Genomic DNA, 54,773 nt, shown 5'->3' with positions numbered 1-54,773 from the left:
TGATTGAACGCTTAAACCGAGTCGTCGATCCACGCCTTCAGCGCCGCCTTGGGGGCCGCGCCCATCTTGTTGGCGACGACCTCGCCACCCTTGAACAGGAACAGCGCCGGAATGCCGCGCACGCCAAGCGCCGCCGGGCTTTCGGGGTTCTCGTCCACGTTGACCTTCACGATCTTCAGCTTGCCCGCATATTCGTCGGACAGTTCCTCCAGCGAGGGGCCGATCTGCCGGCACGGGCCACACCATTCGGCCCAGAAATCGACCAGGACGGGCGTTTCGGACTGGCGGACCTCGGCATCGAAATCGGCGTCGGTTACGGGTTGGGTCGGCATGTAAATCTCCTGTCGCGTGCCGGAACGGCTTATGAAAACAGCTAAGGACGCCCGCCCGCCGGGTCAAGGGCAGCCATGACCCCGTCCAGCAGCCCATCGGGCAGCCACATCAGCGACCGCGTCCGCGTCCACAGCACCGCCGCCTGCACCCGGCGCGCCGGATAGATCAGCCGCAGCGCATCGCGATAGGCCCCCAACTGGCGCAGGATGCCGGTGGGCGTGTCGCCCGGCGTGGCGGGAATTTCAGAGTTCGACTTGTAGTCGATCGCCAGCACCCGGTCGGGCATCACGACCAGCCGGTCCACATTGCCCGCCAGCATCCCGATGCCGGGCAGGGGGGCGGCCAGCGCGACCTCGGTCAGCACCTGCGCATCCTCGGGCAGTTGAAAGACCTGTGCCAGGTCCGGCGCATCGACCACCGCCGCCGCCTCGGCCAGCAACCCGTCCAGGGCGGGATCCTCGGGCAAGCCGCCCTCGGCATCGGCCAGCACCTCGCGGGCCAGCGCGGGCCAGTCGCCGCGCGGGCGGTCGGGCAGGTGTTCCAGCAGCAGGTGCAGCCGCGTGCCCAGCAGCATGGCGGCCTGCGGGTCCGCGTCGGGCAGGTTTTCGGGCACGGGCGCGCCGATGACCTTGGCCCCGCCAAGCGCGGTCGGCGCCACCGGCATGGGCAGGCGCGGCGCGGGCGGGGCGGGTTCATGCAGCCAGCCGGGCGCGGCGGGATCGGGGCGCGCCGACCGCGCGGGGGCGGGCGCCTGCCCCGGCCAGTCGCCATGTTCCAACCGCTGGATCTGGCCGCCCCAAGGGGCTTCGATCTGATGCCGCCGCACCCCCTGCACCCGCGCGAAGCCGTCCGCAACCAGCGCGTGCCAGCTATCCTCGCCCTCGCCCGTGTCGCCCGCCGCCGCCACGATCAGCCAGCTTTCCGCGCGCGTCAGCCCGACATAGAGCAACCGCTTGCGTTCCAGCATCTGCCGATCCGACTGCGCATCGGCCAGTTCGGCGACATGATCGGGGCGTTCACCCTTGCGCCCGCGCCAGAGCGGCGGGCCGTCCTGCACATGCAGGACCTGGCCTTCCTGCGGCGGGCGGCGCTTGGCGGCGTCGGGAATGATGACGACCGGGCTTTCCAGCCCCTTGGATCCGTGGACGGTCATCACCCGGATCAGCCCCTCGCCCTCAGCCGCGTTGCCGGTCTGGCGGCGGACCTCGACATCATCGCCCTCCAGCCACACCAGAAAGCCGGTCAGCGAAGGCACCTCGGACCCCTCATAGACCAGCGCCTGGGACAGCAATTCGTCGATGCCGTCCTCGGCCTCGGGGCCAAGGCGGGCGATCAGGCGTTCGCGTCCCTGGTGGCGGGTCAGCAGGCGGGCGATCAGGTCGTAGGGGCGCAAAAAGCCCTCATGGTCCATCAGGTCGTCCAGCACCGCCATCGCGGGCGCATGTTCGGGACGGTTGCGCAGGCGCTGGATCAGGTAATCCCCGCCGCGACCCGCCGCCAGCCGGTAAAGCCCCTCCTCGCAATAGCCGAACAGCGGCGAGCGCAGCGCCTCGGCCAGCGCAAGATCGTCCTCGGGCGTCGCCACGACGGTCAGGGTCGATACGATGTCGCGCACCGCCAGTTCGGCCACCAGCTTCAGCCGGTCGGCCCCTGCGACGGGCAGCCGCGCGGCCTTCAGCGCGCCAATGATCTCGGCGAACAGATCGCTGCGGCGCTGGACCAGCACCAGCACGTCGCCCGCCCGGATCCCCCGCGCCTGCCCGGTTTTTGCGTCAAGGATCGGCGTGCCCAGCATGTCGCGAACCGATCGGGCGATGGCGCGGGCAAGCTGGCTGGTTTCCGAGTTCTCGGCCTCCATGTCGATGGGGTCGGTCCAGTGATGCGGCTCGGGCACCTCGGGGCGGGGGATCGGCGGCCACAGGTCCACGCGCCCCGGCAGCGCGTCGCGAAAGGCGATGTGATCGGGCGGCGTGCCAAGGCCGCGCGCGGCCTTGCCCGCAAAGACCGCATCCACCAGCGACAGGATCGCGGTCGAGGATCGGAAGGAATGCCGCAACTCCAGCACCTGCATGGGCCGCCCGATGGCCCTGAAGGCATTGTCGAAGCCAAGGCGGCGTTCTTCGAAAACCGCGATATCGGCGCCTTGAAAGGAATAGATCGACTGCTTGGGATCGCCCACCACGAACAGCGTGCGGTCGTCGTCGGGCCGCGCGCCCTGTCCGGCGGTGAATTCGTCGGTCAGGCGCTGGATCACCTGCCATTGGGCGGGGCTGGTGTCCTGCGCCTCATCGACAAGGATATGGTCGATGCCGCCGTCCAGCCGGAACAGCACCCATTGCGCCATCGAGCCTTCGGACAGCAGCGCCGCCGTCTTGCCGATCAGGTCGTCGAAATCCAGCCAGCCGTGGGCACGCTTTTCGGATTCGTATCGCTGCCCGAAGGCATGGCCGAAGCGCCGCAAGGCCAGCGTCCGCCCGGCATGTTCCAGCGCAAGCCGCAGGGGACGGGCGTCCTGCACCCGCCCCATCAACTCGTCCAGGTCGGGCATGAAAGGCGCGCATTTGCCCGATTGCATCGCCTTGGTCGGAAAACTGCCGATCTTGGCGGTGAAGGGGGCTTTCGCACCCGCGCCGGTCAGCAGGACGCTTTCCAGCAGCGCCAGTTCATCCGCGCCGGGGGCGTCCCATTCGCCCGCGGCCAGCCTGTCGGCGGCCTTGGCTTCGGTCGCGCTGCCGGTCGCCAGCAGGGGGATGATATTTGTGATCACATCCGCCTTGCCGCCGGGAAACACATCCGTGACCAGCGCCGCCCAGTCGTATCCGGCGCTCAGCCCGGCCTCGCGCCAGACCTCGGCCGGGTCGGGGGGGGTGGCGAAGCCGCGCAGCCCGGCAAGGAAACGGTCCAGCCGCTCACCCGAATGCAGCGCCAGCAGGTCGCGCAATTCGGGCGCATCCTCGCGCGCCATTTCCTCGATGATTTCCGAGCGGATCAGGGCGGCGCTGCGGTCGTCCAACTCGGCAAAGCCATGCGGCACGCCCGCCTCAAGCGGAAAGCGGCGCAGCACGCCCGCGCAAAAGCTGTGGATGGTCTGGACCTTCAGCCCGCCGGGCGTCTCGATCGCGCGGGCAAACAGCCGCCGCGCGGCGGGCAGGTCGGGGGCGCCCGCCTCGCCCAGATCGGCAAGCTGGGTGCGCAAGTCGCCCTCGGGCAGCATGGCCCATTCGCCAAGGCGTTTGAGCAGGCGGTTTTGCATCTCGGTCGCGGCGGCCTTGGTATAGGTCAGGCACAGGATGCGTTCGGGCGCGCAACCGGCCAGCAGCAGCCGCGCCACGCGGTCGGTCAACACCCGCGTCTTGCCCGACCCCGCATTCGCCGTCAGCCAGGTCGAGCGCGCCGGATCGGCGGCCCGGACCTGTGCGCGCGTCGCCTCATCCATCGTCGTCGCCTTTCAACCGCCGGGGCTGGGCCGCCTCGGTCACGGACCATTCGCCAAGGCGCGACAGGTGGTCGTAGTCGCTGCCGTGGCCCGTCTGCTCCATCGCCAGCCGGGCGGTAAAGCCACGCTCGCCGCGCAGGTATTTGCCGATCAGGGTCACGAAACCGTCCCAGGTTTCATGCGCAAGGGCGTCGTCGAAGGCGCGCGGCTCGGTCCGCCCCTCGCCCCCAAGCTGGATATAGCCGATGCCCGCGACATCGGCACGGCCCAACTGCTCGAAACCGCCGCGCTGGACCATCGCGGCCTCCAGCGGCAATTGCTTGTCGAAAAGCGCGATCTGCTTGTCGGTGGGGGGCTTGCCGGATTTGTAGTCATAGACTTGCGCCCGCCCGTCGGGCAACAGGTCGATACGGTCGGGCCGGGCGGTCAGGGTGAAATCCATGCCCGCCACCGCGACACGGCCTTGCGTCTCGACCACCACGGGACGGGCGCCGCTGGCCAGCCGATCGGCCTCGTCCTGCGCAAGCTGCCCCGCGATGCCCGCGATCCGCGCGCGCCAGAACATCCGGGCCGAGGGCCAGGGCACGTCGCGCTCCAGCACAACGTCGGTGCAGGCCAGCAGCTTGTCCTGCAACCCCTGAACCCCGTCGCTGGCCGAGGGGCGCGATTCCAGGAACGCCCGCACGATTTCATGCAGCACCGTGCCGCGCGTGGCGGGATCGGGTTCGGCCCGCATCGGCGGCAGGGGGATCAGCCCCAGCACCCGGCGGGCATAGACCGAATAGGGGTCGCGGATCAGCCGGGCGACATCGGTGACCGACAATTCGCGCAGCGCAGGCGGCGGCGGGATGGGCGAGGGGCGCCGGGCCGGTTCGGCCCCCATGCGCGGCCGCGCCAGCAGCCCGGCCAGGTCCAGCCATTTCCGGCCGCGTTCGCGCATCCCGGCCAGCGCCTGCCGCCCGTTCTGACCGGGCAGCCCGCCCAGCAGGTTCGTCAGCCGGTTGAGCCAGCGCGCGGGGATCGTCTCGGCCTCGGCATCGCGGCGGGCACGGGTCAGGATGACCTGCGGACGGGCGATCGCCTGCTGGAAGTCATGCGCCGACAGGCCGATGCGGCGCTCGGGCAGCAGCAGCCCGGCGGCCAGCCGCATCGGGCGCGACAGCCAGGGGTCGGGTTCCACCGCCTGCGGCCAGCCGCCTTCGTTCAGCCCGGCAAGGATGACCAGCCCGGCATCCTCGACCCGCGCCTCTCGCGGGCCGCGGAAACGGACAAGGGGATGGGGTTGCGCGTCCAGCCGCACCGCCTGCCGGTTCATCTCGGACAGCAGCAGGTCCGAGAGGTCGCCTGGCGAAAGGTCGTAGCCGTGATGGGCATGGTCGCGCAGCAGCGCCAGCACCGCGCGGGCAAGCTGGCCGTCGCGCGACGCCCACAGGCGCGAGGCATCCGCATCCCCGCCCGGCCCCGCCGCCAGCGCCTGCGCCAGCGACAAGAGGTCGTCCAGCCGGTCGGGCAGCGGGCGCGGCGCGCGATCCGTGGCCAGCGGGGCGATGCGGTCCAGCATTCCGGCCAGCCATCCGGCCCAGTCCCGCCGCGCCGCATCCCGGCGGCTGCCCCATGATCGCAGCGCATCGGCATCGGGAAAGGCCGGACCGTTGCGGCGCAGGTGCAGTTCCAGGTCGCGGGTCTGGCGCTGGTGGTCGCGCCGGTCGCCCGCGCCCGAGTTCGTGACCGGATGTTTCAGCAGCACCAGCAGCGCGTCGATGGTCAGCGGCTGGCCGAACAGCCCCGCGACATGGCGCAGGAACAGGCCCGGAGGCGTCAGCGGCAGCGGCTGGCCCGCGCTGTCGTCGGGAATGATGCGCCAGCGGTCCAGCGCCGCCTCGACCCGGCGCACCAGCAGCCGGTCCGCCGCGATCAGCGTGACCGCCCGGCCATGCTGGACGGCATCGCGGATGACCAGCGCGATGGCCTCGGCCTCGTGTCCGGGCTGGTCGGCCTCGATCAGGGTCAGGCCTTCGGTCGCGGGGACCAGATCGCCCAGCCCCGGCCCGTCGGCGATCCACTGATCGGTGACCGGCGCGGGACGCAGGGCCAGCGACACCAGCCGGTTTCGCGCGGGCGACGGGGCCTGGACCCCACCCTGCCAAGGCGCGGGCTGGCCGAATTCCGCGACCAGCGGCGCATAGCGGGCCTGCGGGTGATCCTCGGCCCGCTGGTCCAGCGATTGCCAGACCCGCGCGGGCTGGTCGAAGTCGTAGCCCGGCAGCACCACCGCCCCCTGCGGCAGCGCCGCCACCGCGCGCATGAAGTCCCGCGTCGCCCCCCGCGACCCGGTCGAGCCTGCGACGATCACCGGACCCTGCGGCAGATCGCGCCCCTCGGCCCATGCGGCGGCCAGCCGGTCCACGGCGCCGCGCAGCCGTGCCGGGCGGTCCAGCGCGGGGTCCGACAGGTGATAATCCGCCGCGATCTTCAGAAATTGCAGCGCGCGGCCCCAATGCTGGGCATGTTCGGACACGTCGATGCGGTCCAGCGCGCGGGCGTCCAGCCCTTCCTCTTGCATCTCGGCCATCAGCGCGGCCAAAGACGAGGCAAGGCGCGGCACCGACTGCCCCCGCGCCAGGTCGGGCAGGCGGCGCAGCGCGGCATCGACCAGCCGGCCCAATTCCAGCCAGCGCGCCACCGGCGCGGCAGAGGCGCCCGCGCCAAGGTCGTCGATCAGCCGCAGGCGCGGCAGCAGCAGCGGCGCGCGCGCGATCAGCGCAGCACGCAGCGCCGCCATTGTCCGGCCCGAGTTGACGTAAACCGTGACCCGCGCCATCGCCTCGGGCGGCTGGCCCTGCATCCGCGCGGCCAGCCCATCCGCGAAACCGGCGGCGAAATCCGCGCCGCAGGGCAGAGCGAAGATGCCGTTGCGCCACGCCTCAGCCACGCAGCATATCCTCGGCCAGCGCAATGCAGTCGGGGCGGCCCACATCGCACCACCCACCGGGGTGGGTGATGCCGAAAACGCGGCCATCCGCGATCAGCAGGTCCCACAGGCGGTTGAGGGAAAACGCAGATTCGTCGATTTCCGCCAGCCGGTCGGGGCGGATGATCTGCGCGCCGCCATAGACCAGCCCGCCGCCGCGCGTGATGCGGCCCTGCCCGTCCCGCGCGAAATCGCCGCCCCCCACGCGGCCGCGCGCAGCGGCCAGCGGCACCAGCATCAGCAGCGCGTCCATTCGCGCGCCATCCCATGCCGCACGCAGGGCGGTGATGGGGTTCGGCCCGGTCCAGATAACGTCGGGGTTCAGCGTGATCACAGGCCCCGGCCCCAGCAGAGGCAACGCCTTGCGCAACCCGCCCCCGGTTTCCAGCAGCGCGTCGGATTCGTCGGAAATCGCCACACCGCTGCCCGCCAGGTGGTCCGCGACCTGCTGGCCCAGGTAATGCGTATTGACCACGATCCGACCCGACCCGCCATCACGCGCAAGCCGCAGCGCGCGGTCCAGCAGGGTCGCGCCGCCCACGCTGATCAGCGGCTTGGGCAGGCTGTCGGTCAAGGGCGCCATCCGCGTTCCCCGCCCGGCAGTGAACAGCATCAGCGCGCTGGGGGCGTCATCCTGCATCGGGCCTTGATCCTTTCGATGATCCCGGTCGAGGGGGCGGGGATGCCCTTCAACTCATCCGCCAGGCGGGCAAGCGCGGGGTGTTCCAGGTTGCGCTGCACCATCTGCCACACCCGAGGCATGAAGGCCAGGTAGCGGTCCTTGCCGTCGCGCAGGCAAAGCCGGGTGAAGATGCCCATGATCCGCAGGCTGCGCTGCGCACCCAAAAGCGCATAGGCGGCACGGAAGCGGTCGCCGTCGCAGCCGGTCAGGCGGATGTAGCGGTCGATCTCGGCCTGCTCGACAGCGGGGTCCACGTCGCGGCGCGCGTCTTGCAGGCCGGACACCAGATCATAGGCCGGATGGACCAGCACCGCATCCTGGAAATCCAGGAGCCCAAGGGGGGCATCGCCCTTCCAGACAAGGTTTTCGGCGTGGAAATCGCGCAGTCCCAGCGCCGGCGGCAGGTCTTGGCAATATTGCCGGTGCAGGTCCGCGATCAGTTCGGCAACCCGCGCCCCCGCACCCGGCGCACCGGCGGCAGGGGGATAGAAATCGGCGAAAAGCCCGCTTTGCGCCGCAAGCTCGGCCCCGTCCAGGTGCGGGACGAAATCGGGCGGCGGCTGGCGGTGCAGATCGGCCAGCAATTCGGTCATCCGCGCATAGATCCGGGGTGCAAGGTCCGGTTCGCGCCCCAGCACGCGGGCGACCAGGTCGTCGCCAAGGTCTTCCAGCAGCAGCAACCCCTCGGGTTCGTCGGTGGCCAGTATCTCGGGGGCGTGAAAGCCGCGATTGCGCAGCCATTGCGTCATCGCGACATAAGGCCCGCAGGAACCGGGCGAGGCATCCATCAGCACCGCCGTATCGCCCCCCTCGCGTTCAAGCCGGAAATAGCGACGGCTGGAGGCGTCGCCGGTCAGGGGCAAAAGCCGCGCATCGGACCATCCGGCACGATGCAGCAGCCGCGCGATGGCGGCGATCCGCGCCACCTGCCCCCAGCGCACCGGATCGCCGGTCAGGGTGATGCGGCGCAGGTCGGGGTCGGTTTCCTCGACCGCGATGCCGACGGTCAGGGCGCCGGGCAGGTCTCCGCCGCGCTCGGGCCATTCGATCAGGGTGACGGCATCGGGCATGGCGTCCTCCAGCCCCAGCTCGACCAGTTCGTCGTAATGGCCAAGGCGATAGAGGTCGGCGTGCCAGATCTCGGTCCCCATCGGGTCGTCGTAGGTCTGGATCAGCGTGAAGGTGGGGCTTGGCACGTCCTCGGCCCCGCGGCCCTGTCGGGCGCGGATGAAGGCGCGGGCGAAATGGGTCTTGCCCGCCCCCACCGGGCCGCGCAGCGCCAGCGTGTCGCCGGGCCGCAGGAAACCCGCGAAGGCGCGCGCCAGACCGGCGGTCCGCCCTTCGTCGGCGGCGGGGATCGTCACAAGCAAGGTCATGTCCTGATCATAAGACCATATTTCATTCACAAAACCAGATTGATACTGTCTCTAGGCAAAGCAATGTGTGGATTTGTTGTCACATCTAACCGAGAGTGGCAGGATCGTTCCACAACAAACGCAACAGCGGAAGCAGGGATGGAAAACTATTTCAAGCTGAAAGAGCATGGCACGACCGCCAGGACCGAGGTGATCGCAGGCGTCACCACCTTCCTGACGATGGCCTATATCATCTTCGTGAACCCCGACATCCTGTCCAGCACGGGCATGGATCGAAATGCGGTTTTCGTCGCCACCTGCCTGGCGGCCGCCATCGGCTCGGCCATCATGGGGCTGTGGGCGAACTGGCCCATCGGCATGGCGCCGGGAATGGGGCTGAACGCCTTTTTCGCCTTCACCGTCGTGGGCGCAATGGGCTTTACCTGGCAGCAGGCCCTGGGGGCGGTGTTCATCTCGGGGATGATCTTCCTGTTCCTGACGCTGACCGGGCTGCGGCGCTGGCTGATCGCGGGCATTCCGCTGTCGATGCGCAGCGGCATCGCCGCGGGCATCGGCATGTTCCTGGCGATCATCGCGCTGCAATCGTCGGGGCTGGTGGTGGATCACCCGGCGACCCTGGTGACCCTGGGCGACCTGACCAATACGGGCACCATGCTGGCGGTCGCGGGCTTTTTCATCATCGTGGCGCTGGATGCGCTGCGGGTGACGGGGGCGATCCTGATCGGGATTCTGGTCATCACGGTGGCCTCGATCCTGCTGGGGGTCAGCGAATTCGGCGGGATCATGTCCATGCCGCCCTCGATCGCGCCGACCTTCATGCAGCTTGACATCGCGGGCGCCCTGACCGCAGGCATCTTCCAGGTCATCCTGGTGCTGGTGCTGGTCGAGGTCTTCGACGCCACCGGCACACTGATCGGCGTGGCCAAGCGCGCCGGGCTGCTGACCGAAGGACCAGCCCATACCAACAAGGGCCTGTCGCGCGCGCTGCTGGCCGATTCGACCGCGATCACGGCAGGCTCGTTGCTGGGGACGTCATCGACGACCGCCTATGTCGAAAGCGCCTCGGGCGTGCAGGCGGGCGGGCGCAGCGGGCTGACCGCGCTGGTCGTGGCGGCGATGTTCCTGCTGGCGATGTTCTTTGCGCCGCTGGCGGGTTCGGTTCCGGCCTATGCCACCGCGCCGGCGCTGCTTTACGTCGCGACGCTGATGATGCGCGAACTGGTCGAAATCAGCTGGGACGACGTCACCGAATCCGCGCCCGCCGTGCTGACCGCATTGGCCATGCCGCTGACCTATTCGATCGCCAACGGGCTGGCCTTCGGCTTCATCAGCTATGCGCTGATCAAGCTGCTGACCGGCAAGGCATCGCAGGTCCATGCCGCGACCTGGATCGTGGCGGGGCTGTTCGTGATCAAGTTCGCCTTCTTCGGCGAGTGATCCGGCAAGGCACAGGCACAGGGGGGCGGTCATTCCGCCCCCTTTTTTTCGTTTCCCCGCCGGATTTTCAATCTAATCTTAAGACAGCTGGGGCACGGTCGAATATAGTCCGCGACGCGGCGCTGTTCTAGTTTCGCCCGACCAACCGGGGAGTAGTGAATATGAGCGATATCGCCATCATCTGGGACTGGCTGGCCTTTGCGGTGCGCTGGACGCATGTCATCACCGCGATCGCCTGGATCGGGTCCTCCTTCTATTTCATCGCACTCGACCTTGGCCTGCAAAAGGCGCCCAACATGCCCAAGGGCGCGCATGGCGAGGAATGGCAGGTTCACGGCGGCGGCTTCTATCACATCCAGAAATACCTGGTCGCCCCCGAGCGCATGCCCGAGCATCTGACCTGGTTCAAATGGGAAAGCTATATGACCTGGATCTCGGGGGCGGTGCTGCTGGCGCTGGTCTACTGGGCAGGGTCCGAGCTTTACCTGATCGACACCGCCAAGATGGAGCTTGCGCCCTGGCAGGCCATCCTGATCTCGGCCGGGTCGCTGACCATCGGCTGGCTGGTCTATGACACGCTGTGCAAATCGCCGCTGGGGGAACGCCCCACGGTGCTGATGGTGCTGCTGTTCGTGCTGCTGGTGGCGATGGGCTGGGCCTATGACCAGATCTTTACCGGGCGCGCGACGATGCTGCACCTTGGCGCCTTCACCGCGACGATCATGACGGCCAACGTCTTCCTGATCATCATGCCCAACCAGCGCATCGTGGTCGCCGACCTCAAGGCAGGGCGGGCGCCGGACCCGAAATATGGCAAGATCGCCAAGCTGCGCTCGACCCACAACAACTACCTGACGCTGCCCGTCGTCTTCCTGATGCTGTCGAATCACTACCCGCTGGCCTTTGCCACGCAATACAACTGGCTGATCGCGGCGCTGATCTTCCTGATGGGGGTGACGATCCGGCATTTCTTCAACACCATGCATTCGCGCAAGGGCATGCCGTGGTGGACCTGGGGCGTGACGGTGATCCTGTTCATCGCGGTGATGTGGCTGTCCACCGCGCCCATGATGCGCGACACGGTCGAACAGTCCGAGGCCCGGACCCTGACCCCCACCCAGGTCGCGATGATCGAGACGCCCGGCTGGGACGACGCCTATAACGCCGTCCTTGGCCGCTGCGCGATGTGCCACGCGCGCGAGACGGCCTATCCCGGCATCCACTACCCTCCCAAGGGCGTCGTGCTGGAAACCCCCGACGACGTGACCCGCGCCGCGCGCGAGATCTATATCCAGGCGGGCCTGACCGACGCCATGCCCCCCGCCAATGTCAGCTTCATGGAACCCGAGGAACGCCAGGCCATCATCGACTGGTATCGCGCCACGCCCAAGCTGTTCGCCCGGAATTGACGAAAAGCCCCGCGAAGGGGCTTTTCCGCGCATTCGTCCCGGCAGGCTCGACCCGAATCGCCCGACGGGTTACGCTTGCCCGATGGCCGAACTGATCCTGACCACATTCGATTGGGTGCCCCAAGCGCCGCGTGGCTATGTGCGCGACCTTCGCGTGCGATGGGCGCTTGAAGAGGCCGGGCTGCCCTATGACGTGGAAAGCGTCCCGTTCAGGGACCGCAATGCCGATCATTTCGCGCATCAGCCATTCGGTCAGGTGCCCTGGCTGACGGAGGGGAATGTCTCGATCTTCGAAAGCGGCGCGATCCTGCTGCATCTGGCGGAAAAGAGCGAGGCGCTGATGCCCGCCGATCCGCAGGGGCGCCGCGACACCGTGACATGGCTGTTCGCCGCGCTCAATTCGGTCGAGATGGCCGCCCTGCCCTATTCGATCTTCAAATTCTCGGACGACGATCAGGAAACCGCCGGGCGAAAGGCGCTGGACGGGTTTCTGGCCGCCCGGCTGGATGGGATGGAGCGGGTTCTGACGGGGCGCGAATGGCTTTCCGGCGGGTTCTCGGTCGCCGATATCCTGATGGCCGACGTGCTGCGGCTGATCGACCGCTTCGGGGGTCTGTCGCAATATCCGCGCTGCCGCGCCTATGTCGAGCGCGCGACGGCACGGCCCGCCTTTGCGAAGGCCCATGCCGACCAGATGGCGCATTTCGCGCGGGCGGACTGACGAAACGGACCCGCCGCCCTACAGCCCCAGCACATCCATCATGTCGTATTCGCCCGGCCCCTTGTCCTGGCCCCAAAGCGCGGCCCGCAATGCGCCGCGGGCAAAGATGGCGCGGTCGGTGGCGATATGGCGCAGGATGACGCGCTCGCCCTCGGCGGCAAAGATCAGGTCGTGTTCACCCACGACATCGCCGCCGCGAATCGCGGAAAAGCCGATGGAGCCACGGGTGCGCGCGCCGGTCATGCCTTCGCGCGCGGGGGTACGCAATTCGTCCAGCGTGGCGCCGCGCCCCTCGGCCGCGGCCTGACCCAGCATCAGCGCGGTGCCCGAAGGCGCATCGACCTTGTGGCGGTGATGGGCCTCGACCACCTCGATGTCCCAGTCCTCGTCCAGCGCGGCGGCCACCTTGCGGGCCAGCGAGGTCAGCAGGTTCACCCCCAGGCTCATGTTTCCGGCCCGGATGATCGGGGCGTGGCGGGCGGCGGCGGCCAGCTTCCTCAGGTCATCGCCGGAAAAGCCGGTGGTGCCGATGACATGGACCGCGCGCGCCTGCGCGGCCAGTTCGGCGAAACCGACCGAGGCGGCGGGGCTGGTGAAGTCGATCACCGCCTGCGCGGGCGCGATGGCGGCCACCGCATCGTCGGTCACGGTCACGCCAAGGGGGGCGCGGCCCATCGCCTCGCCCAGGTCGCGGCCCAGCCAGTCGCTGCCCGGACGCTCGATGGCGCCGACCAGCCGCATCCTGTCGGATGCGCAGACCAGTTCGACCAGCATCCGGCCCATGCGGCCCGACACACCCGTTACGACGATTCCCGGCTTTTCCATGCGGTCCCCCTGCGTTTGGCCCTGTCTATCCCGTTGCGGCGCGGCCCGCGACCCCCTAGATGTGGGTGCATGGCACAGAACCGCTTTCATACCGGCACCGGACCCTCGCAGCGCCAGCTTCGCGTGGGCGAGCTGATTCGCCGCACCCTGTCGGAGGTGCTGACGCGCGCCGAGGTGCATGACCCCGAACTCAACCGCCACTCGATCACGGTGGGCGAGGTCCGCGCCTCGCCCGACCTCAAGGTCGCGACGGCCTATGTCATGCCGCTTGGCGGGCAGGATGCCGAAGGGGCGCTGGCCGCGCTGCGCCGCAATGCGCCCGAATTGCGCCACCTGATCGCGCGTGGCATGTCGCTGAAATACGCGCCGCAACTGCGTTTCGTGCTGGACGAGACCTTCGACCGCATGGACGACACCCGCCGGATGCTGGCCGACGAACGGGTCCAGCGTGACATCGGGGCCGAGGACGGCGACGAAGACGATGATCGCTGAACTGAAACGCCGGTTCGGGCTGGCATTGGGCGCGCTTTTCGCCCTGACCCTGCCCGTCGTCGCGCAAGACATTTGCCAGCGCGTCGACTTCGAGGGCACGGCCTATGCGCTTTGCACCGTCCAGGCCGCGCAGGAACCCGACCTGCACCTGTGGATGAACGGGCCGGACGGGCGCGTCCTGGGCGATTTCAGCCGCATCCGCGCCACCCTGCCCGAGGGCGAGGGTCTGGTCTTTGCCATGAATGCGGGGATGTTCCATTCGGATTACTCGCCCGTGGGCCTGCTGGTCCGCGACGGGGCCGAGGAAAGCGGCATCGTCACCGCCGCCGGTCCCGGCAATTTCGGGATGCTGCCGAACGGGGTGTTCTGCACGGGCGGGCAGCGGCCCTTCCAGGTGATCGAAAGCCGTGCCTTCTCCGAGGCGCGCCCGGCCTGCCGCCTTGCCACGCAATCAGGGCCGATGCTGGTCATCGACGGGCAGTTGCACCCGCGTTTCCTGGTCGATTCCGACAGCCGCCATATCCGCAACGGGGTCGGCACCTCGCCCGACGGGCAGGTGGCGTGGTTCGCGATCTCGAACCGGGCGGTGACGTTTCACGAATTCGGGCGCTTTTTCCGCGACCATCTTGGCGCGCGGGATGCGCTGTATTTCGATGGCTCGATCAGCCGGCTCTACGCCCCCGGCGTGGGCCGCGCCGATTTCGGGCGCCGGATGGGGCCGATCGTCGGCCTGACCGCAAAGGACTGACACAGAATGGCGCGCAAGAAGGGCCGCGATATTTCCGGCTGGCTGATCGTGGACAAGCCCGCAGGCGTGGGTTCCACCGATGTCGTGGGCAAGGTCCGCTGGGCGCTGGACGCGAAGAAGGCAGGCCACGCGGGCACGCTGGACCCCGACGCGACGGGCGTGCTGGCCGTGGCGCTGGGCGAGGCGACCAAGACCGTCCCCTACCTGACCGAGGCGCTGAAATGCTATGATTTTACCGTGCGTTGGGGGGCCGAGACCAGCACGGACGACGCTTCGGGCGCGGTCGTCAAGACCAGCGACGCCCGCCCGGACGAGGCTGCGATCCACGCCGCGCTGCCGGGTTTCATGGGCGATATCATGCAGGTGCCGCCCGCGGTTTCGGCGGTCAAGGTCGATGGCGCGCGCGCCTATGACCTTGCGCGCGAGGGCGAGGCGGTCGAACTGGCCGCCCGCCCGCTGTGGGTCGAATCGCTGGAACTGCTTGCCGCGCGCGGGGATGAGGCCGATCTGCGCATGGTCTGCGGCAAGGGCGGCTATGTCCGCGCCATCGCCCGCGACCTTGGCCGCGCGCTTGGCTGCCTGGGCCATGTCGTGACGCTGCGCCGCATCTGGTCCGGCCCGTTCGAGGCGGCGCAAGGCATCGCATGGGACCGCATCGACCGCGCCAACCAGGCGGAAATCGAGGCCGCCCTGCTGCCCCTGCAAGCCGCCCTGGACGAATTGCCCGAGATGCAGGCGACCGAGATGGGCGAAACCCGCATCCTGAACGGCAACCCCGGCCAGGTCACCGGCCACGCCGATTTCGGAACCGAGGTCTGGGTCAGCCGCCACGGACGCCCGCTTTGCATCGGCAATTACATGGGCGGAGAGGTGCAGCCGAGCCGCGTCTTCAACCTCTAGAACGGAACCGCTTCAGAACGGAACGGGCGCGGTGAAGGTCTGCGACACGCCGCTGTCGGGATGACGGATGCGCAAAGATTGGGCATGCAGCATCAGGCGGGGATGCGCCGCCGCCTTTCCCTGCGCATAAAGCGGGTCGCCCAGGATCGGGTGTCCAAGCGCCAGCATATGCACCCGCAACTGATGGCTGCGGCCCGTGACCGGCATCAGCCGCACGCGGGTTTCCGCGTCATCGGCCCGGATCACGCGCCAGTCGGTTTGCGCGGGCTTGCCGTTTTCGTGATCGACCATCTGGCGCGGGCGGTTCGGCCAATCGACGATCAGCGGCAGATCGACGGTGCCGCTCTTCGGTTCCAGCCGCCCGTGCAGCCGCGCGACATAGATCTTGCGCACCTGCCGTTTCTCGAACTGCTGGCCCAGGTGGCGCTGCGCGTGGGGGGTCAGCGCAAAGACCATGATGCCAGACGTGTCCTGATCCAGCCGATGCACCAGCAGCACCTGCGGAAAGGCGCCGCGCAGGCGGGCAATCAGGCAATCGGCGCGGTCCTCGGTCCGTCCGGGGACCGACAGCAGCCCGGCCTGCTTGTCCACGACCAGGATTTCATGGTCGTGATGCAGGATGCGCGGCGCGTCGGGCGGAGGGGTATAGGCAAAGTCCATCCCCCCGTCTCTAGCCCGCAAGCCGCGCGCTGACCAGAGCGCGTCAGCCGGTTGCAACGTCGCGCAGGATGGCGGGCAGGTCGCGGCGCAGCAGTTCCATCCCGCCCGGACGCCAGCCCATCGCCGCCAGCCGCGCGCATTCCAGCACCCGCATCCCGCCCCGGTCCGCGCATTGGGGCAGCACCGTGCCGCAGCCGGTCAGCCGGGCGATTTCGGCCAGCAACTCGCGCCGGTCCAGCACCAGGTCGCTGGCGTTATAGCTGCCTTGCAGGCCGGGGTCGTCCAGCATCAGCAGGGCGGCGCGGCCCAAGTCGGCGCCATGCAGTTCCGTCGCGACGCGCGGGGCCGGGGTCCGGCCGTTCAGGAAATCGCCGATGATCCCCGCCCATTTCTGCGGCTTGCCCGGCCCATAGATGCCGGTCGCGCGCAGGCTGCCCGTCCTGAAGTCACCGTCCGCCATCTGCGCCAGCGCCTGTTCCGCGTGGGCCTTGACCTGACCGTAAAGCGCCACGGGCGCGGGGGGCAGGTCGTCGGGCAGCACCCCCGGCGGGTGGCCGTCATGCACGGCGCGCGAGGACAGGAACAACACCCGCCGGACGCCCTGTTCCTTCGCGCCGCGAAACAGCCGGATCGAGCCATCCAGGTTGGCCGCGACGAAACCGTCGGGGTCGTCGCCCTCGCCCCCTCGGTAAAGACCGGGAAGGTGGTGCAGCGCGGCATGGACCAGCGCGTCGCAGCCGCGCATGTCGGGCACCTGCCCCAGCCGCCAGCCGGGACGCGAAAGGCAAACCAGATCATGCCCCGCGCCCTGCAAGGCCCGCGCGATCCAGCGGCCCGCCATGCCGCTGGCGCCGGTGATCGCGACCCTCATGCCATGCCCGGTGGCGGCGGCAAGTCGCGCGGATCGGGCACCGGGCCGTCACCCGCATGGGCGCGCCACAGATCGACCAGCACGCGCAGGCTGTCGGCCTTGGCATGGTCCTGCCAGGGCTTTTCATATTGGTAATGCAGCACGCGAATGTCCTGCCAGCGCCACAGTTCGGGCAGGTTCAGCCAGACATATTGCAGCATGTTGTCGAAAACCGGCAGCCCGTGCCAGTTCGGGAAATATTCCTGCAAGAAGGTCTGGTCGGTCCGCCGCCAGAACGCGCCGGGCCGGTCCAGCCGCGCCAGCATATCCCGAAACGTCGCGCCCGAGGGCCGCGCGGTGAACACGCCCGAGTTCAGCCGGTGGAAATCGGCAAGGCTTTCATAGACGTTCGGCGCAGCCGAGAACTGGGGGTAGTCAAACAGCCGGTCGATGTCTTGCAGCACGATCGCGTCAGCGTCGATGAAGACCACCCGTTCGTAATCAAGCTGCCACAGCCTCAGCTTGGCGAAATTGTCCAGGGGCGTGTGAAAGGGCGGCTTTTCGCCCTTGGTGAAGGGCGCCGCGCCATGCAGCGTACCGCGGGCATGGGCCGCGTTGAACCCGTCCGAGGTCGGCAGCAGATCGACCTGCACCAGCCGCCCGCCCAGATCGCGCAGCATGTCGCGCGAAGCCGGGTCCAGTTCGGTGAACATCACCACCAGATCGGCCCCGGTCCCCGTCCGGCGCAGCGAACGCAGCAGGGCCGCCGCACCGATGGCGTATTCGGCATTGGTGGCCAGCGTGACATAGGCCCGCCGGTCACGGGCGGGCCTTTCGGCAGCGATTGCGTTCATGAAACCGAGCGCAGGCGCTTGCCTTCGGGGTCATGCTCGATCCGTTTCGCAAGGTCGCGGGTCCAGGCGCTGACGGCGGGCACGCGGGCGCGGTCGATGCGATGGGCGTATTTGCGGGCGACATCGACGACCTCGGACAAAAGCCCTTCGGCCAGGGTGGTCGGTTGCAGGCCAAGCGCCAGGAACTGGTCGTTCTTGACGATCAGGTCGTTTTCCTCGGCCTCTTTGCGCGGGTTGGGCAGCCAGGCGATGCGCGCGCCGGTCAGGCGCGCGACCATCTCGGCCAGATCGCGGATGCGGTGCGTCTCGGTCATCTGGTTGAAGATGCGCACCCGCTCGCCCGCCTTCGGCGCGTCGGCCAGCGCCAGCTCGATGCAGCGGACCGAATCCTGGATGTGGATGAAGGCCCGCGTCTGGCCGCCGGTGCCATGAACGGTCAGCGGGTGGCCGATGGCGGCCTGGATCAGGAAACGGTTCAACACGGTGCCATAATCGCCGTCGTAGTCGAAACGGTTGATCAGTTGTTCGTGCCGCCGGGTCTGGTCGGTATGGGTGCCCCAGACGATGCCCTGGTGCAGGTCGGTGATGCGCAGCCCGTCGTTTTGCGCATAGAACTGGAACATGATCTGATCCAGGCTTTTCGTCATGTGATAGACCGAGCCGGGCCGCGTCGGATATAGGATCTGCTGCGGACGCGGGCCGCCCGGCGTGTCGATCTGCACGTCCAGATAGCCCTCGGGGATCGGCGCGCCGACGCTGGAATAGCCATAGACCCCCATTGTTCCCAGGTGGACCAGATGCGCGTCGATGCCGGTTTCCACCAGCGCCGCCAGCAGGTTGTGCGTGGCGCTGGTGTTATTGTCCACGGTATAGACCTTGTGGCGGTCGGTCTTCATCGAATAGGGCGCGGCGCGCTGTTCGGCGAAATGGATCACCGCGTCGGGGCGCTGTTCGGCCAGCCATTGCTTGAGCCGTTCGTATTCCGCCGCAAGGTCAAGCAGATGAAAGTGGATCCGGCGGCCCGTTTCGTCATGCCAGATCCGGCAGCGTTCCTGGATCGAATCCATCGGGGTCAGCGACTGGACACCCAGTTCCGTATCGATCCTGCGGCGCGACAGGTTGTCGATGATATGGATATCGTGGCCCAGTTCCGAAAGGTGGAGGGCGGTCGGCCAGCCGACGAAACCGTCGCCGCCCAGAATCGCGATGCGCATTGCGAACTCCTGAAATATGCAACGCATGAATGCCCCCCGAATGTGACAGATTGCCGACAGCCGCGCGATATGGCCCTTTTCCCCAAGGCTGAATTTCGCCCATGCCCAACCGCCGCAGGATGGTGTAATGCGGGTTTTGGCATCTGAATGAATTGCATGGCAGGCAGGCGACGGGTAAGCACGGGGGATGATCTCTCAAAAGACGAAATACGCCATCAAGGCGCTGATGGAGCTTGCCGACGAAGCCGAGGCTGGCGGCAGCGCCCTGACCATCGAAGAGATCGCGACACGTTCCGGCGCGCCCAAGCGTTTCCTGGAACATATCATGCTCGAGCTGCGCAACGCGGGCTATGTCGGCTCGCGCCGCGGACGGGCGGGCGGCTATGTGCTGATCAAGCGGCCCTCGGATATCTCGATCGGCGAATTGCTGCGCCAGGTGGACGGTCCCATCGCCCCCCTGCCCTGCCTGTCGCGCCGCTCTTATCAACGCTGCGAGGATTGCGAGGACGAGGCCACCTGCCGCCTGCGCCACATGTTCGGCCAGCTCTTCTGGTCCTATCTTCTGCTGGTCGAATCGCTGACGCTGGCCGACCTTGTCGCGGACGGCGGCCTGCCCGATGTCGTCAATGCCTGATCCCCGCCCCCAGCCGATGCAAGGCCATGCCATGTCGAAGAATTCGGACACCCCTACCCCTGCCGCCCCCGGTATCCCGCTGGCGGGCGTGATCGGCTGGCCGGTCGCGCATTCGCGCTCGCCCCGGCTGCACGGGCATTGGCTGCGCCGCTACGGGATCGCGGGCCATTACATCCCCATGCCCGTCCGCCCCGAACATCTGGCCGAGGCGCTGCGCACCCTGCCCCGGCTGGGTTTCGTCGGCATCAACGTCACCATCCCCCATAAGGAAGCCGTGCTGGCCCTTGCCGATCACGTCACCGACCGCGCGGCGCTGATCGGGGCGGCGAATACGCTGATCCTGCGGCCCGATGGCAAGATCCATGCCGACAATACCGACGGTTACGGCTTTATCGCCAACCTGCGCCAGCATGCGCCCGACTGGCGGCCCGAAATCGGGCCGGCCGCGCTGATCGGTGCGGGCGGGGCGGCGCGGGCGGTCGTGGCCTCGCTGCTGGATGCGGGGGTGCGCGAGTTGCGCATCGCCAACCGCACCCGCCTGCGGGCCGAGCAGATCCGCACGGAATTCGGCGCCCGCATCACCGTCTACGACTGGGCACAGGCGGGCAACATGCTGGAAGGGGCGGCGACTGTGGTCAACGCCACCTCGATGGGGATGGACGGCAAGCCGGCGCTGCGCCTGCCGCTGGATGCGCTGTCGCCCGATGCGCTGGTCACGGACCTTGTCTATACGCCGCTGGACACGCCCTTTCTGGTCGCGGCCCGCGCGCAAGGCTGCCGCACCGTCGACGGGCTGGGAATGCTGCTGCATCAGGCCGCGCCGGGGTTCGAACGCTGGTTCGGCACCCGCCCGCAGGTGGACGACGACCTGCGCCGCGCGGTCCTGGCATGAGCTTCCTGCTGGGCCTGACCGGCGGCATCGGCATGGGCAAGACCACCGCCGCAGGGATGTTCCGCGCGCTTGGCCACCCGGTCTGGGACGCAGATGAGGCCGTCCATCGCCTTTATGCCCACGGCGGCGCGGCAGTCGCGCCGGTCGCCGCCGCCTTCCCCCAGGCGCTGGCGGGTGGCGCCATCGACCGCGAGGCGCTGAAACGCGCCTTGCAGGCCGATCCGCAGGCGCTGGCGCGGCTGGAATCCATCGTCCACCCGCTGGTCGCCGCCGACCGCCAGACCTTCATCCACGACCACCGGGATGCGCCGATCGTGGTGCTGGACATCCCCCTGCTGTTCGAAACCGGGGCCGAGGCGGCGATGGACGGGGTCGCGGTCGTTTCGGCCCCCCCCGAGGTTCAGCGCGCAAGAGTGATGGCCCGCCCCGGCATGACCGCGCAGGTGCTGGACATGATCCTTGCCCGCCAGATGCCTGACGCCGACAAGCGGGCGCGGGCGGATTGGATCATCCCCTCGGATACGATGGAAGGCGCGCGCGCCGCCATCATGGACATCTGCGCGCGGATCATGGAAAAACACCCCCATGCGTGAGATCGTCCTGGATACCGAAACCACCGGATTCGACCCCGACAAGGGCGACCGCCTTGTCGAGATCGGCGCCATCGAACTGGTCAACCTGCTGCCCACGGGCCGCACCTTCCACGTCTACATCAACCCCGAGCGTCCCATGCCGCAAGAGGCGTTCGAGGTTCACGGGCTTGGCGACGACTTCCTGGGCGACAAGCCCAAATTCGCGCAAGTGGCGGCGGATTTCCTGGAATTCGTCGGCGGCGACGGCCAACTGGTCATCCACAACGCCGCTTTCGACATGAAATTCCTCAATGCCGAGCTGCGGCTGGCGGGCCACCCCACCCTGCCCTTCAGCCGCGCCACCGACACGCTGGAAATCGCGCGGCGCAAGTTTCCGGGCGCGCAGAACACGCTGGATGCGCTGTGCCGGCGCTTCGGGGTGGACAACTCGAACCGGACGCTGCACGGCGCGCTTCTGGACAGCGAATTGCTGGCCGAGGTCTACCTGGCGCTGATGGGCGGACGCCAGCCGGACCTGGTGCTGGAACCCGTGGCGGGCGGCGACGAACGGGACGGCGCTGCCGGGCAGGCCACGGCGGCCCGGCGCGCGGCGCGGCCCCGCCCCTTGCCCCCGCGCCTGACGCCGCAGGAAACCGCTGCGCACGAGGCCTTTGTCGAGCAGATGGGCGCGGACGCGCTGTGGCTGCGTTATCGCAACGCTGCGTCCTGATCGGCACTGCCGGGTTGGCAGCAAGGCACGGATCGGGCAAAGCTGAAACCATGCAAGCCACGACGGACAACCCCACGATAGGAGGCGCGTTTTGATAGCCGACTGGTGGCGTTTCCTCATGGCCGTGATCGAGCGGCTGGACAAGATCCATCTCAGCCTGATCGCCGCGGGCGTGGCCTTCTACGGCATGTTCGCCGTCTTTCCCGGACTGGCCGCGCTATTCGCGCTGTGGGGGCTGTGGTATGATCCGCAGGTGATCCAGCAATTCGTCCATGTCGCGGACGAATTCATCCCGCAGGGCGCGGTCGACATCATCCACGGGCAGGTCGATCAGTTGATGCAGGCGGGGCGGACGCAACTGGGCTGGACCACCGCCATTTCCTTCCTGGTCGCCACCGTGGCCGCGCGCGCCGGTGTCGATGCGCTGATCCGGGGGCTGAACGCGGCGCATGGCGTCAGGTCGCATTCGACGATCTTCGGCTTCCTGCTGGCCTATGTGCTGACGCTGGCGCTGGTGGGCGTCGTCCTGATGGGGCTGGTCACGGTGGTCATCGGCCCGCTGGCGATCAACTTCCTGACCGAGGGGCCGCTGCAAAGCTGGCTGAACAGCCTTGTCCCCTGGGCGGTGATGTTCCTGATCGTGCTGATCGCCATCGGCATCCTCTATCGCTATGGCCCGAACGTGAAGGCCCCGCGCACGGCGATCTTCACCTGGGGTTCGCTGATCGCGGCGGTCCTGTGGGCGGCGGCCTCTTACGGGTTTTCGGCCTATCTGAGCAGCTTCAACAGCTATAACCGCATCTATGGCTCGATCGGGGCGGTGATCGCGCTTCTGATGTGGTTCTACCTTGGCGGGTTCTCGGTCCTGCTGGGGGCGCTGATCAATGTCGAGATGGCCCGGCGCAGGCGCGTGGTGGCCGCCCGCGCGGCGCGTCAATCGGCGCGCAAGGCGCAAGAAGGCACCACCGGCAACGGCTAATGCCGCGCGCCCTGCCGCGCCGCCGAGGTCAGCACCACCTGTTGAAGGTCCAGGTTGCCGGCAGGATGGACCTTTTCGGCGGTGAAGCACAGTCGCAGGACATAAAGGCCGTCCGATTCCTCGATCACCGCTTCGCCGTCAAGCTGCATGGCGAAAGCCTCGATCAACTGGCTGCCCAGGCCGGTGCCTTCGGATCCTTCGTCCACCATCTGGCCGGTCGAATTCGTGATCTCCAGCATATGCTGGCCGTCGCTGGTCGGCACGAGGACCACGCGGACCCAGGGTGCTGCGCCTTCCACCGGCGGGGCGGCGTATTTCAGCGCGTTGGTAAAGGCCTCGGTCGCCAGCAGGGACAGCGGCACCGCCTGGTCGGGCACGAGGTTGAGCGGCTCGATCCGGGTTTCGATGCGCAGGCCGGACCCCGCCTCGACCGAGGTATTGCCCATCTGGCTGATGACCTCGGAAATCAGCCGCCCCGCCTCGACCGAATCCAGATGCTCGGCCTGGTAGAGATTGCGATAGATCGAGGCCAGCGCCGCCACCCGATCCTGAACCGAGCGCAGCACCCGCCGCGCCTGATCATGGTCGATCAGCCGGATCTGCATGTTGATGATCGAGGCGATAAGCTGAAGGTTGTTCTTGACGCGGTGGTGGACCTCTTTCAGCAGGACCGTCTTTTCGTTGACCGCGCTTTCCAGCGCCACCTCGTCGCGGATCAGGATGCGGGCCATGTTGTGGAAGGTCTGGCTCATGTCCGCGATCTCGGCGGGGGCGGTGCGCAGCACGGGCGGCGGCTTGTCCCGGTCGGCGATGGCAAAGCGGCGCATCTGCTGGCGCAGGACCTTGATATGGCGCAGAACCAGCCGGTAGACGGCGAAATAGGCCACCACCAACGACACGACCCACAGCAGCATCGGCAGCAGGAAGGCGGTGAAGCGCGTCAGGTTCACGCCCGCCACGCCCGATTGCGCGGTGTTCCAGCTTCCCATCGTATAGACCAGCCCCGGCACCACGGGAACGATGCTGAAAACCCGTGTCTCGCCATTGGCAGCGCGCGCGCGAAAGGTGGTTTCGCTGCGCGCGACCAGCGAGGTCAGCGGCTGGCCTTCGGGCAGCAATTCGGCGATATCCTCGCCAGGGTGCTGCTCGACCGACAGGATCTGGCCCTGGTTGTTGAAGGTCAGGATGCGCGCCTGTTCAGTCCCGTAGCCGGGCTGGTGCGAGGACCGCAGCAGGTCATGCGACATCGCGACCGAGGTATAGCCCAGCAACTGGCTGCCGCGATAAAGCGGCTGCATGACGGCCACGATCGGCATGCCCAGGACCGGGTCCTGCATGGACGAGGTGACGAAAGTGCCGGGATCGGCCAGAAAGCCGCGAAACTCGCGGCTGTCAGACAGGTCGAATTCACCCGGCACCGAGGAACACGAGGTCCGCCCGCCGAGGTCGGTAAAGCCCGCATAGGCGAAGATCGCCGTGCTTTCGACGAAACCGGACATGACCTCGGAACACAGGCCGGGGTCGTCCAGCGTTTCCAGGATCGCCAGCCCCAGCGCGTCGGCGCTGCCAAGGGCGCCCTGCAACAGCGCCCTTTCGCCTGCCGCCGCCGCCGCGGTGCGCCCCAAGAGCGCGATCTCGGCCGAGCGTTCGTATTCCCGCGACAGGTGCAGCGTCTGGATGACCAGGATCAGGCCGATGGGCAGGATCGCGACCGAAAGCAGGCTGCCCAGCCGAAAACCCAGCCCCTTGGTGAACTCCAACCGCTCGGACAGACGGCGCAACACCGCGGCGGCCTAGCGAAGGACCGAGCCGTTTTGCGACATCACGGCCAGCGTCGCGCTGTCGGTCATGTCCATATCCTCGCCCTCGTCCAGTTGCAGCAATTCGGCCAGCCTGCGGCGGCCCCGATTGGCGCGGGACTTGACGGTTCCCACGGCAACGCCGGTCATCGAGGCGGCTTCCTCGTAGGAAAAACCCGATGCGCCGACAAGGATCAGCGCCTCGCGCTGTTCGTCCGGCAGCTTGTCGAAGGCCGTGCGGAAATCGTTGAGCGCCAGCCGCCCGTCATGTTCGGGCCGCGTGGTCTGCTGCGCCGCATAGATGCCGTCGGTATCGCTGACCTCGCGCCGGACCTTGCGGCGGGCCGAATAGAAGGTGTTGCGCAGGATCGTGAAAAGCCAGGCGCGCAGGTTGGTGCCGGCCTGGAACTTGTCGATATGGGTCCACGCCTTGACGATAGTGTCCTGCACCAGGTCGTCGGCGGATGAGCCGTCCCGCGTCAGCGACAGCGCGAATGCGCGCAGCGCGGGCAGGTGGTCCACCAATTCGTCGCGCGGATTGGGGCCCGAGGCGGTGGCGCTGCTTTTGTTCGACTTGTCCATCTACGGCCTACCCCTGCTCTCGCAACTGTTCCAGCAAGTGGCGGAAACGGTCGGGCAAGGCCTGCTTGGCGTCTTCCTCGTAGACGCGCTTGAGGTTTTCGTCGATCTGCCTTTCGATGGCTGCTCGCTTGCGTTCTTCACGCTTGGTATTCATTTTGTTGACCTTGGAAATCTTGTGCGCACGTGACCTAACCGATAACAACGGGAAGAGTTCCTGTTTCACCTTATTGAATCGAGGATGCAATGTCTGCTGGTGATCTTGCCCAAGCCATAGCGCGAGAACTACCCTATCTGCGCCGTTACGCGCGCGCCCTGACCGGCAATCAGGTCGCCGGGGACAATTACGCCGCCGCCACGCTGGAGGCGATCCTGGAAGATCGCGACCTGCTGCGCGACGACGAACCCCGCGTCGGCCTTTTCCGCGCCTTCCACGTCATCTGGCAAAGTTCCGGCCAGCCCGTGGACGACAGCGAAACGGGCCGCGCCGCCAAGGCGCAGGACCGCCTGCGCACGCTGACCCCCAACTCGCGCGAGGCGCTGCTGCTGCGCACCATCGAAGAGCTGCGCTATGACCAGATCGCCCGCATCATGCAGCTTGGCCAGCCCGAGGCCGAGGAACTGGTCCAGATCGCGCTGAACGAAATGGCCCGCTCGATCAGCGGCAATATCATGGTGATCGAGGATGAGACGATCATCGCGATGGACCTCAAGGGCATCGTGCAATCGATGGGTCATTCGGTCACCGGCATCGCGCGCACCCATTCGGCGGCGATCGAACTGGCGAGAAAGCAGCGTCCCGACCTGATCCTTGCCGATATCCAGCTTGCCGACGGCTCGTCCGGGATCGAGGCCGTGAACGAATTGCTGGCCAGCCTGGGCGAGGTGCCCGTGATCTTCATCACCGCCTTCCCCGAACGCTTGCTGACCGGCGAACGGCCCGAGCCTGCCTTCCTGATCTCGAAACCCTATTCCGAGGAACAGGTGCGTTCGGCGGTCAGCCAGGCGATGTTCTTCGCCTCGTCCGCCGAGGTCGATCTGGCGCGCTGATGCGCAACCTTGGGGCGACGCCCTGCCCCGGCATTTCGGGCATCGTGCCGGGGTCTGAATGCTGATCTCGGCCGACCGGGTGCTGGTCTTGGGCGCGTGGCAGTCCGGCATGGTGCTGCGCATCCAAGGTGGGCGCGTGGCCGAGTTGCGCCCCCTTGCGCCGGGCGACCGGCCCGACCGCCACGTCACCCTGCTGGCCCCCGGCCTGAGCGACCTGCAAGTGAACGGCGGCGGCGGGGTGCTGGTGAACGCCGACCCCTCGCCCCAAGGGCTGCGGGCGATCCGCCGGGCGCATCTGCGGCTTGGCACCGCGCAGATCATGCCGACCGTCATCACCGACGCGCCGCAGGTGATCGAGGCCGCCGCTGACGCCGCCATCGTCTGCAAGGACGATCCCGGCCTGTTGGGCCTGCATATCGAGGGGCCGCATATCGCCCCTGCCCGCCGCGGCACCCATGATGCGCGCCATATCCGCCCGCTGGACCGGCACACGCTGGAGATCCTGCGCCGGTTGCGCGACGCTGGCCTGCCGGTGATCCTGACGCTGGCCCCCGAACTGGCCGACCCCGCGCCGATGGCCGAGGCCGCGGCGATGGGCGTCACCCTTTCCGCCGGGCACAGCGCGGCAAGCGCGGCCCAGACACGGCAGGCGCTGGCGCAGGGCGTGACCATGTTCACCCATCTTTTCAACGCGATGCCGCCGATGCTGTCGCGCGATCCGGGCATTGCCGGGGCGGCGGTCCTGTCGGATGCCCATGTCGGGCTGATCTCAGACGGCATCCATGTCGATTGGGACATGCTGCGCATCGCGCTGGCCGCGCGGCCCCGCGAAGGACGCAGCTTTCTGGTGTCCGACGCCATGCCGACGGTCGGCGGGCCGGACCACTTCACGCTTTACGGCCAGCAGATTCATGTCAAGGACGGCAGGCTGGTCAATGCCGAGGGCGCGCTGGCCGGTGCGCATGTCAGCCTGCTGGATTGCGTCCTGCGCCTGCACCGCCACGCGGGCACCCCGCTGGAAACCGCGCTGGCGATGGCCAGCGACATCCCCCGCGCCGCCATCGGCCTGCCGCCGCTGCAACTGGCGCCCGGCCTGCCGCTGGATCACCTGCTGGTGCTGGACGGCGAAACGCCTGTCCTGCTGGGTTAGGCCAGCCGCGCCCGTGCCTCGGCATATTCGCGGGCAAGCTGGTCCACGATGGCGCCGGCGGGCCTGATTTCGCGCACCGCGCCGATGCCCTGACCCGCGCCCCAGATCTGGCTCCACGCCTTGGGGCGGCTGCTTGCGGCGTCATCGGCGCCGAAATCCATATGGGTGGGATCGCCGTCAAGCGCCGTCGGATCCAGCCCCGCGTTGCGGATCGAAGGCGCAAGGTAATTCCCCGCAATCCCGGTGAAAGAGGCAGAGTTCACGATATCCTCGGCCCCGCAATCGACGATCATCTGCTTGTAATCGGGCACCGCGCGCGATTCCGTGCTGGCGATGAAGGGACTGCCGATATAGGCCAGATCGGCCCCCATCACCTGCGCGGCCAGCACCGCGCGGCCCGTCGCGATCGCGCCCGACAGCAGCAGCGGCCCATCGAACCACTGCCGGATTTCCTGCACCAGCGCAAAGGGCGATTGCGGCCCGGCATGGCCCCCCGCCCCCGCCGCGACGGCGATCAGCCCATCAGCGCCCTTTTCGATAGCCTTGCGGGCAAAACGGTTGTTGATGACGTCATGCAGCGCGATGGCGCCGCAATCATGGGCGGCCTCGTTCACCTCGGGCCGGGCGCCGAGGCTGGTGATCCAGATGGGAACCTTGTGGCGATTGCAAATCTCGATATCCCGCTCCAGCCGCGCGTTGCTGCGATGGACGATCTGGTTCACGGCGAAAGGCGCGGCGGGGTGGTCGGGATTGGCCTGGTTGTGGCGGTCCAGTTCCTGCGCGATCTGCGTCAGCCAGGTGTCCAGCAGCGGCGGCTCGCCCGCCGCCTCGCGCGCATTCAGCGCCGGAAAGCTGCCGACGATGCCCGCCTTGCACTGGGCGATGACCAGCTCGGGTCCCGACAGGATGAACATGGGCGAGCCGACGACGGGAATGCGCAGGTCTTGCAGGATCGGGGGCAGCATGGTCTTCCTTTCACGAACTTGCCGCAGGTTGCCGCCCCGCAAGGCGGCAACCAAGCGTAACGCGGCGTCAGAAAGGCATGGGATGGTCGCGGCGGGTCTGCTCGATCCGGTCGATGACGTCATCCGTCAGCCGCAGGTCCAGCCCGGCGATCAGGTGATCCAACTGCGCCGGATCGGTCGCGCCGATGATCGGGATGATCGGAAAGGGCCGCGTCCGCTGCCAGGCGATGGACAGGTGGATCAGGTCCAGCCCCACCTCATCCGCAAGGGCCTTGTAGGCGGCGACGGCGGCGATGGCCTGCGGCGTCCGGCGGCCGCCAAGCTTGCCGGTGCCGCCATTGGCCGCATCGACCGCCGCGCGGCTGCCATCGGGCAGGGCACCGTCCAGGTATTTCCCGGTCAGCAATCCCGCCGCCAGCGGCGAATAGGACAAGAGCGTCACCCCTTCGTTCACCGCCATTTCCGCCATGTCAGTGTCGTAAAGGCGGTAAAGCAGCGAATATTCGTTCTGGACCGACGCCACGCGCGGCCCGCCGATGCGCGCCGCGCTGTCGATCCAGCGCGTCGTGCCCCAGGCGGATTCGTTGGACAGGCCGAAGGCACGGATCTTGCCCGCGGTCACGGCGCGGGCCAAGGCGTCCGCCACGTCCTCCATATGCGCAAGGGTGGCTGCCGGATCCTGCGCCGAAGGATCGTATCGCCAGCTTTGGCGAAAGGCATAGCTGCCGCGCATCGGCCAGTGCAACTGATAAAGGTCGATGACATCGGTTTGCAGGCGGCGCAGCGAATCCTCGATGGTGCGAAGGATGATCCGGCCATCATAGCCTTCGGCCCGGACGCTTTCGCTGGGCCCGGAAACCTTGGTCGCGATCTGGACATCATCGCGCCGACCGCGAGCGGCCAGCCATTCGCCGATGATTTCCTCGCTTCGGCCCACGGTTTCGCGGCGCACGGGGTTGACGGGATACATCTCGGCCACGTCAAGGAACGTCATCCCCACGCCAACTGCGCGATCAAGCTGGGCATGGGCGTCCCTGGCCGGTGTCTGGTTGCCGAAAGTCATCGTGCCAAGGCAGATTTCGCTGACTTTCAGGCCGCTTGTGCCAAGCTGTGTCTTCTTCACGGGCATCCTTTCCGTTCTGGCCGTCTGATCGGGGGAATGTGGGCCGCAAAAGGGCGCGGATGCAAGCCCCGGACAAGGGGACATCCCTGTGGATAAGCGGGTGGGGGAATCGGCTCGGTTTTTGTGGAGCGGCAAGCCCCGCCACCGGGCCTGTTGATAACCGGCGGGAACCAAGCCGGAACCAGGCGCAACCATCCACAAGGGGAAAACCCATGCCGATCTTTCCACAGGCTTGGGAAAAGAAATTTTATCCACAGGTTTGTCAGCAGATGGATATAGACATAATTTACTGATTTTTATTTGTTTTATTTCACCTATCCCCGGCCCGGAACAAAATTCTTCACAGGCTGGTAACCTGGGGATGATTTCCGGCAAGCCGGCTTGTCCAGTTTTCCACATGCCTTAAAACAACAACAACATTCATTTTCTTTTCTTATTTCAATAAGAGAGAGCCGGAAGGCAGGAGAGACGAATGACCGAACTGCTCAGCATGGCCTATCCCTGGATCAAGGCGCTGCATATCATGGCTGTGATCGCCTGGATGGCAGGGATCTTCTATCTGCCCAGGCTGTTCGTCTATCATGCGGAACGCGGCGGACAGGGGGTCGAACCGGTCGCATCCTTCGTCATCATGGAAGACAAGCTGATCCGGCTGATCATGCGCCCCTCGATGGCGGTGACATGGCTGGCGGGGCTGGCGCTGGTCGCGATACCGGGGCTTGTCGACTGGTCGATGGTCTGGCCCTGGACCAAGGCGGCGGGCGTGCTGGGGATGAGCTGGTTTCACGGCTGGCTGGAGGGGCAGCGCCGCGCGCTTTTGCGCGGGCAGGGCGCCACGGGGCGCAGCTATCGCATCATGAACGAGGTCCCGACCCTGCTGATGGTGTTGATCGTGCTGTCGGTGGTGGTCAAGTTCTGAGAATTGACTTTTTCTGGCGGGGCGATTATCTGGGGTGAAACCGCCGTCCGGCGGGGGATTCCTCCTGACACAAGAACGCAAGCCCGGCCGTCCGGGCCGTTTCCCATATGAGCGCGATGATGAGCGAAGAACGTCTTAACCTGGCCGACCTGAAGGCCAAGACGCCGGCCGACCTGCTGGCTATGGCCGAAGAGTGGGAGATCGAGAACGCCTCGGCCATGCGCAAGGGCGAGATGATGTTCTCGCTGCTGAAGGAACATGCCGAGGATGGCTATGAAATCGGCGGCGACGGCGTGCTGGAGGTGGTGCAGGATGGTTTCGGCTTTCTCCGCTCGCCCGAGGCGAACTATCTGCCGGGTCCCGATGATATCTATGTCAGCCCCGACATGATCCGCCAGCACAGCCTGCGCACCGGCGACACGGTCGAAGGGGTGATTCGCGCGCCGGGCGAGAATGAGCGTTATTTCGCGCTGACCAAGGTCGAGCAGATCAATTTCCAGGACCCCGCCAAGGCACGGCACAAGGTGGCCTTCGACAACCTGACGCCGCTTTACCCCGATGAACGGCTGAAGATGGAGATCGAGGATCCCACGATCAAGGACCGTTCGGCCCGGATCATCGACCTGGTCGCACCCATCGGGAAGGGGCAGCGTTCGCTGATCGTGGCACCGCCGCGCACGGGTAAAACGGTTCTGCTGCAAAACATCGCCCATTCGATCGAACGCAATCATCCCGAATGCTACCTGATCGTGCTGCTGATCGACGAACGGCCCGAGGAAGTGACCGATATGCAACGCTCGGTCCGGGGCGAGGTCGTGTCCTCGACCTTCGACGAACCGGCCAGCCGTCACGTTGCGGTGTCGGAAATGGTGATCGAAAAGGCCAAGCGCTTGGTTGAGCATAAACGAGATGTTGTTATCTTGCTTGATTCGATCACAAGACTTGGTAGGGCCTTCAACACGGTCGTGCCAAGTTCGGGCAAGGTTCTGACGGGCGGTGTGGATGCGAATGCCCTGCAACGGCCCAAGCGATTCTTTGGCGCGGCGCGTAATATCGAGGGTGGCGGGTCGCTGACCATCATCGCGACGGCGCTGATCGACACCGGGTCGCGCATGGATGAGGTGATCTTTGAAGAATTCAAGGGCACTGGCAACAGCGAGATCGTCCTGGATCGCAAGGTTGCCGACAAGCGCGTCTTCCCGGCGATGGATATCCTGAAATCCGGCACCCGGAAGGAAGAGTTGCTGGTCGATGCCAAGGACCTGCAAAAGACCTATCTTCTGCGCCGCATCCTGAACCCGATGGGCACGACCGATGCGATCGAGTTCCTGATCTCGAAGCTGAAACAGACCAAGACCAACAGCGAGTTCTTCGATTCGATGAACGCCTGACGGATGTTCGACGGAGGATGATGTGGACACCATCTTCGCGGAAGCAACCCCCCCTGGCCGTGGGGGGGTTTCTGTCGTTCGGATAAGCGGACCCGATGCGCGCCGCGTGGCCGAGGATCTGGCCGGGCCGTTGGGACCTGCCCGTTATGCCGGGTTGCGCGCCCTGAAAGACCAGGGTGAGGTGATAGATCGCGCCTTGGTGCTTTGGTTTGAACAAAATCAAAGCTTTACCGGGGAAGAGGTTGTCGAATTTCATCTGCACGGCGCGCCCGTGATCGGTTCCCGGATCTCGGATGCGTTATTGGCACGAGGTTTGCGCCGGGCAGAGGCGGGGGAATTTACCCGCCGCGCTTTCATCAACGGCAAGATGGACCTTGCTGCCGCCGAGGGGCTTGCCGATCTGCTGGCAGCCGAAACCGAAGCACAGCGCAAGCTGGCAATGAAGGCGGCTGATGGCGAACTTGGAAAACTGGCCGAAGATCTGCGAAAAAACCTGATCCGTGCCGGGGCGTTGATCGAAGTAAGCATTGATTTCGCGGATGAAGAGGTTCCCGACGAGGTTCCTGACGAAGTATTTTCGCTGATGGGGGATGTTCGTGAGATCCTGGAAGGCTTGTTGAAAACCTACCCGGCAGCCGAGCGGTTGCGTGAAGGTTATGAGGTTGCGATTATCGGACCGCCCAATGCTGGAAAATCAAGTCTGCTGAATCGGATCGCACAACGGGAAGTTGCCCTGGTCACGGATGTGGCGGGCACGACGCGGGATATTCTGGAGCTTCGCGTCGATCTGCGTGGACTGCCGGTCACCTTTCTGGACACCGCTGGCTTGCGCGAGGGCGCTGAATATGTCGAAGCCCTGGGGATCGAACGCGCCCGGAAAAGGGCCGGGAAGGCTGATCTGCGGATTCACCTGTCCGAGGATGGGCAAAGGCAAGCGCCCTTTGCTGAAGGTGATCTGGTTGTTCGTTCCAAGGATGACTTGACGGGGGATGGGGGTGAGTTTGCGGTATCCTCGTTCACGGGAAAGGGTATCGCGGAACTTCTTGATCGGATATATGATCTGCTGAAGGCTAGGGCCGTGGATTCGGCGCTGGTCAGCCGAAAGCGTCAGGCGGAAGCGGTGAGGCGGGCGGTGACCGCGTTGGATATTTCCGACGTTCCGTCGGAAATACTTGCCGAAGCGGTTCGTAGGGCAGGGCAGGAACTGGCAAGCATGACTGGCCGTTTTGGGGCCGAGGATTATCTGGATGAGATATTCTCATCCTTCTGCATTGGAAAGTAGTGTTCCACGTGAAACAATTCGATGTTGTTGTCGTTGGCGGGGGTCATGCCGGTGTCGAGGCGGCAATGGCGGCTGCGCGGATGGGATGTCAGACAGCGCTGATCACGCTTCGCAAGCGTGATATTGGAACGATGTCTTGCAATCCCGCGATTGGCGGCCTTGGGAAGGGTCACCTTGTTCGTGAGATTGACGCTCTTGATGGTGTCATGGGCGTTCTGGCCGATCGGGCTGGCATTCAGTTCCGTTTGCTTAACCGACGTAAAGGTCCTGCGGTTCAAGGTCCCCGGGCACAACAAGATCGCGATCTTTACCGGCACGCCGCAATATCTTGTGTGGATAAGCAAGAAAATCTTACGCTGATCGAAGGCGAGGTAAGCGGAATTGCATGGGAGGGCGAACATGTCGCAGGCGTGTCCCTGCAAGACGGTAGAGATTTTTCCGCGTCTCAGGTTGTCCTGACCACGGGAACCTTCCTTAACGGCGTTATTCATATAGGAGACGTCAGCAGGCCGGCGGGGCGTTGGGGGGACGAGGCCTCGGTTTCGCTTGCCAACTCACTTCGTGCATTGGACTTGCCGGTTGGCCGTCTTAAAACCGGGACGCCACCGCGCCTTGATCGGCATACGATCGATTGGGACAGGCTTGAACAACAGCCGGGGGACGAAATTCCCACGATGTTCTCATATCTTAGCACGGCACCCGCCGTTGCTCAGATTAGTTGTGGCATCACGCACACGAATGAGCAAACTCATCGCCTAATTCGGGACAACCTGCATCGCTCTGCCATGTATGGCGGGCATATCGCTGGGGCTGGACCTCGTTATTGCCCGTCGATTGAAGACAAGGTGGTGCGTTTTTCGGATAAGAACTCGCATCAGATTTTCCTGGAACCCGAGGGATTACAAAGTGATATGGTATATCCGAACGGAATATCCACGTCGCTTCCCGAGGAAATTCAGATACAATACGTCCGGTCCATCGCGGGGTTGGAGGATGTGACCATCCTGCAACCTGGCTATGCGATCGAGTACGATTACATAGATCCCCGGGCGCTGAAGCGGACGCTTGAGCTGAAATCCCGTGTCGGTTTGTTTCTTGCTGGGCAGATCAACGGGACCACGGGGTATGAGGAAGCCGCCGCACAAGGGCTGGTGGCGGGTATCAACGCCGCTTTGCAAGCGCAAAAGCGGGAGGTTTTTCATTTCAGCCGTGCGGAAAGCTACATCGGCGTGATGATCGATGATCTGATCACGCGGGGCGTTAGTGAACCTTACCGAATGTTTACCTCCCGGGCCGAATTTCGCCTGTCGCTGCGCGCGGATAACGCGGATCAGCGGCTGACGGGGATTGGTATTGATCTCGGCTGCGTATCCCGGCAGAGGAAAGGGCATTTCGCGAAGAAAATGACGTCTTACCAAGTGCTTCGCAACCGCGCTGAAGCACTTTCCTTCTCGCCCCAACAACTGGAAAAGCTCGGAATTTCAGTAAGGAATGACGGGTCAAAGCGCAGTCTTTTCCGGCTTCTTGGACAACAATCCCTTGATCGAAAGGTGGTTCTGGCTCTGGATGAACAGCTTTCCCAGTCTGATCCCAGGATTATCGACCAACTGAGTATCGATGCCCTGTATGATCAATATGTAGCAAGGCAGAAACAGGATTCCGAAATGCTCAAGCGGGAGGAAGCCATCTGCATCCCGCCCGACTTCGATTTCAACCTGCTGTCGGGCTTGTCCAGTGAGTTGCAGACCAAGCTGCAAGCTCAAAAACCGCTTTCAATAGCAGAGGCCGCCAAAATCGAGGGAATGACCCCCGCCGCGCTTACCTTGCTTGTCGCTACCATCAGATCCAGACGCCGGAAAACGGCATGAGTGTTTCACGTGAAACAGAGGAGAAGCTTGCGGCCTATGCCGATCTTCTTCGCAAGTGGAATCCCCACATCAACCTCATTGCGCCTTCAACGGTCGATGACTTGGAGCATCGTCACATAGAAGATTGCAGCCAGCTTGCTGTTCTTGCACCGCAAACCGGATCATGGTTGGACATGGGCAGCGGCGGTGGACTGCCGGGCGCCATTATTGCCATATATCGCCCACAACTTCAGGTGAGCCTGCTAGAAAGTGATAGAAGAAAAGCCGAGTTTCTACGCGCGGTTGCCAGGAAGTTGGAACTGAAGAATGTGACCGTCCTGGCACAGCGCATTGAGGCAACGGAGGCGCTGAAAAGCGACAATATCAGCGCAAGGGCGCTTGCTTCACTGGATCGGCTCATGGCATATGTTGACGGACATCTTGCGGCGGATGGGACTGCTTGGTTCATGAAGGGTAAAACATGGCAATCCGAGGTCGAGGAAGCCCGCAAACATTGGCGTTTTGATCTGGAAACCTTCAGAAGTGTCACCGATCCCGAAGCTGCCATATTGAAAGTCAGAAAGATACGCCATGTCTAAACCTCGCATTGTCGCGATTGCGAATCAAAAGGGTGGTGTCGGAAAGACGACGACAGCGATCAATCTCGGGGCAGCCTTGGCTGAACTGGGGCATTCCGTCGTCATTATCGATCTCGATTCCCAAGGGAACGCTTCCACCGGGCTTGGTATCCCCGCCGAAGAGCGGGTTTTGACGTCCTTCGATCTTCTGGCGACAGATGAAACGCTGGAAGCCTGCCTGGTTTCGACCGAGGTTGAGAATCTCAGGCTGGTTCCTTCGACCTCGGACCTTGCTTCGGCGGATGTTCAACTGTCCACGACGCCGGGTCGAACCCAGTTGTTGCGGAACAAGATCGCGGACATACAAGGTATTGATTTCATCTTGATTGATTGTCCGCCCGCCTTGGGCTTGCTTACCCTGAACGGCATGGTCGCCGCCCACAGCATCCTGGTTCCGCTTCAGGCGGAATTCTATGCGTTGGAAGGACTTTCCCAACTGCTGACCACGGTGCGCGAGGTTCGCCAGTCCGCCAATCCCGATCTTCGGATCGAGGGGATCTTGATGACCATGTCGGACAATCGCAACAATCTGTCGCAGCAGGTCGAGGCCGACGCCAGAAACACGCTTTCTGACCTTGTTTACAAGACGGTCATTCCGCGCAACGTGCGGTTGTCCGAGGCGCCGTCACATGCCATGCCGGTCCTGCGCTACGACACCACTTCAAAGGGCAGCAACGCCTATCGAAGTCTGGCACAGGAATTTCTTCAGCGGCAGCTTGTAACTGCGTAATTTTGACAGGATGGCAGAGATGAAGAACGAGAAACGAGGCTTGGGTCGCGGTTTGTCCGTCCTGATGGCGGATGTCGATCTTGTTCCCAACGATCGCCCCAGCCCTCGCCAGGTGCTTCCGGTCGAGCAGTTGACCCCGAACCCCGACCAGCCGCGCCGCAGTTTCGCGCCCGAAGCCTTGCAGGAGTTGGCGGAATCCCTGCGCAATCGCGGCATGTTGCAGCCTCTGATCGTGCGGCCCCATCCTTCCGATGATGGTCTTTATCAGATTGTCGCAGGGGAACGGCGCTGGCGTGCCGCGCAGATCGCGCAACTTCATGAAGTTCCCGTGATCGTCCGGGAGTTGACCGATACCGAGGTTCTGGAAGTCGCGATCGTCGAAAACATCCAGCGCGCCGACCTGAATGCGATCGAAGAGGCCGCCTCGTATCGCCAGTTGATGGATCGCTTTGGCCATACGCAGGAAAAGCTTGCGGAAGCCCTGAACAAGAGCCGCAGCCATATCGCCAACCTTCTTCGTCTGCTGAACCTGCCCGAACAGGTGCAGATCTGGTTGAAGGAAGGCAAACTGACGGCAGGCCATGCGCGGGCATTGATCACCGCCCCCAATGCCGTTGAACTTGCGCGAAAGATCATCGAAAAGGGCCTCTCCGTCCGCGAGGTCGAGGACCTTGTACGCAAACAGTCCGAACCTGCGCAACCCCGCTCGTCACGATCCAAGGCGCCTGAAAAAGACGCGGATACGCGGGTTCTGGAAGGGGACCTGTCGGCCCAGTTGAAGATGCAGGTCAGCATCAATCATCGCGGAACCGAGGGCGGACAGTTGGTCATCACATATCGCGACCTGGATCAACTGGATCGGCTTTGCCAGTTGCTGGCCAATTAAGCGGTTGAAATAAAATATAAATATCGGATGCTGATGACAGACGGACCGTCGACAGAATCCAACCTTCGGACGTAATTTCAGAAAATAGGTGGATTTGCGTCCAATCTGGGCGATATGCGCCTGCGACCGATACTCATGGAAGCGTGATTCCCGGCCCGTCGCCGCCGAACCAAATCGCGGCGGACCGGTGGGGCAAGACCGGCCCAGGGACGCGGGCCGGTCGCGGGTTCACGCCACGGGGGCCGAACTGACGCCGACCTGTGCAGGCCGCAGCAGGCGCTCATGCAACATGAAACCGTGGTTCATTACCTGGATGACATTGCCGGCGGGGGTTTCGGGGATGGGGGCCTCGAACATCGCCTCGTGCAGAAGGGGGTCGAACTTCTCGCCGATTTCGGGGGTGATGACCTTGATTCCGTGGCGCGAGAAGATGTTTTCCAGATCGCGCAGCGTCAGCTCGACCCCTTCGATCAGCGCGGCGGATGCGGCACGGCTTTCGTCCGTCACCGCGGCCAGCGCGCGGGTCAGGTTGTCATGGACCGACAGAAGGTCGCGGGCCAGGCGCGAGCCGCCGTATTGCTCGGCATCGCGGCGTTCCTTTTCGGCGCGCTTGCGGGCGTTTTCGGCATCGGCCAGCGCGCGCATGAAGCGGTCGCGATAATCGTCGCGTTCGGCGATGATCGCCTCGACATCCGGGCCGAGGGTTTCCTCATCCGTCCGGGTTCCGTCGGCAGGGTCTTCGATCCCGGAAATCTGCTCGTCCGTGAATTCGTTTTTTTCTTGCGTCATCGTCTCATCCTTTTTTGCCCGACAAAATGCGCCCGACAAGCTGGGCGGTGTAATCGACGATCGGCACGATCCGGCCATAGTTCAGCCGCGTCGGTCCGATCACGCCCACCGCCCCAACAATCTTTCGGTCAGAGTCCATATAGGGTGAAACCACCAGAGAGGAACCCGAAAGTGAAAACAGCTTGTTTTCCGAGCCGATAAAGATCCGCACGCCTTCGCCTTCCTCGGCCAGTTCCAGGAAGCGCACGATGTCGCGCTTGCGTTCCAGGTCGTCGAACAGCTCGCGCACGCGCTCGATATCGGCCAGTTCGTGGTCCAGCAGATTGGACCGGCCCCGCACGATCAGCCGCGAATCCGGGCCGTCGCCGTCCCAAAGCGCCAGCCCCGTGCCGATCAGGTCGGCGGCCAGCCCGTCAAGCTGGGCGCGCCGCGCGGCGATTTCCTCGGCGATGGTGCGGCGCAGGTCGGTCAGGGTGCGCCCCTCTGCGATGGCGTTGAGGAAGTTCGCCGCCTCGCGCATCGAACTGGGGGTCTGGCCAAGAGGGGGCGTGAAGACGCGGTTTTCCACCCGGCCATCGGCAAAGACCAGGATCACCAGCGCGCGGTCGGGGGCGAGGCTGACGAATTCGATATGGCGGACCGGCGCTTCCTGCTTGGGCATCAGCACCAGCGAGGCCCCATGCGTCAGCATCGACAGCGCGCCGCCCACGCGGTCCAGCATCTGCCCGGTGTCGGTGGTGTCGCCCACCGTCTGCTCGATACGCGAGCGGTCGTCGGCATCGACCGGCCCGGCCTCCATCAGCGCGTCCACGAACAGCCGCAGCCCCAACTGGGTCGGCAGCCGTCCCGCCGAGATATGCGGGCTGCCCAGCAGGCCCAGATATTCCAGGTCCTGCATGACGTTGCGGATGGTGGCGGCGCTGACCTTCTCGCTCATGTCGCGGGTCAGCGTGCGCGAGCCGACAGGCTCGCCCGTGTCCAGATAGGATTCGACGACGCGGCGAAACACCTCGCGCGAGCGGTCGTTCAGTTCGGTTAGCAGGTGATTATCGGGCATCTGGTCGTCGAATGGGTGTCATATTCATCGTTCACGGGTTGCGAAGCGGGCCGCCGGGCCTGTATCTGGCAACGGAATGCCAGAAGGAACGACAAATGCGCCCGTCAGGACGAAACTTAAGCGAAATGCGCCCGATTTCAATCGAAACCGGGGTCTTGCGCCATGCCGAAGGCTCTTGCCTGATCCGCTGCGGCGGGACCGAGGTGCTTTGCTCGGCCTCGATCGAGGAAAGATGCCCGCCTTTCCTGAAAGGTTCGGGGCAGGGCTGGGTTACGGCGGAATACGGGATGCTGCCGCGCGCGACCAACACCCGCAACCGGCGCGAGGCCGCGGCGGGCAAGCAGACGGGCCGGACGCAGGAAATCCAGCGCTTGATCGGTCGCGCGCTGCGGGCGGGCGTGGACCGGCGTGCCCTTGGCGAACGCCAGATCGTCGTCGATTGCGATGTCATCCAGGCCGATGGCGGGACGCGCTGCGCCTCGATCACCGGGGGCTGGGTGGCGCTGCGCCTGGCGGTGAACAAGCTGCTCAAGGCCGGGCTGGTGACCAGCGATCCGATCCTGGATCACGTCGCCGCGGTGTCCTGCGGCATCTATGCCGGTCAGGCGGTGCTTGACCTGGACTATGCCGAGGACAGCGAGGCCGGGACCGACGCCAATTTCATCCTGACCGGCAGCGGCCGCATGATCGAGGTGCAGATGTCGGCGGAAGGCGCCAGCTTCTCGCGCGATCAGATGAACGAATTGCTGGATCTGGCCGAGGCCGGGGTGGCCGAACTGGCCGCCGCGCAAAAGGCCGCACTGGGATGAGGCGGCTGACCGCGGGCAAGCTGCTGGTCGCGACCCATAACGCCGGCAAGCTGGACGAAATCCGCGCCATGATGGCCCCGCATGGCATCGACGTGACCAGCGCGGGCGAGCTTGGCCTGCCCGAGCCGCTCGAGACCGAGGATACATTCATCGGAAACGCCCGCATCAAGGCCCGCGCCGCGATGCAGGCGACCGGGCTGGTCGTCCTGGCCGATGACAGCGGCATCACGGTGGACGGGCTGGACGGTGCGCCGGGCGTCTATACCGCCGATTGGGCCGAGACGCCGGATGGCCGCGACTTCATGCAGGCCATGACCCGCACATGGGCCGCGCTGGACGCCCGCGGTGCCCCCGAACCCCGCCGCGCGCAGTTCCGTGCGACCCTGTTGCTGATGTGGCCCGACGGGCACGAGGAAATCTTTGAAGGGATCGCGCCGGGCCGTCTGGTCTGGCCGCCGCGCGGGCAGCATGGCCACGGCTACGACCCGATCTTCGTCCCCGAGGGTCACGACCGCACCTTTGCCGAGATGACGCCGGACGAAAAGAACGCCATCAGCCACCGCGCCGACGCCTTCCGCAAGCTGGAGGCGGTCCTTGCATAGGGTCTCGACTGGCGCATCGGATCCGCGATCTTGCAGCTTGAAATGACCTGGCCAGGGACGATCTGCCGCCATGAACTTCAGGGCCATTTCTGAGGCAGAATCATGGAAAATCATTTGATTTCAAAAGATTATGGAAATTTTTCGAACCAGTCATCCCAGGATTCCGGGACGTCCGTCATCTTCGCCGGGCTGGCCGGTGAAATGAAGGATGCGTTACCTGCGGCAAGGGTGGTTGTCGCGGGGCTGATCAGACCCGAAATGAAGGTTCAGGTCAAAGTAACCGCATATCGGGAATGAACCAGCACATGCCAGCCCCTGCCGCCAGCGCCGACCCCCTTGCCGATGACTGGCGCGCGGGTGGATTCGGGCTGTATGTTCACTGGCCCTTCTGCGCGTCGAAATGCCCCTATTGCGATTTCAACAGCCATGTATCCGCCGCCGTGGACCAGGGCGAATGGGCCGCGGCCTATCGCGCCGAGATCGCGCGGCTGGGGGCGGAACTGCCGGGCCGGGTCCTCAATTCGATCTTCTTCGGTGGCGGCACGCCCAGCCTGATGGCCCCCGAAACCGTGGCGGCGGTGATCGAGGCCGCCCGCGCCGCATGGCCCCTAGCCAACGACATCGAGATTTCGCTGGAGGCCAACCCCACCAGCGTCGAAATGTCGCGCTTTCGCGCCTATGCCGATGGGGGGGTCAACCGGCTGTCGATGGGGGTGCAGGCGCTGGACGACGACGACCTGAAGCGCCTTGGCCGGATGCATTCGGTCTCTGATGCCCGCGCCGCCTTCGACATTGCGCGGGCCTGTTTCGACCGGGTCAGTTTCGACCTGATCTATGCCCGCCAGCACCAGACCCGCGCCGCATGGCGGGACGAGCTGCGCCAGGCCCTGTCGATGGCCGTCGATCACCTGTCGCTTTACCAGCTTACGGTCGAGCCGGGCACCGCCTTTGGCGCGCGCCATGCCAAGGGCGGGCTGAAGGGCCTGCCCGAGGACGATCTTGCCGCCGACATGTATCTGGAAACGCAGGATATCTGCGAGGCAGCCGGGATGCCATGCTACGAGGTCTCGAACCACGCGCGGCCCGGATCGGAAAGCCGGCACAACCTGATCTATTGGCGCCAGGGCGATTGGGCCGCCGTCGGTCCCGGCGCGCATGGCCGCATGACCCTGCCATCCGGCCGCGTGGCGACCGAGGCGTATCGAGACCCCGCCGAATGGCTGGGTGCCGTCAGGGCAGGGGGCAGCGGCGAGTCGCTGCGCGAAGGCCAGTCGCCGGACGACCGCGCGCTGGAATACCTGCTGATGTCCATGCGCCTTGGTGAAGGCATGGACCTTGCCCGCCATCGTGCCCTTGCCCGCGCCGATCTGCCCGCCGCCGCCATCGCGGACATGGCGGGCATGGGGCTGGTCCGGCAGGTGGACGGACGGCTGGCCGCCACCGGGCAGGGGCGTCCCATCCTGAACGCGATCCTGCGCGAATTGGCGGCCTGAGATGCGGATGATGTGGCTGTCCTTCGGCTGGCTGACCCTGGTTCTGGGGGTGATCGGGGCGCTTTTGCCGGTGATGCCGACCGTGCCTTTCCTGATCCTGTCGGTCTGGGCCTTTTCGCGATCCTCGCCCCGCTTGCGCAACCGCATCCTGCGCCATCCGAAATTCGGCCCGCCGATCCGGGCATGGCAGCGCGGCGGCATCGTCTCGCGCCCTGCCAAGATCTGGTCCACGCTGGCGATGGCGATGGGCGTCGGCTGGGCCTTGCTGCTGGGCCTGCCCCCGCTATTCATCGCCGCGCAGGCCGCGGCCTGCATCTGCGTCGCCGCCTATCTGCTGACCCGCCCCGAGGTCTGAGCGGGCCGGATACGACCTTTGGACCACTTGCATAAATGCCCCGACCTAAGATTCTGGGTCCAAACCGGCCCTCTTCAGGTTAAGGTCGGATCAGATACAGCCCAACGACCCGATCGAAGGAGAGCCATATGAGAACCCGCGCAGCAGTCGCCCTTGAGGCCGGCAAGCCACTCGAGATCATGGAGGTCAACCTCGAAGGCCCCAAGGCCGGCGAGGTCCTGGTCGAGATCAAGGCCACCGGCATCTGCCACACCGACGAATTCACCCTGTCCGGCGCGGATCCCGAAGGCGTCTTTCCCGCGATCCTGGGCCATGAGGGCGCGGGCGTGGTGGTCGAGGTCGGGCCGGGCGTCACCAGCGTCAAGCCGGGCGATCACGTCATCCCGCTTTATACGCCCGAATGCCGCCAATGCGCGTCCTGCCTGTCGGGCAAGACCAACATGTGCCACTCGATCCGCGCGACGCAGGGGCAGGGGCTGATGCCCGACGGAACGACGCGGTTTTCCATGCTGGACGGCACGCCGATCCGCCATTACATGGGCTGCTCGACCTTCTCGAACTACACGGTTCTGCCGGAAATCTCGGTCGCCAAGGTGCGGCCGGACGCGCCTTTCGACAAGATTTGCTATATCGGATGCGGCGTGACCACGGGCATCGGCGCGGTGATCTATACGGCGAAGGTCGAAATCGGCGCCAAGGCGGTGGTCTTCGGGCTTGGCGGGATCGGGCTGAACGTGATCCAGGGCCTGCGGCTTGCCGGCGCCGACATGATCATCGGCGTCGACCTGAACGAGGGCAAGAAGGAAATGGCCGAGCGTTTCGGCATGACCCATTTCATCAACCCCAGGAACACCGAAAACGTCGTCCAGGACATCGTCGAACTGACCAGGACCCCCTTCGACCAGATCGGCGGCGCGGATTACAGCTTCGACTGCACGGGCAACGTGAACGTGATGCGCCAGGCGCTGGAATGCACGCATCGGGGCTGGGGCCAGTCGATCATCATCGGGGTCGCGCCCGCGGGGGCGGAAATCAGCACGCGGCCCTTCCAGCTTGTGACGGGGCGGGTCTGGAAAGGCTCGGCCTTCGGCGGCGCGCGGGGGCGGACGGACGTGCCCAGGATCGTGGACTGGTACATGGATGGCAAGATCGAGATCGACCCCATGATCACCCACACCATGCCGCTCGACGACATCAACAAGGGCTTCGACCTGATGCATGCGGGCGAATCCATCCGCGCGGTCGTCCTTTACTGATCCTCAACCACTGCTTAGTTAAAAGACGGCGGGGGCGGGCATCCGGTCCCGCCGTCAACATGAAAAGGACCGAGCATGGCAAAGCATTTCATTCTGGACGACGAAGACGACGACGATGACCGCCGCCAGGACGGGAAGAAGGATGAAGGGCTGGGCCTTCCCGAAGGGGACAAGATCGGCAAGCTTTATTTCAAGTCGCGCACGGTGATCGTCGCGGGCGCCATCAACGACAAGCTGGCGCAGCGGACCGTCGCCCATCTTCTGGCCCTGGCCGAGGACAGCGATGCGCCGATCAACATGCTGATTTCCTCGCCCGGCGGGCATGTCGAATCGGGGGACATGATCCATGACGTGATCAAGTTCATCCGTCCGACCGTGCGCACCATCGGCTCGGGCTGGGTGGCCAGCGCCGGGGCGCTGATCTTCGTCGCGGCGAAAAAGGAAAACCGCTATTGCCTGCCCAATACGCGCTTTCTGATTCATCAGCCCTCGGGCGGGATCGGTGGCACGTCCTCGGACATGATGATCCAGGCCGAACAGGTCCGCCAGATGCGGGACCGCCTGAACCAGATCTTTGCCGATGCCACCGGCCAGAGCGTCGAGCGGATCGAAAAGGACACGCAGCGCGATTTCTGGCTGAACACGGCCGAGGCGCTGGATTACGGCCTTCTGGGCCAGGTCATCCGTTCGGTAGATGAACTGAAATGACCGGACAGGGCGGGCCGGCGACGATCCGCCCGGCGGGTCCGGGGGATCATGATGCCATCTGGTCGATCCTGGAACCCGTCTATCGCGCGGGCGAAACCTATTGCATCCCGCGCGATATCACCCGCGACGACGCGCTGGCGGACTGGTTCGCCGCGCCCTTCACCGCCTTCGTGGCCGAGGTCGAGGGCAGGGTCCTGGGCACCAGCCATGTCGGCATGAACCGTCCCGGCCCGGCCAGCCATGTTGCCAATGCCAGTTTCGCGACCGCGCCCGCCGCGCGTGGCCGCGGCATCGCGCGGGCGCTGGTCGAACATGCCAAGGACTGGGCGCGGGCGCAGGGTTTCCGGGCGATGCAGTTCAATTTCGTCGTCTCGACCAATGCCGATGCCGTCCATTTGTGGCAGAAAGCCGGTTTCGGGATTGTCGGGCGCCTGCCCGCCGCGTTCCATCATCCCAGTCATGGCTATGTCGACGGGCTGGTCATGTTTCACGATCTGACGAGAGGAAAGCAGGAATGACCTTGGCTTACGAAACCGTTTCCGAAAACCGCAGCTTTGGCGGGGTGCAGGGTGTTTACAAGCACCAGTCGCAGGCGACGGGCACCGAAATGACCTTTGCCATCTATCAGCCGCCGCAGGCCGAACATGGCAAGGTGCCGGTCCTGTGGTATCTGTCGGGCCTGACCTGCACGCATGAAAACGCCATGACCAAGGCGGGCGCGCAGGAATGGGCGGCGGAATACGGCATCGCGCTGATCTTTCCCGACACCTCTCCGCGCGGCGAAGGCGTCGCGGATGACGAGGCTTACGATCTGGGCCAGGGCGCCGGTTTCTACGTCGATGCGACGCGGGATCCGTGGAAGCCGCATTTCCGCATGTGGCATTACGTCACCCACGAACTGCCCGAACTGGTTTTCAACAATTTCGCGCTGGACCGCGACGCGCAGGGCATCACCGGCCATTCGATGGGCGGCCACGGGGCGCTGACAATCGCGATGACCCTGCCCGAAACCTACCGCTCGGTGTCCGCCTTTTCGCCCATCGCGCACCCCTCGCAATCCGATTGGGGGCGCAAGCAGCTTGCGGCCTATCTGGGCGATGACGAATCGGCTTGGGCCGCGCATGATTCGACGCTGCTGATGCGCCAGCGCGGCTATCCGGGCGAGGTGCTGATCGACCAGGGTGCAAGCGACCAGTTCCTGGACCTGCTGAAACCCGAGGCGCTGGCCCATGCGATGGCCGAACGCCGCCAGCCCGGCGTCCTGCGCATGCAGAAGGGTTACGACCACAGCTATTTCTTCGTCCAGAGCTTCATGGCCGACCATATCCAGTGGCACGCTGAACGGCTGGCTTGACGGCTTATGCCACGGCGTTCGGAAATCCCGAACGCCGTGGTTGCTCAAACCGCTCTGTTCCTGCGCGGCGGGGTGGCTACATCTTTCGGGAAATGTTCTCAACTGAAGGAAGATGGCGATGACCAAGGTTCTGGTTCTTTATTATTCGTCCTATGGCCATATCGAACAGATGGCCGAAGCCGTGGCCGAAGGCGCGCGCGAAACCGGCGCGACCGTGGACATCAAGCGCGTTCCCGAACTGGTCCCGGAAGACGTCGCGCGCAATTCGCATTTCAAGCTGGACCAATCCGCCCCCGTCGCGCGGATCGAGGATCTGGAAAACTACGATGCCATCGTCGTCGGCACCGGCACCCGTTTCGGGCGGATCAGCGGTCAGATGGCGAATTTCCTGGACCAGGCGGGCGGCCTTTGGGCGCGCGGGGCGCTGAACGGCAAGGTGGGGGCGGGTTTCACCTCGACCGCGACGCAACATGGCGGGCAGGAAACGACGCTGTTTTCCATCATCACCAACCTGCTGCATTTCGGCATGACCGTGGTCGGGCTGGATTATGGTTTCCAGGCGCAGATGGACAACAGCAAGATCGTCGGCGGCGCCCCTTATGGCGCGACCACCATTGCAAGCGGCGACGGCAGCCGCCAGCCCTCGGCCGAGGAACTGGACGGCGCCCGCTACCTGGGTCGCCGCGTGGCCAATACGGCGGCGAAGCTCTTCGCCTGACCTGACCCGGAAGGGCGCCGCCCATGCGCGGCGCCCTTTCGCCTTCGGGGGCTTGGCTTTTGGCCACTGGGGCGTCAGATTGCGCCCCGACCGCATTTGCCCGAAGGTGTCCGCTCTGTTCTTGCCCCCCATCCCCGCCGTCATCCTTGCCGGAGGCCGCGCGACCCGCATGGGCGGGCGCAACAAGGCGCTGCTTCACCTGGGGGGCGAGCCGCTTCTGTCCCGCGTGATCTGGCGGCTGCGCGACCAATGCGCCCCGATCGCCATCAATGCAAATTGCGACCCGGATCTGCTGTCGGGGTGGGACCTGCCCATCCTGCCCGACCCGATCGCGGGCTTTCCGGGGCCGCTGGCCGGGGTGCTGGCGGGGATGGAGTGGGCGGCGGGGATCGGGGCGGATGCGGTGGTCAGCGTCTCGGTCGATACGCCGTTCCTGCCGCTGGACCTTGTTCACCGCCTGCGCGAGGCGGCGGGCAGCCAGGGCATCGCCGTCGCCGCAAGCGAGGGCGAAGCGGGCCGGATGCGCGATCATCCGACCTGCGCGCTCTGGCCCGTGGCGCTGCGCGACGATCTGCGGCAGGCCATCGAAAGCGGATTGCTGCGGCCCGGCCAATATGCCGCCGCGCATGATCCGGGGCGGGCGGTGTTCGACAGCCGCCCGGTGGACCCTTTCCTGAATATCAACACGCCCGACGAACTGGCGCGGGCGGAACGGCTGGCCTAACCGCCGTAGCGCGCCAGCAGCCGGCGCAGCACCAGCGCGACGGTCTTGGCAAAGCTGATCGTCAGCACCGACAGCACCAGCAGCGCGGCAAAGACCAGGTCGGTCTTCATCCGCCCGTTGGCGTGGATCATCAGCGCGCCAAGCCCGCGCGCGCCGCCGACCCATTCGCCGATGACCGCCCCGATGGGCGCATAGACGGCGGCCAGCCGCAGCCCCGTCGCCAGCCCTGGCAGCGCCGCCGGGATGCGCAGGTGGCGCATCACCCGCCAGCGGCTTGCGCCCATCACTTGCGCCAGGTCCAGCGCCGCCTGCGGCGTGCGCAGCAGCCCGTCCAGAAAGGCGCTGGCGACGGGGAAAAAGACGATCAGCACCGTCATCGCGATCTTGGGCGCCATGCCATAGCCCAGCCACAGCGTCAGGATCGGCGCCAGCGCAAAGATCGGGATCGTCTGACTGAAGGTCAGCAGCGGATGCAGCACCCCCGTCACTCGCCGCGAGGCCGCCATCAGCACCGCCAGCGACGCGCCGAGCGTCGAGCCGATGGCAAAGCCCGCCAGCACCTCGGTGCCGGTGAACAGCGCGGCATGGGCGATCTCGGCCCGGTTCAGCCACAGCGCATCCAGCACCGCGCGGGGCGAGGGCAACAGGAAGGGCGGCATCCCGGTCAGCCACAACAGCCCCTGCCACAGGGTCAGGGCCAGCAGGCAGGTCATGAGGATCGTTCTCATGCCGCCAGCATCCTTCGCAAAAGCGCCGCCTGGGTTTGCAGGACCTGCGGCGCGTCATAGGGGCGGGCCTGTCCGGGGATGCGGGGACCGGGCAAGGGCTGGTCCTGCAACCCGGCGCTGGTCAGCAGCACGATCCGATCGCCAAGCCGCGCGGCCTCGGCCGGGTCATGCGTGACCAGCAGGACCGAGCGGTCGCGCAGCAGGCCGGCGGCCAGGTCCTGCATCCCGGTCCGCGTCCGCGCATCCAGCGCCGAAAAGGGTTCGTCCAGCAGGACCAGCGGGCGGTCCTCGAACAGGGTGCGGGCCAGCGCGACCCGCTGGCGCTGGCCGCCCGACAGGCGCGCGGGCAGGTGGGCGGCGCGGTCCGACAGCCCCACCGCCGCAATCAGCCGGTCGGCGCGGGCGGTATCGGCCAGCTCGCCGCGCAGCCGCGCGCCAAGGGTGACGTTGCTGCGCACGTCCAGCCAGCCGATCAGCCCCGCATCCTGCGCCATCAGCGCGACGGGCTGGCTGGCCTTGGCGTGGCCTTCAAAGCGCACGCCGGTTTCCAGCCCCGCGATCAGGCGCAGGATGGTGGATTTTCCCACGCCCGAAGGTCCCAGCAGGCAGGTCCATTCCGCAGCCCGCAGGGTCAGGTCGACGCTGTCGAACAGCGGCTGATCGCCCACCCATGCGCGGCCCCGGATATGGGCGGCCTCGGTCATTGCCGGCCCAGTCCCCAGAAGCCGACCTCCAGCCGGGTCGCGGTGGCAAAGCGGTGCGACAGGGCCTGCCAGCGGGGCAGGGTGCTTGCATCCGGTCCCAGCCTGCGCAGGACGGCACTGTCCAGCAGCCTGCCTACGTCGCGGCAGGTCTGTTGATAATCCTCGCCCGCATAGGTCTGGATCCAGTCGTGATAGGGGGTGTCGGGCGCGGCATCGGCGGCCAGCCGTAGGCCGATTTCGCCGTAACCCAGGACGCAGGGCGCCAGCCCCGCCAGCAGGTCCAGGAAGTCGCCCGAATAGCCCGATTCCAACACATAGCGCGTATAGGCCAGGTTCGAGACCGCCTCGGGCGTGGATTGCAACTCCTCGGGGGTGATCCCTTCCGCCGCGCAGATGCGCACATGCAGCGCCATTTCGCCATCGACCAGCGCATGAACCGTCGCCGAACAGGCCTGCATTTCGGCCAGCCCGTCCGCCTTGACCACGCCCAGGGCCCATGCGCGCGAAAAGTTCAGCAGGAACAGGTAATCCTGCCGAAGATAGTTCAGGAAGGCCGCGCGGGGCAGGCTGCCGTCGCCCAGGCCCTGCACGAAAGGGTGGTGGGTATAGTCGTGCCAGTCGGCGGCGCAATCCGCGCGCCACGCCTGGAAGCATTGGCCATAGCTCATCGGGTGCCCCCTTCGTCCAGCAGCGCGCCGATATCCAGCGCCATGTCGGCAACCGGGCGGATGGTGTCGATCAGGCCCTGTTCGTGCAGGAAGGCCTCGAACCGGGCGTAGCGGCCATGATCCAGCGCGGCGGGGCTTTGGGCAAAGCGCGGCACGGTGTCCTGCCAGGCCTGGGTGTTCAGCGCATCCGACAGGTCCGGCGCCGTGGCGGAAAACAGCTCCCAGCTTTCTTCGGGGTGGTTGACGATGTAATTCGCGCCGCGTTCCACCGCCTGCAGAAAGCGCGAGGTGGCCTCGGCGTCCATCCGGTCGGGGTTGGCGACAAAGATCAGCTCATCATAGCCGGGCACGCCCTGTTCCTCGACGAAGAGGCAGCGGCCCTCGGCCCCTTCCAGCCGCATCTGGGTCAGTTCGAAATTGCGATAGCCGCCGATGGTCGCATCGACCTGCCCCGTCATCAGCGAGGGCGAGAGCGACCAGCCGACGTTGATCATCTCGACATCCTCCAGCGACAGGCCGGCGGTGTTCAGCATCGCGTTGACCAGCGCCGATTCCACGCCAGAGACCGAATAGCCGACCCTCTTGCCGGCAAGGTCCGCGGGCGTCTGGATGTCGCTGTCGGCCATCACCATCAGGCAGTTCAGCGGCGTGGCGATCAGCGTGCCGACGCGGGCCAGCGGCAGGCCCTCATGCACTTGCAGGTGAAGCTGCGGCTGGTAGCTGACCGCCAGGTCGGCGCGTCCGGCGGCGACCAGCTTGGGCGGATCGGCGGGGTCGGCGGGGGCGATCACCTCGACGTCCAGCCCGGCCTCGGTGAAGAAGCCCTTTTCCTGCGCGATCACGATGGGACCGTGATCGGGGTTCACGAACCAGTCGAGGATCAGCACCAGCTTGTCATCGGCCAGCGCAGGCTGGGCCAGAAGCGCCGTGGCACCGGCAAGAAGGATCTTTTTCATTCGCGTTCTCCGATAGCGGCCATCAGGGCGATCTCGCCCGGCCAGCGGGTGGTCAGTTCATTCGCCGCGCGCCATGCGCGCAGCCCCGAGCGGCAGGCGATCACCGCCCGCCCGCCCGGTTCGGGCAAGGGGCCGGTGGCGCCATAGCCGGGCATGCGCAGGGCGTCGGGGGTGACGGTGGCGGGGGCCTCTGCCGTGTCGCGCAGGTCGATGAGCAGATCGCCCGCGCGCAGATCGCGGCGCGAGACGAAGCGGGGGCCGGGGTTTTCCGGCGCGCCGTCAAAGCGGAATTGCGAAAAGCGCATTACCCCGTCCATCCGCACCAGCAGTCCAAGCGGCGATGGCGCGATCCCCGCGATCACGCCAAGCGCCATCCGCGCCTGCAGCGCGCCCAGCATTCCCACGACCGGCCCCAGCACCCCCGCGCTGGCGCAGGTGGCGGTGCTGCCGCTTGGGTCGGGAAAGACCGCGCGCAGGCTGGGCGCACCCGCACAATAGCCGCCGACGTAGCCCTCCAGCCCCAGGGCCGAGGCCGAGATCAGCGGCTTGCCCGCCTCAAGGCAGCAATCCGACAGCGTATAGCTGACCGCGTGGCTGTCGGCGCAGTCCAGCACCAGATCGGACCCTGCCACCAGTGCGGGCGCATTGGCGGGGGTCAGCCATTCGACCAGCGGGGTGATTTCGACTTCGGCGTTCAGCCCGGCCATCGCGCGCTGTGCGGCAAGGGCCTTGGGCTGGCCCTGCTGATCCTCGCGGTAAAGCGGCTGGCGGTGCAGGTTCGAGACCTCGATGATATCGGGATCGACCAGCGTGATCCGCCCGATGCCCGCGCCGGTCAGATATTGCAGCACCGGCACCCCAAGCGCGCCCGCGCCGACGACCAGCACATGGGCGGCGCGGATGCGGTCCTGCCCGGCCTTGCCGATTTCGGGCAGGATCATCTGGCGGGCGTAACGGCTCATCCCGCCACCTTCAGCCATTCGCGGATGCGCGCCTGGGGGTCGGGGTTCAGCGTGATGTCGGTGACGGCGGATGCCACGTCGGCGCCTGCCGCGAATGCCTGCACGGCGCGGTCCGGCGTCACGCCGCCGATGGCGATCAGGGGAATGTCGCCGATCAGCCGCTTCCATTCCGCGACGCGATCCAGCCCCTGCCGTTCCCATTTCATCTTCTTCAGGATCGTGGGCCAGACCGGACCAAGCGCGATATAGTCGGGGTCCAGCGCCAAGGCGCGCTCCAGTTCGGCGTGGTCGTGGGTAGAAATCCCGATGCGGATGCCTGCCCGGCGGATGGCGGGAATGTCGGCGCTGTCCAGGTCCTCTTGCCCCAGGTGGATGTAGTCGCAGCCAAGTTCGATCGCGTGGCGCCAATGGTCGTTGACGACCAGTTGCGCGCCATGCGCGGCGCAGAGGTCGCGCGCACGGCTCAGTTCGGCCCGCAAGGTCAGGGGTGAGGCGTCCTTGATGCGGATCTGCACCAGCTTGATGCCAAGCGGCAACAGCCGTTCCAGCCAGCCCGAGCCGTCGAAGATCGGGTAGAAACGTGGCAGGGTCATTCCAGGACCGCCTTTCCGAACAGGGGCGTCGAGGGCGCGGCCATGTCGCGCGCCTCGATCGGGTCGGCTGAGCGGGCCAGTTGCCCGGCCTGAATCGCCAGCGCCATCGCGCGGGCCATCGCTACCGGATCGCCTGCCTTGGCGACGGCGGTGTTCAGCAGCACGGCGTCATAGCCCATCTCCATCGCCGCCGCCGCGTGGCTGGGCAGGCCGATCCCGGCATCGACGACCAGGGCCACGTCGGGGAAATGGGCGCGCAGGGACCGCAGCCCGTAGGGGTTGTTCAGTCCCCGGCCCGATCCGATGGGCGCCCCCCAGGGCATCAGCACCCGGCAGCCGGCATCCAGCAGGCGGGCGCAGACCGACAGATCCTCGGTGCAATAGGGAAAGACCTGGAAGCCGTCGTCGGTCAGGATACGCGCGGCCTCGATCAGGCCGACGACATCGGGTTGCAGCGTGTCGTGGTCGCCGATGACCTCCAGCTTGATCCAGGGCGTGTCGAAGAATTCGCGGGCCATCTGGGCGGTGGTGACGGCCTCACGGACCGAATGGCAACCGGCGGTATTGGGCAGGACGGCCACGCCAAGGTCGCGGATCAGGGCGTGGAAGGCCTGGCCCTCGCCGCCCTCGCGCCGCAGGGAAACGGTGGCGATGCCCGCGCCCGATTGGCGGAACGCCTGCGCCAGCACGGCGGGCGAGGGGTATTGCGCCGTCCCCAGCATCAGGGCGCTGTCGATCTGGTGCCCGTAAAAGACCGGCATCCTAACCCCCCTGCATCGAGGACAGGACCTCAAGCGAGTCCCCGTCCTTCAGCGTGGTGTCGGCGCGGCGGGCGGCGGGCAGGAAGGCGCCGTTGAGCGCGGTGGCCACGCGGGCCTCGGCCAGTTCGATCTCGGCCAGCACATCGGCGACGGTCGGGCCGGTGATGCTGCGCCTTTCTCCGTTAAGGGTGATGTTCATCCATGATCTCCGGTATCTGGCCCGTCAGGACATGATCGGCGGCCATGCGGGCCACGGCGGGGGCCAGAAGATAGCCGTGGCGGTAAAGGCCGTTTGCGAAAAGCGTATCCCCCCGCCTGCGCAGGCGGGGCAGGTTGTCGGGAAAGGCGGGGCGGGCGTCGGCGCCCAGTTCAAGGATCTCGGCTTCGGCGAAGGCGGGATGCAGGGCATAGGCCGAGGACAGCATCTCGATCGCGGCGCGGGCGGTGACGCGGGTTTTCGCGCCGCTTTCCAGCATGGTCGCGCCCAGCATATAGATGCCGTCGCCGCGCGGCACCACATACAGCGGGATGCGCGGATGCAGCAGGCGAATGGTGCGGGTCAGCCGGACCTCGGGGCAGCGGACGGCCAGCATCTCGCCCCGCACGCCGCGCAGGTCGGGCAGGGCGTCGCGGGCCGCCAGCCCGCGCGCGTCGATGGTCAGGCCCGAGGGCGTGCCGCCGGTCTCGATCCCAATCCCCTGCGCTGCCAGCCCGTCGGCCATTGCCGTCAGCGCCTGACGGGGGTCCAGGTGCGATTCGGTTTCAAAGAACAGCCCACGGCGGAAGCGGCCTTGCAACTCGGGTTCCAGCCCGGCGATGGCGTCGCCGTCCAGCCCGCGATGTTCGCGCGTCAACCGGGCGAATCGGTCCAGTTCGGCATGGTCGCGCGACAGGGCCAGCACCAGCGTGCCGCCGTGGTGGACATGTGCGCCCATGCTTTCCCACCAGTTCGCGGCATCAGACCCAAGGCGGACGACGGTGGGCTCGGCGCTTTCTTCCTCGCACCAGGGGGCAAGCATGCCGCCCGCCCACCAACTGCACCCATGCGGGCCGGGCGGGCCTGCGGGGTCGATGATGCGCGGGGACAGGCCGCGGGCGGCCAGTTCGGATGCGATGGCCAGCCCCATGACCCCCGCGCCCAGGATGGTGATCCGGGTCATGGCTGCCCCCAGAGCGCGTGGAAGTGGTGAACCGGCCCATGCCCCGATCCGACCCGAAGGCCGTCGGCGGCGCGGATTGCCGCTTGCAGCCAGGCATGGGCCTGCCGCGTGGCGTCATGCACCGCCAACCGCCGCGCCAGCCCCGCCGCGATGGCCGAGGACAGCGAGCATCCCGTGCCGTGGGTGTTTTTTGTGATCACACGGGGCGCGGTCAGCGTGACCTCGTCCGCGCCGACCAGCAGGTCGGTGCAGGTCTCGCCCTGGCCGTGGCCGCCCTTCATCAGGACGAAGCGGGGGCCGAGGGCGCGCAGGGCATGGCCCTGAGTGCGCATCGCCGTTTCGTCCTGCGCCACGGGGCGGCCCAGCAGCGCGGCGGCTTCGGGCAGGTTCGGGGTCAGGACGGTGGCCAGGGGCAGCAATTCCCGCGTCATCGCCGCAATCGCGTCATCGGGCAGCAGCGTATCGCCCGATTTCGCGACCATCACCGGATCGACCACGACCGGGCTCGGGCGATGCGCCAGGTGGTGGCGCAGCCGTGCGGCGACGGTTGTGATCACATCCGGCCCGCCGACCATGCCGATCTTGACCGCATCCACGGCGATATCGTCGAAAACCGCGTCGATCTGGGCCGCGACCATATCGGCGGATACCGGCTGGATGCCCGTGACCGCGCGGGTGTTCTGCGCCGTGATCGCCGTGATCACGGATGCGCCATAGACCCCAAGGGCCGAAAAGCTTTTCAGATCGGCCTGAATCCCCGCGCCGCCGCCGCTGTCCGAGCCTGCGATGGTCAATGCGATGGGTGTTGCCCCTTCTTGCGCCCGTTCCTGCGCCATGTCCTGCCTTTCAGGATCCGGGCCGTGGGGGCAGGGGGGATTTGTGCAATGACGGCGACGGACAAGCCGCGCCGGTCGCCTTACCCTTCCCTACGCCGGAATGACCCGGATCAGGTTCGATGGGTCGGTGCCCGGCACCTCTCAGCCCCGTCCGGGGCACCCCAAGTGTATGCGTCGTGCCGCCAGCCTAAGCCGGATCGCACCCCCGATGCAAGGGGGCGCCTCAGTCGATACCGTAGAGGTCGCGCGTGTAGACCTTGGCCGCCACGTCGCGCAGTTCGACGTCCAGCCGGTTGGCGACGATCAGGTCGGCCTCGGCCTTGAAGGCGTCCAGCTCGCGGATCACGCGGCTGTTGAAGAAGCGGTCCTCGGTCATGACGGGTTCGTAGACGATGACCTCGATCCCCTTGGCCTTGATCCGCTTCATGATCCCCTGGATCGAGCTGTCGCGGAAATTGTCCGACCC

The 54,773-nt window shown here is 66.1% G+C and carries 60 protein-coding genes and 1 riboswitch (1 of these 61 running past the window's edge); of the genes, 32 read left to right on the top strand and 28 right to left on the bottom strand.

Going from position 1 to position 54,773, the window contains the following annotated elements; translation table 11 throughout:
- Positions 1–7: the 3' end of a hypothetical protein gene (locus tag Q0O97_RS03070; RefSeq protein ID WP_294924698.1), read on the top strand. Its footprint begins 911 nt before the window's first position; the window shows 7 of its 918 coding nt (coding positions 912–918); its start codon lies beyond the left edge, outside the window; its stop codon occupies positions 5–7.
- Positions 8–11: 4 nt separating this feature from the next.
- Here the strand turns inward: Q0O97_RS03070 and trxA are convergent, their stop codons facing one another.
- The 5 genes from trxA to tsaE are packed head-to-tail and all read right to left on the bottom strand — an operon-like array spanning position 12 to position 8,798.
- Positions 12–332: a thioredoxin gene (trxA, locus tag Q0O97_RS03065; protein ID WP_294924695.1), complete on the bottom strand. Its 321-nt coding sequence runs from the start codon at positions 330–332 to the stop codon at positions 12–14.
- Positions 333–373: 41 nt separating this feature from the next.
- A complete protein-coding gene (gene addA, locus Q0O97_RS03060) occupies positions 374–3,769 on the bottom strand; it encodes a double-strand break repair helicase AddA (protein WP_294924692.1) in 3,396 nt (1,131 codons plus the stop codon).
- Complete coding sequence (addB, locus tag Q0O97_RS03055; protein WP_294924690.1) at positions 3,762–6,701, bottom strand: double-strand break repair protein AddB; 2,940 nt, start codon at positions 6,699–6,701, stop codon at positions 3,762–3,764. The genes addA and addB overlap by 8 nt, the downstream gene beginning before the upstream one ends.
- Positions 6,694–7,380 (bottom strand): nucleotidyltransferase family protein, encoded by a 687-nt coding sequence (locus Q0O97_RS03050; RefSeq protein ID WP_294924687.1) that lies wholly within the window; start codon positions 7,378–7,380, stop codon positions 6,694–6,696. The genes addB and Q0O97_RS03050 overlap by 8 nt, the downstream gene beginning before the upstream one ends.
- Positions 7,353–8,798 (bottom strand): tRNA (adenosine(37)-N6)-threonylcarbamoyltransferase complex ATPase subunit type 1 TsaE, encoded by a 1,446-nt coding sequence (gene tsaE, locus Q0O97_RS03045; RefSeq protein ID WP_294924684.1) that lies wholly within the window; start codon positions 8,796–8,798, stop codon positions 7,353–7,355. Before tsaE ends, Q0O97_RS03050 begins: the two co-directional genes overlap by 28 nt.
- Positions 8,799–8,936: 138 nt before the next feature.
- Here tsaE and Q0O97_RS03040 point away from each other — a divergent pair, with 138 nt between their 5' ends.
- The 3 genes from Q0O97_RS03040 (at position 8,937) to Q0O97_RS03030 (ending at position 12,365) form a co-directional block, all read left to right on the top strand.
- On the top strand, positions 8,937–10,235 hold the full coding sequence (locus Q0O97_RS03040; protein WP_294924681.1) for an NCS2 family permease: 1,299 nt from the start codon (positions 8,937–8,939) through the stop codon (positions 10,233–10,235).
- 161 nt (positions 10,236–10,396) lie between these two features.
- A complete protein-coding gene (locus tag Q0O97_RS03035) occupies positions 10,397–11,644 on the top strand; it encodes a urate hydroxylase PuuD (protein WP_294924679.1) in 1,248 nt (415 codons plus the stop codon).
- 82 nt (positions 11,645–11,726) lie between these two features.
- Positions 11,727–12,365 (top strand): glutathione S-transferase family protein, encoded by a 639-nt coding sequence (locus Q0O97_RS03030; RefSeq protein WP_294924677.1) that lies wholly within the window; start codon positions 11,727–11,729, stop codon positions 12,363–12,365.
- Positions 12,366–12,383: 18 nt separating this feature from the next.
- Here the strand turns inward: Q0O97_RS03030 and dapB are convergent, their stop codons facing one another.
- Positions 12,384–13,190, bottom strand: coding sequence for a 4-hydroxy-tetrahydrodipicolinate reductase (gene dapB / locus Q0O97_RS03025; RefSeq protein WP_294924675.1), 807 nt, complete (start codon positions 13,188–13,190; stop codon positions 12,384–12,386).
- Positions 13,191–13,259: 69 nt separating this feature from the next.
- Here dapB and rbfA point away from each other — a divergent pair, with 69 nt between their 5' ends.
- From rbfA to truB, 3 genes are read left to right on the top strand one after another with little or no spacing between them, the layout of a single operon-like run.
- Positions 13,260–13,682, top strand: coding sequence for a 30S ribosome-binding factor RbfA (gene rbfA / locus Q0O97_RS03020; RefSeq protein WP_294924673.1), 423 nt, complete (start codon positions 13,260–13,262; stop codon positions 13,680–13,682).
- A complete protein-coding gene (locus Q0O97_RS03015; RefSeq protein WP_294924671.1) occupies positions 13,672–14,430 on the top strand; it encodes a phosphodiester glycosidase family protein in 759 nt (252 codons plus the stop codon). The genes rbfA and Q0O97_RS03015 overlap by 11 nt, the downstream gene beginning before the upstream one ends.
- Positions 14,431–14,436: 6 nt before the next feature.
- The gene (gene truB / locus Q0O97_RS03010) at positions 14,437–15,330 is read left to right on the top strand and encodes a tRNA pseudouridine(55) synthase TruB (protein WP_294924669.1); all 894 of its coding nucleotides are present in this window, start codon (positions 14,437–14,439) and stop codon (positions 15,328–15,330) included.
- A gap of 12 nt (positions 15,331–15,342) precedes the next feature.
- On the opposite strand, the gene Q0O97_RS03005 is transcribed toward truB, so the two are convergent.
- The 4 genes from Q0O97_RS03005 to Q0O97_RS02990 are packed head-to-tail and all read right to left on the bottom strand — an operon-like array spanning position 15,343 to position 18,908.
- Positions 15,343–15,990, bottom strand: coding sequence for a pseudouridine synthase (locus tag Q0O97_RS03005; protein ID WP_294924667.1), 648 nt, complete (start codon positions 15,988–15,990; stop codon positions 15,343–15,345).
- Positions 15,991–16,033: 43 nt separating this feature from the next.
- Entirely contained in the window at positions 16,034–16,861 is an 828-nt protein-coding gene (locus Q0O97_RS03000; protein WP_294924665.1) for an NAD(P)-dependent oxidoreductase, read from the bottom strand.
- Entirely contained in the window at positions 16,858–17,694 is an 837-nt protein-coding gene (locus Q0O97_RS02995) for a glycosyltransferase (protein ID WP_294924663.1), read from the bottom strand. Before Q0O97_RS02995 ends, Q0O97_RS03000 begins: the two co-directional genes overlap by 4 nt.
- On the bottom strand, positions 17,691–18,908 hold the full coding sequence (locus Q0O97_RS02990) for an NAD-dependent epimerase/dehydratase family protein (RefSeq protein WP_294924661.1): 1,218 nt from the start codon (positions 18,906–18,908) through the stop codon (positions 17,691–17,693). The genes Q0O97_RS02995 and Q0O97_RS02990 overlap by 4 nt, the downstream gene beginning before the upstream one ends.
- Before the next feature lie 187 nt (positions 18,909–19,095).
- Between Q0O97_RS02990 and Q0O97_RS02985 the strand changes: the two genes are divergently transcribed.
- From Q0O97_RS02985 to Q0O97_RS02965, 5 genes are all read left to right on the top strand, one after another.
- Positions 19,096–19,542 carry an Rrf2 family transcriptional regulator gene (locus tag Q0O97_RS02985; RefSeq protein WP_294924652.1) on the top strand — a complete coding sequence of 149 codons (447 nt, stop codon included), beginning with the start codon at positions 19,096–19,098 and terminating at the stop codon, positions 19,540–19,542.
- A 31-nt stretch (positions 19,543–19,573) separates the two neighbouring features.
- Positions 19,574–20,434 (top strand): shikimate dehydrogenase, encoded by an 861-nt coding sequence (locus Q0O97_RS02980; protein WP_294924649.1) that lies wholly within the window; start codon positions 19,574–19,576, stop codon positions 20,432–20,434.
- Complete coding sequence (gene coaE, locus Q0O97_RS02975; RefSeq protein WP_294924646.1) at positions 20,431–21,027, top strand: dephospho-CoA kinase; 597 nt, start codon at positions 20,431–20,433, stop codon at positions 21,025–21,027. Before Q0O97_RS02980 ends, coaE begins: the two co-directional genes overlap by 4 nt.
- Positions 21,020–21,736, top strand: a complete 717-nt coding sequence (gene dnaQ / locus Q0O97_RS02970) for a DNA polymerase III subunit epsilon (RefSeq protein ID WP_294924643.1) — start codon at positions 21,020–21,022, stop codon at positions 21,734–21,736. Before coaE ends, dnaQ begins: the two co-directional genes overlap by 8 nt.
- A 91-nt stretch (positions 21,737–21,827) precedes the next feature.
- The gene (locus Q0O97_RS02965; protein WP_294924641.1) at positions 21,828–22,715 is read left to right on the top strand and encodes a YihY/virulence factor BrkB family protein; all 888 of its coding nucleotides are present in this window, start codon (positions 21,828–21,830) and stop codon (positions 22,713–22,715) included.
- Here Q0O97_RS02965 and Q0O97_RS02960 read toward each other — a convergent pair.
- The 3 genes from Q0O97_RS02960 to Q0O97_RS02950 are packed head-to-tail and all read right to left on the bottom strand — an operon-like array spanning position 22,712 to position 25,250.
- Positions 22,712–24,499, bottom strand: coding sequence for a histidine kinase dimerization/phosphoacceptor domain -containing protein (locus Q0O97_RS02960; protein WP_294924639.1), 1,788 nt, complete (start codon positions 24,497–24,499; stop codon positions 22,712–22,714). The two genes, Q0O97_RS02965 and Q0O97_RS02960, sit on opposite strands and share 4 nt — an antisense overlap.
- Positions 24,500–24,508: 9 nt before the next feature.
- Positions 24,509–25,096, bottom strand: a complete 588-nt coding sequence (locus tag Q0O97_RS02955; RefSeq protein ID WP_294924635.1) for an RNA polymerase sigma factor — start codon at positions 25,094–25,096, stop codon at positions 24,509–24,511.
- Between the two features lie 7 nt (positions 25,097–25,103).
- Positions 25,104–25,250: a NepR family anti-sigma factor gene (locus Q0O97_RS02950; protein ID WP_294924632.1), complete on the bottom strand. Its 147-nt coding sequence runs from the start codon at positions 25,248–25,250 to the stop codon at positions 25,104–25,106.
- A gap of 89 nt (positions 25,251–25,339) precedes the next feature.
- Between Q0O97_RS02950 and Q0O97_RS02945 the strand changes: the two genes are divergently transcribed.
- Together Q0O97_RS02945 and Q0O97_RS02940 are read left to right on the top strand one after the other, a co-directional pair.
- A complete protein-coding gene (locus tag Q0O97_RS02945; RefSeq protein WP_294924629.1) occupies positions 25,340–26,143 on the top strand; it encodes a response regulator in 804 nt (267 codons plus the stop codon).
- A 58-nt stretch (positions 26,144–26,201) separates the two neighbouring features.
- On the top strand, positions 26,202–27,293 hold the full coding sequence (locus Q0O97_RS02940) for an N-acetylglucosamine-6-phosphate deacetylase (RefSeq protein WP_294924626.1): 1,092 nt from the start codon (positions 26,202–26,204) through the stop codon (positions 27,291–27,293).
- Here Q0O97_RS02940 and Q0O97_RS02935 read toward each other — a convergent pair.
- On the bottom strand, positions 27,290–28,258 hold the full coding sequence (locus tag Q0O97_RS02935; RefSeq protein ID WP_294924623.1) for a nitronate monooxygenase family protein: 969 nt from the start codon (positions 28,256–28,258) through the stop codon (positions 27,290–27,292). The genes Q0O97_RS02940 and Q0O97_RS02935 overlap by 4 nt on opposite strands.
- Before the next feature lie 67 nt (positions 28,259–28,325).
- Positions 28,326–29,381, bottom strand: coding sequence for an aldo/keto reductase (locus Q0O97_RS02930; RefSeq protein WP_294924620.1), 1,056 nt, complete (start codon positions 29,379–29,381; stop codon positions 28,326–28,328).
- Between the two features lie 472 nt (positions 29,382–29,853).
- Here Q0O97_RS02930 and Q0O97_RS02925 point away from each other — a divergent pair, with 472 nt between their 5' ends.
- The 7 genes from Q0O97_RS02925 (at position 29,854) to Q0O97_RS02895 (ending at position 37,074) form a co-directional block, all read left to right on the top strand.
- Positions 29,854–30,300, top strand: a complete 447-nt coding sequence (locus Q0O97_RS02925; protein ID WP_294924618.1) for a CopD family protein — start codon at positions 29,854–29,856, stop codon at positions 30,298–30,300.
- 119 nt (positions 30,301–30,419) lie between these two features.
- A complete protein-coding gene (gene rho / locus Q0O97_RS02920; protein WP_294924615.1) occupies positions 30,420–31,691 on the top strand; it encodes a transcription termination factor Rho in 1,272 nt (423 codons plus the stop codon).
- 22 nt (positions 31,692–31,713) lie between these two features.
- Positions 31,714–32,973, top strand: coding sequence for a tRNA uridine-5-carboxymethylaminomethyl(34) synthesis GTPase MnmE (gene mnmE / locus Q0O97_RS02915; protein WP_294924612.1), 1,260 nt, complete (start codon positions 31,714–31,716; stop codon positions 32,971–32,973).
- A gap of 8 nt (positions 32,974–32,981) precedes the next feature.
- Positions 32,982–34,841, top strand: a complete 1,860-nt coding sequence (mnmG, locus tag Q0O97_RS02910; protein WP_294924610.1) for a tRNA uridine-5-carboxymethylaminomethyl(34) synthesis enzyme MnmG — start codon at positions 32,982–32,984, stop codon at positions 34,839–34,841.
- Entirely contained in the window at positions 34,838–35,419 is a 582-nt protein-coding gene (gene rsmG, locus Q0O97_RS02905) for a 16S rRNA (guanine(527)-N(7))-methyltransferase RsmG (RefSeq protein ID WP_294924607.1), read from the top strand. The genes mnmG and rsmG overlap by 4 nt, the downstream gene beginning before the upstream one ends.
- Positions 35,412–36,188 carry a ParA family protein gene (locus tag Q0O97_RS02900; RefSeq protein ID WP_294924603.1) on the top strand — a complete coding sequence of 259 codons (777 nt, stop codon included), beginning with the start codon at positions 35,412–35,414 and terminating at the stop codon, positions 36,186–36,188. The genes rsmG and Q0O97_RS02900 overlap by 8 nt, the downstream gene beginning before the upstream one ends.
- A gap of 10 nt (positions 36,189–36,198) precedes the next feature.
- Positions 36,199–37,074, top strand: coding sequence for a ParB/RepB/Spo0J family partition protein (locus tag Q0O97_RS02895; RefSeq protein WP_294924601.1), 876 nt, complete (start codon positions 36,199–36,201; stop codon positions 37,072–37,074).
- Between the two features lie 228 nt (positions 37,075–37,302).
- Here Q0O97_RS02895 and grpE read toward each other — a convergent pair whose 3' ends face one another.
- Both grpE and hrcA read right to left on the bottom strand, forming a co-directional pair.
- Complete coding sequence (grpE, locus tag Q0O97_RS02890) at positions 37,303–37,863, bottom strand: nucleotide exchange factor GrpE (RefSeq protein WP_294924598.1); 561 nt, start codon at positions 37,861–37,863, stop codon at positions 37,303–37,305.
- A 4-nt stretch (positions 37,864–37,867) separates the two neighbouring features.
- Positions 37,868–38,920: a heat-inducible transcriptional repressor HrcA gene (gene hrcA, locus Q0O97_RS02885; RefSeq protein ID WP_294924594.1), complete on the bottom strand. Its 1,053-nt coding sequence runs from the start codon at positions 38,918–38,920 to the stop codon at positions 37,868–37,870.
- Between the two features lie 95 nt (positions 38,921–39,015).
- On the opposite strand from hrcA, the gene rph reads away from it, so the two are divergent.
- The 11 genes from rph to mobA all read left to right on the top strand — a co-directional run bounded on the left by rph (position 39,016) and on the right by mobA (position 46,939).
- Entirely contained in the window at positions 39,016–39,729 is a 714-nt protein-coding gene (gene rph, locus Q0O97_RS02880) for a ribonuclease PH (RefSeq protein WP_294924592.1), read from the top strand.
- Positions 39,726–40,331, top strand: coding sequence for an RdgB/HAM1 family non-canonical purine NTP pyrophosphatase (gene rdgB, locus Q0O97_RS02875; protein WP_294924589.1), 606 nt, complete (start codon positions 39,726–39,728; stop codon positions 40,329–40,331). The genes rph and rdgB overlap by 4 nt, the downstream gene beginning before the upstream one ends.
- Before the next feature lie 102 nt (positions 40,332–40,433).
- Positions 40,434–40,628: a hypothetical protein gene (locus tag Q0O97_RS02870; RefSeq protein WP_294924586.1), complete on the top strand. Its 195-nt coding sequence runs from the start codon at positions 40,434–40,436 to the stop codon at positions 40,626–40,628.
- 8 nt (positions 40,629–40,636) lie between these two features.
- Complete coding sequence (gene hemW / locus Q0O97_RS02865) at positions 40,637–41,824, top strand: radical SAM family heme chaperone HemW (protein ID WP_294924583.1); 1,188 nt, start codon at positions 40,637–40,639, stop codon at positions 41,822–41,824.
- A gap of 7 nt (positions 41,825–41,831) precedes the next feature.
- Entirely contained in the window at positions 41,832–42,179 is a 348-nt protein-coding gene (locus Q0O97_RS02860; protein WP_294924580.1) for a YbaN family protein, read from the top strand.
- Between the two features lie 128 nt (positions 42,180–42,307).
- A complete protein-coding gene (locus Q0O97_RS02855; RefSeq protein ID WP_294924577.1) occupies positions 42,308–43,435 on the top strand; it encodes an S-(hydroxymethyl)glutathione dehydrogenase/class III alcohol dehydrogenase in 1,128 nt (375 codons plus the stop codon).
- Between the two features lie 75 nt (positions 43,436–43,510).
- Complete coding sequence (locus Q0O97_RS02850) at positions 43,511–44,143, top strand: ATP-dependent Clp protease proteolytic subunit (protein ID WP_294924574.1); 633 nt, start codon at positions 43,511–43,513, stop codon at positions 44,141–44,143.
- Complete coding sequence (locus tag Q0O97_RS02845) at positions 44,140–44,661, top strand: GNAT family N-acetyltransferase (protein WP_294924572.1); 522 nt, start codon at positions 44,140–44,142, stop codon at positions 44,659–44,661. The genes Q0O97_RS02850 and Q0O97_RS02845 overlap by 4 nt, the downstream gene beginning before the upstream one ends.
- Positions 44,658–45,497 carry an S-formylglutathione hydrolase gene (gene fghA / locus Q0O97_RS02840; protein ID WP_294924569.1) on the top strand — a complete coding sequence of 280 codons (840 nt, stop codon included), beginning with the start codon at positions 44,658–44,660 and terminating at the stop codon, positions 45,495–45,497. Before Q0O97_RS02845 ends, fghA begins: the two co-directional genes overlap by 4 nt.
- A gap of 118 nt (positions 45,498–45,615) precedes the next feature.
- On the top strand, positions 45,616–46,215 hold the full coding sequence (gene wrbA, locus Q0O97_RS02835; RefSeq protein WP_294924566.1) for an NAD(P)H:quinone oxidoreductase: 600 nt from the start codon (positions 45,616–45,618) through the stop codon (positions 46,213–46,215).
- Positions 46,216–46,336: 121 nt separating this feature from the next.
- Positions 46,337–46,939: a molybdenum cofactor guanylyltransferase MobA gene (gene mobA, locus Q0O97_RS02830; protein ID WP_294924562.1), complete on the top strand. Its 603-nt coding sequence runs from the start codon at positions 46,337–46,339 to the stop codon at positions 46,937–46,939.
- Here mobA and Q0O97_RS02825 read toward each other — a convergent pair.
- The 11 genes from Q0O97_RS02825 to Q0O97_RS02775 all read right to left on the bottom strand — a co-directional run.
- On the bottom strand, positions 46,936–47,667 hold the full coding sequence (locus Q0O97_RS02825; protein ID WP_294924559.1) for an ABC transporter permease: 732 nt from the start codon (positions 47,665–47,667) through the stop codon (positions 46,936–46,938). The genes mobA and Q0O97_RS02825 overlap by 4 nt on opposite strands.
- Entirely contained in the window at positions 47,664–48,371 is a 708-nt protein-coding gene (locus tag Q0O97_RS02820) for an ATP-binding cassette domain-containing protein (RefSeq protein ID WP_294924557.1), read from the bottom strand. The genes Q0O97_RS02825 and Q0O97_RS02820 overlap by 4 nt, the downstream gene beginning before the upstream one ends.
- Positions 48,368–49,039, bottom strand: a complete 672-nt coding sequence (gene tenA / locus Q0O97_RS02815) for a thiaminase II (RefSeq protein WP_294924555.1) — start codon at positions 49,037–49,039, stop codon at positions 48,368–48,370. Before tenA ends, Q0O97_RS02820 begins: the two co-directional genes overlap by 4 nt.
- On the bottom strand, positions 49,036–49,995 hold the full coding sequence (locus tag Q0O97_RS02810; RefSeq protein ID WP_294924552.1) for an ABC transporter substrate-binding protein: 960 nt from the start codon (positions 49,993–49,995) through the stop codon (positions 49,036–49,038). The genes tenA and Q0O97_RS02810 overlap by 4 nt, the downstream gene beginning before the upstream one ends.
- Positions 49,992–50,957, bottom strand: a complete 966-nt coding sequence (locus Q0O97_RS02805; protein ID WP_294924550.1) for a HesA/MoeB/ThiF family protein — start codon at positions 50,955–50,957, stop codon at positions 49,992–49,994. Before Q0O97_RS02805 ends, Q0O97_RS02810 begins: the two co-directional genes overlap by 4 nt.
- On the bottom strand, positions 50,954–51,550 hold the full coding sequence (locus Q0O97_RS02800; RefSeq protein WP_294924547.1) for a thiamine phosphate synthase: 597 nt from the start codon (positions 51,548–51,550) through the stop codon (positions 50,954–50,956). Before Q0O97_RS02800 ends, Q0O97_RS02805 begins: the two co-directional genes overlap by 4 nt.
- Positions 51,547–52,311, bottom strand: coding sequence for a thiazole synthase (locus Q0O97_RS02795; protein WP_294924545.1), 765 nt, complete (start codon positions 52,309–52,311; stop codon positions 51,547–51,549). The genes Q0O97_RS02800 and Q0O97_RS02795 overlap by 4 nt, the downstream gene beginning before the upstream one ends.
- Position 52,312: 1 nt before the next feature.
- Positions 52,313–52,510 carry a sulfur carrier protein ThiS gene (gene thiS, locus Q0O97_RS02790; RefSeq protein WP_294924542.1) on the bottom strand — a complete coding sequence of 66 codons (198 nt, stop codon included), beginning with the start codon at positions 52,508–52,510 and terminating at the stop codon, positions 52,313–52,315.
- Entirely contained in the window at positions 52,494–53,471 is a 978-nt protein-coding gene (locus tag Q0O97_RS02785; protein WP_294924539.1) for an FAD-dependent oxidoreductase, read from the bottom strand. The genes thiS and Q0O97_RS02785 overlap by 17 nt, the downstream gene beginning before the upstream one ends.
- Positions 53,468–54,307, bottom strand: coding sequence for a bifunctional hydroxymethylpyrimidine kinase/phosphomethylpyrimidine kinase (gene thiD / locus Q0O97_RS02780; RefSeq protein WP_294924536.1), 840 nt, complete (start codon positions 54,305–54,307; stop codon positions 53,468–53,470). Before thiD ends, Q0O97_RS02785 begins: the two co-directional genes overlap by 4 nt.
- A gap of 70 nt (positions 54,308–54,377) precedes the next feature.
- Positions 54,378–54,481: riboswitch (TPP riboswitch) on the bottom strand.
- 49 nt (positions 54,482–54,530) lie between these two features.
- Positions 54,531–54,773: UDP binding domain-containing protein (locus tag Q0O97_RS02775; protein ID WP_366125238.1), on the bottom strand; the 243-nt coding region annotated here is incomplete at its 5' end.

Origin of the sequence: uncultured Paracoccus sp. (genome assembly GCF_945915435.1) — a bacterium.
Taxonomy (GTDB): domain Bacteria; phylum Pseudomonadota; class Alphaproteobacteria; order Rhodobacterales; family Rhodobacteraceae; genus Paracoccus.
The sequence above is the reverse complement of the archived record's forward strand: the minus strand, read 5'-3'. Positions and strand labels throughout refer to the sequence as shown.

Coding starts and splice junctions, on each gene's coding strand:
- Q0O97_RS03000 (WP_294924665.1), bottom strand. CDS start 16,861: ATGAGGGTCGCGATCACCGGCGCCAGCGGCATGGCGGGCCGCTGGATC.
- Q0O97_RS03030 (WP_294924677.1), top strand. CDS start 11,727: ATGGCCGAACTGATCCTGACCACATTCGATTGGGTGCCCCAAGCGCCG.
- Q0O97_RS03050 (WP_294924687.1), bottom strand. CDS start 7,380: ATGCAGGATGACGCCCCCAGCGCGCTGATGCTGTTCACTGCCGGGCGG.
- Q0O97_RS02935 (WP_294924623.1), bottom strand. CDS start 28,258: ATGCTGCCCCCGATCCTGCAAGACCTGCGCATTCCCGTCGTCGGCTCG.
- Q0O97_RS03040 (WP_294924681.1), top strand. CDS start 8,937: ATGGAAAACTATTTCAAGCTGAAAGAGCATGGCACGACCGCCAGGACC.
- Q0O97_RS02895 (WP_294924601.1), top strand. CDS start 36,199: ATGGCAGAGATGAAGAACGAGAAACGAGGCTTGGGTCGCGGTTTGTCC.
- rsmG (WP_294924607.1), top strand. CDS start 34,838: ATGAGTGTTTCACGTGAAACAGAGGAGAAGCTTGCGGCCTATGCCGAT.
- Q0O97_RS02955 (WP_294924635.1), bottom strand. CDS start 25,096: ATGGACAAGTCGAACAAAAGCAGCGCCACCGCCTCGGGCCCCAATCCG.
- trxA (WP_294924695.1), bottom strand. CDS start 332: ATGCCGACCCAACCCGTAACCGACGCCGATTTCGATGCCGAGGTCCGC.
- Q0O97_RS02795 (WP_294924545.1), bottom strand. CDS start 52,311: ATGCCGGTCTTTTACGGGCACCAGATCGACAGCGCCCTGATGCTGGGG.
- Q0O97_RS02995 (WP_294924663.1), bottom strand. CDS start 17,694: ATGAACGCAATCGCTGCCGAAAGGCCCGCCCGTGACCGGCGGGCCTAT.
- Q0O97_RS02800 (WP_294924547.1), bottom strand. CDS start 51,550: ATGACCCTGCCACGTTTCTACCCGATCTTCGACGGCTCGGGCTGGCTG.
- hrcA (WP_294924594.1), bottom strand. CDS start 38,920: ATGCCCGATAATCACCTGCTAACCGAACTGAACGACCGCTCGCGCGAG.
- Q0O97_RS02940 (WP_294924626.1), top strand. CDS start 26,202: ATGCTGATCTCGGCCGACCGGGTGCTGGTCTTGGGCGCGTGGCAGTCC.
- Q0O97_RS02985 (WP_294924652.1), top strand. CDS start 19,096: ATGATCTCTCAAAAGACGAAATACGCCATCAAGGCGCTGATGGAGCTT.
- Q0O97_RS02825 (WP_294924559.1), bottom strand. CDS start 47,667: ATGAGAACGATCCTCATGACCTGCCTGCTGGCCCTGACCCTGTGGCAG.
- rbfA (WP_294924673.1), top strand. CDS start 13,260: ATGGCACAGAACCGCTTTCATACCGGCACCGGACCCTCGCAGCGCCAG.
- rph (WP_294924592.1), top strand. CDS start 39,016: ATGCGCCCGTCAGGACGAAACTTAAGCGAAATGCGCCCGATTTCAATC.
- dapB (WP_294924675.1), bottom strand. CDS start 13,190: ATGGAAAAGCCGGGAATCGTCGTAACGGGTGTGTCGGGCCGCATGGGC.
- Q0O97_RS02990 (WP_294924661.1), bottom strand. CDS start 18,908: ATGCGCATCGCGATTCTGGGCGGCGACGGTTTCGTCGGCTGGCCGACC.
- wrbA (WP_294924566.1), top strand. CDS start 45,616: ATGACCAAGGTTCTGGTTCTTTATTATTCGTCCTATGGCCATATCGAA.
- Q0O97_RS02950 (WP_294924632.1), bottom strand. CDS start 25,250: ATGAATACCAAGCGTGAAGAACGCAAGCGAGCAGCCATCGAAAGGCAG.
- Q0O97_RS02925 (WP_294924618.1), top strand. CDS start 29,854: ATGACCGAACTGCTCAGCATGGCCTATCCCTGGATCAAGGCGCTGCAT.
- Q0O97_RS02855 (WP_294924577.1), top strand. CDS start 42,308: ATGAGAACCCGCGCAGCAGTCGCCCTTGAGGCCGGCAAGCCACTCGAG.
- Q0O97_RS03015 (WP_294924671.1), top strand. CDS start 13,672: ATGATCGCTGAACTGAAACGCCGGTTCGGGCTGGCATTGGGCGCGCTT.
- Q0O97_RS02860 (WP_294924580.1), top strand. CDS start 41,832: ATGATGTGGCTGTCCTTCGGCTGGCTGACCCTGGTTCTGGGGGTGATC.
- Q0O97_RS02900 (WP_294924603.1), top strand. CDS start 35,412: ATGTCTAAACCTCGCATTGTCGCGATTGCGAATCAAAAGGGTGGTGTC.
- hemW (WP_294924583.1), top strand. CDS start 40,637: ATGCCAGCCCCTGCCGCCAGCGCCGACCCCCTTGCCGATGACTGGCGC.
- Q0O97_RS02845 (WP_294924572.1), top strand. CDS start 44,140: ATGACCGGACAGGGCGGGCCGGCGACGATCCGCCCGGCGGGTCCGGGG.
- Q0O97_RS02820 (WP_294924557.1), bottom strand. CDS start 48,371: ATGACCGAGGCCGCCCATATCCGGGGCCGCGCATGGGTGGGCGATCAG.
- Q0O97_RS02850 (WP_294924574.1), top strand. CDS start 43,511: ATGGCAAAGCATTTCATTCTGGACGACGAAGACGACGACGATGACCGC.
- Q0O97_RS02805 (WP_294924550.1), bottom strand. CDS start 50,957: ATGAGCCGTTACGCCCGCCAGATGATCCTGCCCGAAATCGGCAAGGCC.
- Q0O97_RS03035 (WP_294924679.1), top strand. CDS start 10,397: ATGAGCGATATCGCCATCATCTGGGACTGGCTGGCCTTTGCGGTGCGC.
- tsaE (WP_294924684.1), bottom strand. CDS start 8,798: ATGACCTTGCTTGTGACGATCCCCGCCGCCGACGAAGGGCGGACCGCC.
- Q0O97_RS02870 (WP_294924586.1), top strand. CDS start 40,434: ATGGAAAATCATTTGATTTCAAAAGATTATGGAAATTTTTCGAACCAG.
- Q0O97_RS02810 (WP_294924552.1), bottom strand. CDS start 49,995: ATGAAAAAGATCCTTCTTGCCGGTGCCACGGCGCTTCTGGCCCAGCCT.
- rdgB (WP_294924589.1), top strand. CDS start 39,726: ATGAGGCGGCTGACCGCGGGCAAGCTGCTGGTCGCGACCCATAACGCC.
- rho (WP_294924615.1), top strand. CDS start 30,420: ATGAGCGAAGAACGTCTTAACCTGGCCGACCTGAAGGCCAAGACGCCG.
- thiD (WP_294924536.1), bottom strand. CDS start 54,307: ATGGCGCAGGAACGGGCGCAAGAAGGGGCAACACCCATCGCATTGACC.
- tenA (WP_294924555.1), bottom strand. CDS start 49,039: ATGAGCTATGGCCAATGCTTCCAGGCGTGGCGCGCGGATTGCGCCGCC.
- truB (WP_294924669.1), top strand. CDS start 14,437: ATGGCGCGCAAGAAGGGCCGCGATATTTCCGGCTGGCTGATCGTGGAC.
- fghA (WP_294924569.1), top strand. CDS start 44,658: ATGACCTTGGCTTACGAAACCGTTTCCGAAAACCGCAGCTTTGGCGGG.
- grpE (WP_294924598.1), bottom strand. CDS start 37,863: ATGACGCAAGAAAAAAACGAATTCACGGACGAGCAGATTTCCGGGATC.
- thiS (WP_294924542.1), bottom strand. CDS start 52,510: ATGAACATCACCCTTAACGGAGAAAGGCGCAGCATCACCGGCCCGACC.
- addA (WP_294924692.1), bottom strand. CDS start 3,769: ATGGATGAGGCGACGCGCGCACAGGTCCGGGCCGCCGATCCGGCGCGC.
- Q0O97_RS02980 (WP_294924649.1), top strand. CDS start 19,574: ATGTCGAAGAATTCGGACACCCCTACCCCTGCCGCCCCCGGTATCCCG.
- Q0O97_RS02785 (WP_294924539.1), bottom strand. CDS start 53,471: ATGACCCGGATCACCATCCTGGGCGCGGGGGTCATGGGGCTGGCCATC.
- coaE (WP_294924646.1), top strand. CDS start 20,431: ATGAGCTTCCTGCTGGGCCTGACCGGCGGCATCGGCATGGGCAAGACC.
- Q0O97_RS02945 (WP_294924629.1), top strand. CDS start 25,340: ATGTCTGCTGGTGATCTTGCCCAAGCCATAGCGCGAGAACTACCCTAT.
- dnaQ (WP_294924643.1), top strand. CDS start 21,020: ATGCGTGAGATCGTCCTGGATACCGAAACCACCGGATTCGACCCCGAC.
- Q0O97_RS03005 (WP_294924667.1), bottom strand. CDS start 15,990: ATGGACTTTGCCTATACCCCTCCGCCCGACGCGCCGCGCATCCTGCAT.